The 57671-nt window shown below is 73.7% G+C and carries 46 protein-coding genes and 1 pseudogene (2 of these 47 cut by a window edge); 17 read left to right on the top strand and 30 right to left on the bottom strand.

Annotated features, from left to right (window positions below; translation table 11 throughout):
• A protein-coding gene (gene purU / locus ACFYOV_RS20520; protein WP_389089531.1) for a formyltetrahydrofolate deformylase crosses the window boundary here: on the bottom strand, positions 1-174 show its 5' end (the start). Its footprint begins 708 nt before the window's first position; only the first 174 of its 882 coding nucleotides appear in the window; its start codon is at positions 172-174; its stop codon lies beyond the left edge, outside the window.
• Positions 175-221: 47 nt separating this feature from the next.
• Positions 222-668 carry a hypothetical protein gene (locus ACFYOV_RS20515; protein ID WP_389089529.1) on the bottom strand — a complete coding sequence of 149 codons (447 nt, stop codon included), beginning with the start codon at positions 666-668 and terminating at the stop codon, positions 222-224.
• Positions 669-840: 172 nt separating this feature from the next.
• On the opposite strand from ACFYOV_RS20515, the gene ACFYOV_RS20510 reads away from it, so the two are divergent.
• The gene (locus ACFYOV_RS20510) at positions 841-2154 is read left to right on the top strand and encodes an ABC transporter substrate-binding protein (RefSeq protein WP_389089528.1); all 1314 of its coding nucleotides are present in this window, start codon (positions 841-843) and stop codon (positions 2152-2154) included.
• 78 nt (positions 2155-2232) lie between these two features.
• On the opposite strand, the gene ACFYOV_RS20505 is transcribed toward ACFYOV_RS20510, so the two are convergent.
• Positions 2233-3999, bottom strand: coding sequence for a hypothetical protein (locus ACFYOV_RS20505; RefSeq protein WP_389089526.1), 1767 nt, complete (start codon positions 3997-3999; stop codon positions 2233-2235).
• A 199-nt stretch (positions 4000-4198) separates the two neighbouring features.
• Complete coding sequence (locus tag ACFYOV_RS20500; RefSeq protein ID WP_389089524.1) at positions 4199-5584, bottom strand: transcriptional regulator; 1386 nt, start codon at positions 5582-5584, stop codon at positions 4199-4201.
• Positions 5585-5954: 370 nt separating this feature from the next.
• Between ACFYOV_RS20500 and ACFYOV_RS20495 the strand changes: the two genes are divergently transcribed.
• The 3 genes from ACFYOV_RS20495 (at position 5955) to ACFYOV_RS20485 (ending at position 9101) form a co-directional block, all read left to right on the top strand.
• Positions 5955-6608, top strand: coding sequence for a bifunctional DNA primase/polymerase (locus tag ACFYOV_RS20495; protein WP_389089523.1), 654 nt, complete (start codon positions 5955-5957; stop codon positions 6606-6608).
• Between the two features lie 112 nt (positions 6609-6720).
• Positions 6721-7512, top strand: coding sequence for an ABC transporter ATP-binding protein (locus ACFYOV_RS20490; RefSeq protein WP_389089522.1), 792 nt, complete (start codon positions 6721-6723; stop codon positions 7510-7512).
• Positions 7509-9101: a transporter gene (locus tag ACFYOV_RS20485; RefSeq protein ID WP_389089520.1), complete on the top strand. Its 1593-nt coding sequence runs from the start codon at positions 7509-7511 to the stop codon at positions 9099-9101. The genes ACFYOV_RS20490 and ACFYOV_RS20485 overlap by 4 nt, the downstream gene beginning before the upstream one ends.
• 429 nt (positions 9102-9530) lie before the next feature.
• On the opposite strand, the gene ACFYOV_RS20480 is transcribed toward ACFYOV_RS20485, so the two are convergent.
• Together ACFYOV_RS20480 and ACFYOV_RS20475 are read right to left on the bottom strand one after the other, a co-directional pair.
• A complete protein-coding gene (locus tag ACFYOV_RS20480) occupies positions 9531-10418 on the bottom strand; it encodes an alpha/beta fold hydrolase (protein ID WP_389089518.1) in 888 nt (295 codons plus the stop codon).
• A gap of 609 nt (positions 10419-11027) precedes the next feature.
• Complete coding sequence (locus tag ACFYOV_RS20475; protein ID WP_389089517.1) at positions 11028-11720, bottom strand: metal-dependent transcriptional regulator; 693 nt, start codon at positions 11718-11720, stop codon at positions 11028-11030.
• A gap of 281 nt (positions 11721-12001) precedes the next feature.
• Here ACFYOV_RS20475 and ACFYOV_RS20470 point away from each other — a divergent pair, with 281 nt between their 5' ends.
• Positions 12002-12757 carry an SIS domain-containing protein gene (locus ACFYOV_RS20470; RefSeq protein WP_389089515.1) on the top strand — a complete coding sequence of 252 codons (756 nt, stop codon included), beginning with the start codon at positions 12002-12004 and terminating at the stop codon, positions 12755-12757.
• A 71-nt stretch (positions 12758-12828) separates the two neighbouring features.
• Here the strand turns inward: ACFYOV_RS20470 and ACFYOV_RS20465 are convergent, their stop codons facing one another.
• On the bottom strand, positions 12829-14235 hold the full coding sequence (locus tag ACFYOV_RS20465) for a PAS domain-containing protein (protein WP_389089514.1): 1407 nt from the start codon (positions 14233-14235) through the stop codon (positions 12829-12831).
• Between the two features lie 498 nt (positions 14236-14733).
• A complete protein-coding gene (locus ACFYOV_RS20460; RefSeq protein ID WP_389089512.1) occupies positions 14734-15834 on the bottom strand; it encodes a citrate synthase 2 in 1101 nt (366 codons plus the stop codon).
• Between the two features lie 273 nt (positions 15835-16107).
• Between ACFYOV_RS20460 and pdxH the strand changes: the two genes are divergently transcribed.
• A complete protein-coding gene (gene pdxH / locus ACFYOV_RS20455; protein ID WP_389089511.1) occupies positions 16108-16794 on the top strand; it encodes a pyridoxamine 5'-phosphate oxidase in 687 nt (228 codons plus the stop codon).
• Positions 16795-16812: 18 nt separating this feature from the next.
• On the opposite strand, the gene ACFYOV_RS20450 is transcribed toward pdxH, so the two are convergent.
• The 10 genes from ACFYOV_RS20450 to ACFYOV_RS20405 all read right to left on the bottom strand — a co-directional run bounded on the left by ACFYOV_RS20450 (position 16813) and on the right by ACFYOV_RS20405 (position 28528).
• The gene (locus ACFYOV_RS20450) at positions 16813-17370 is read right to left on the bottom strand and encodes a hypothetical protein (protein WP_389089510.1); all 558 of its coding nucleotides are present in this window, start codon (positions 17368-17370) and stop codon (positions 16813-16815) included.
• A gap of 1 nt (position 17371) precedes the next feature.
• Entirely contained in the window at positions 17372-17986 is a 615-nt protein-coding gene (locus ACFYOV_RS20445; protein ID WP_389089508.1) for a TetR/AcrR family transcriptional regulator, read from the bottom strand.
• Positions 17974-18708, bottom strand: coding sequence for an enoyl-CoA hydratase family protein (locus ACFYOV_RS20440; RefSeq protein WP_389089506.1), 735 nt, complete (start codon positions 18706-18708; stop codon positions 17974-17976). Before ACFYOV_RS20440 ends, ACFYOV_RS20445 begins: the two co-directional genes overlap by 13 nt.
• Positions 18705-20282, bottom strand: a complete 1578-nt coding sequence (locus ACFYOV_RS20435; RefSeq protein ID WP_389089504.1) for a 4-coumarate--CoA ligase family protein — start codon at positions 20280-20282, stop codon at positions 18705-18707. The genes ACFYOV_RS20440 and ACFYOV_RS20435 overlap by 4 nt, the downstream gene beginning before the upstream one ends.
• A gap of 37 nt (positions 20283-20319) precedes the next feature.
• A complete protein-coding gene (locus ACFYOV_RS20430) occupies positions 20320-21459 on the bottom strand; it encodes an acyl-CoA dehydrogenase family protein (RefSeq protein WP_389089503.1) in 1140 nt (379 codons plus the stop codon).
• Positions 21460-21512: 53 nt separating this feature from the next.
• Entirely contained in the window at positions 21513-23360 is a 1848-nt protein-coding gene (locus ACFYOV_RS20425; RefSeq protein ID WP_389089501.1) for an acetyl/propionyl/methylcrotonyl-CoA carboxylase subunit alpha, read from the bottom strand.
• A gap of 5 nt (positions 23361-23365) precedes the next feature.
• Positions 23366-24964: an acyl-CoA carboxylase subunit beta gene (locus ACFYOV_RS20420; RefSeq protein ID WP_389089500.1), complete on the bottom strand. Its 1599-nt coding sequence runs from the start codon at positions 24962-24964 to the stop codon at positions 23366-23368.
• Entirely contained in the window at positions 24961-26649 is a 1689-nt protein-coding gene (locus ACFYOV_RS20415) for an acyclic terpene utilization AtuA family protein (protein WP_389089498.1), read from the bottom strand. The genes ACFYOV_RS20420 and ACFYOV_RS20415 overlap by 4 nt, the downstream gene beginning before the upstream one ends.
• On the bottom strand, positions 26646-27440 hold the full coding sequence (locus tag ACFYOV_RS20410) for a TIGR03084 family metal-binding protein (RefSeq protein WP_389089496.1): 795 nt from the start codon (positions 27438-27440) through the stop codon (positions 26646-26648). The genes ACFYOV_RS20415 and ACFYOV_RS20410 overlap by 4 nt, the downstream gene beginning before the upstream one ends.
• A 92-nt stretch (positions 27441-27532) precedes the next feature.
• Positions 27533-28528 (bottom strand): DMT family transporter, encoded by a 996-nt coding sequence (locus ACFYOV_RS20405; RefSeq protein WP_389089495.1) that lies wholly within the window; start codon positions 28526-28528, stop codon positions 27533-27535.
• A gap of 360 nt (positions 28529-28888) precedes the next feature.
• On the opposite strand from ACFYOV_RS20405, the gene ACFYOV_RS20400 reads away from it, so the two are divergent.
• The gene (locus tag ACFYOV_RS20400) at positions 28889-30436 is read left to right on the top strand and encodes a von Willebrand factor type A domain-containing protein (protein ID WP_389089494.1); all 1548 of its coding nucleotides are present in this window, start codon (positions 28889-28891) and stop codon (positions 30434-30436) included.
• Between the two features lie 145 nt (positions 30437-30581).
• On the opposite strand, the gene ACFYOV_RS20395 is transcribed toward ACFYOV_RS20400, so the two are convergent.
• Positions 30582-33578, bottom strand: coding sequence for an FAD-binding and (Fe-S)-binding domain-containing protein (locus ACFYOV_RS20395; RefSeq protein WP_389089492.1), 2997 nt, complete (start codon positions 33576-33578; stop codon positions 30582-30584).
• Between the two features lie 542 nt (positions 33579-34120).
• Here ACFYOV_RS20395 and ACFYOV_RS20390 point away from each other — a divergent pair.
• From ACFYOV_RS20390 to ACFYOV_RS20380, 3 genes and pseudogenes are all read left to right on the top strand, one after another.
• A pseudogene (locus ACFYOV_RS20390) lies at positions 34121-34438 on the top strand (cytochrome P450); the annotation flags it as partial.
• Between the two features lie 246 nt (positions 34439-34684).
• The gene (gene serC, locus ACFYOV_RS20385; protein ID WP_389089491.1) at positions 34685-35803 is read left to right on the top strand and encodes a phosphoserine transaminase; all 1119 of its coding nucleotides are present in this window, start codon (positions 34685-34687) and stop codon (positions 35801-35803) included.
• 269 nt (positions 35804-36072) lie between these two features.
• Entirely contained in the window at positions 36073-36744 is a 672-nt protein-coding gene (locus tag ACFYOV_RS20380; protein WP_389089489.1) for a hypothetical protein, read from the top strand.
• A 170-nt stretch (positions 36745-36914) separates the two neighbouring features.
• On the opposite strand, the gene ACFYOV_RS20375 is transcribed toward ACFYOV_RS20380, so the two are convergent.
• Both ACFYOV_RS20375 and ACFYOV_RS20370 read right to left on the bottom strand, forming a co-directional pair.
• Positions 36915-37730, bottom strand: coding sequence for an ABC transporter permease (locus ACFYOV_RS20375; protein WP_389089487.1), 816 nt, complete (start codon positions 37728-37730; stop codon positions 36915-36917).
• Positions 37727-38695, bottom strand: coding sequence for an ATP-binding cassette domain-containing protein (locus ACFYOV_RS20370; RefSeq protein ID WP_389089486.1), 969 nt, complete (start codon positions 38693-38695; stop codon positions 37727-37729). The genes ACFYOV_RS20375 and ACFYOV_RS20370 overlap by 4 nt, the downstream gene beginning before the upstream one ends.
• A gap of 102 nt (positions 38696-38797) precedes the next feature.
• Here ACFYOV_RS20370 and ACFYOV_RS20365 point away from each other — a divergent pair, with 102 nt between their 5' ends.
• Positions 38798-39574: a TetR/AcrR family transcriptional regulator gene (locus tag ACFYOV_RS20365; RefSeq protein WP_389089484.1), complete on the top strand. Its 777-nt coding sequence runs from the start codon at positions 38798-38800 to the stop codon at positions 39572-39574.
• 249 nt (positions 39575-39823) lie between these two features.
• On the opposite strand, the gene ACFYOV_RS20360 is transcribed toward ACFYOV_RS20365, so the two are convergent.
• On the bottom strand, positions 39824-40798 hold the full coding sequence (locus tag ACFYOV_RS20360) for a WD40 repeat domain-containing protein (RefSeq protein ID WP_389089483.1): 975 nt from the start codon (positions 40796-40798) through the stop codon (positions 39824-39826).
• Between the two features lie 133 nt (positions 40799-40931).
• On the opposite strand from ACFYOV_RS20360, the gene ACFYOV_RS20355 reads away from it, so the two are divergent.
• Positions 40932-41606 carry a GDSL-type esterase/lipase family protein gene (locus ACFYOV_RS20355; RefSeq protein WP_389089481.1) on the top strand — a complete coding sequence of 225 codons (675 nt, stop codon included), beginning with the start codon at positions 40932-40934 and terminating at the stop codon, positions 41604-41606.
• 79 nt (positions 41607-41685) lie between these two features.
• A complete protein-coding gene (locus ACFYOV_RS20350) occupies positions 41686-42678 on the top strand; it encodes an aldo/keto reductase (RefSeq protein WP_389089480.1) in 993 nt (330 codons plus the stop codon).
• A gap of 130 nt (positions 42679-42808) precedes the next feature.
• Here the strand turns inward: ACFYOV_RS20350 and thpR are convergent, their stop codons facing one another.
• The gene (thpR, locus tag ACFYOV_RS20345; protein ID WP_389089478.1) at positions 42809-43381 is read right to left on the bottom strand and encodes an RNA 2',3'-cyclic phosphodiesterase; all 573 of its coding nucleotides are present in this window, start codon (positions 43379-43381) and stop codon (positions 42809-42811) included.
• 94 nt (positions 43382-43475) lie between these two features.
• Between thpR and ACFYOV_RS20340 the strand changes: the two genes are divergently transcribed.
• Positions 43476-44063, top strand: coding sequence for a Uma2 family endonuclease (locus ACFYOV_RS20340; RefSeq protein WP_389089477.1), 588 nt, complete (start codon positions 43476-43478; stop codon positions 44061-44063).
• Positions 44064-44080: 17 nt separating this feature from the next.
• On the opposite strand, the gene ACFYOV_RS20335 is transcribed toward ACFYOV_RS20340, so the two are convergent.
• Together ACFYOV_RS20335 and ACFYOV_RS20330 are read right to left on the bottom strand one after the other, a co-directional pair.
• Positions 44081-45448, bottom strand: a complete 1368-nt coding sequence (locus tag ACFYOV_RS20335) for an MFS transporter (RefSeq protein WP_389089476.1) — start codon at positions 45446-45448, stop codon at positions 44081-44083.
• A 29-nt stretch (positions 45449-45477) separates the two neighbouring features.
• On the bottom strand, positions 45478-45915 hold the full coding sequence (locus tag ACFYOV_RS20330; RefSeq protein WP_389089474.1) for a MarR family winged helix-turn-helix transcriptional regulator: 438 nt from the start codon (positions 45913-45915) through the stop codon (positions 45478-45480).
• 158 nt (positions 45916-46073) lie between these two features.
• On the opposite strand from ACFYOV_RS20330, the gene ACFYOV_RS20325 reads away from it, so the two are divergent.
• Complete coding sequence (locus ACFYOV_RS20325; RefSeq protein WP_389089473.1) at positions 46074-46256, top strand: ribbon-helix-helix protein, CopG family; 183 nt, start codon at positions 46074-46076, stop codon at positions 46254-46256.
• A 22-nt stretch (positions 46257-46278) separates the two neighbouring features.
• Here ACFYOV_RS20325 and ACFYOV_RS20320 read toward each other — a convergent pair whose 3' ends face one another.
• The gene (locus tag ACFYOV_RS20320) at positions 46279-47730 is read right to left on the bottom strand and encodes an NCS2 family permease (RefSeq protein WP_389089471.1); all 1452 of its coding nucleotides are present in this window, start codon (positions 47728-47730) and stop codon (positions 46279-46281) included.
• 190 nt (positions 47731-47920) lie between these two features.
• On the opposite strand from ACFYOV_RS20320, the gene ACFYOV_RS20315 reads away from it, so the two are divergent.
• Positions 47921-48253 carry a DUF2530 domain-containing protein gene (locus tag ACFYOV_RS20315; protein WP_389089469.1) on the top strand — a complete coding sequence of 111 codons (333 nt, stop codon included), beginning with the start codon at positions 47921-47923 and terminating at the stop codon, positions 48251-48253.
• A 147-nt stretch (positions 48254-48400) separates the two neighbouring features.
• Complete coding sequence (locus tag ACFYOV_RS20310) at positions 48401-50800, top strand: HAD-IC family P-type ATPase (protein ID WP_389089468.1); 2400 nt, start codon at positions 48401-48403, stop codon at positions 50798-50800.
• A 12-nt stretch (positions 50801-50812) separates the two neighbouring features.
• Here ACFYOV_RS20310 and ACFYOV_RS20305 read toward each other — a convergent pair whose 3' ends face one another.
• The 4 genes from ACFYOV_RS20305 to ACFYOV_RS20290 form a co-directional block, all read right to left on the bottom strand.
• Positions 50813-51676, bottom strand: a complete 864-nt coding sequence (locus ACFYOV_RS20305) for a DUF5707 domain-containing protein (RefSeq protein ID WP_389089467.1) — start codon at positions 51674-51676, stop codon at positions 50813-50815.
• Between the two features lie 170 nt (positions 51677-51846).
• Complete coding sequence (locus ACFYOV_RS20300) at positions 51847-54978, bottom strand: sacsin N-terminal ATP-binding-like domain-containing protein (RefSeq protein ID WP_389089465.1); 3132 nt, start codon at positions 54976-54978, stop codon at positions 51847-51849.
• Between the two features lie 412 nt (positions 54979-55390).
• The gene (locus ACFYOV_RS20295; RefSeq protein WP_389089663.1) at positions 55391-57535 is read right to left on the bottom strand and encodes a bifunctional serine/threonine-protein kinase/ABC transporter substrate-binding protein; all 2145 of its coding nucleotides are present in this window, start codon (positions 57533-57535) and stop codon (positions 55391-55393) included.
• 5 nt (positions 57536-57540) lie between these two features.
• Positions 57541-57671 carry the 3' portion of a hypothetical protein gene (locus tag ACFYOV_RS20290; protein ID WP_389089464.1) on the bottom strand. Its footprint extends 715 nt past the window's final position, so 131 of the gene's 846 nt are visible here — the last part of the coding sequence; its start codon lies off the right edge, out of view; the stop codon is at positions 57541-57543.

Here is a 57671-nt window from a genome sequence, read left to right as displayed (position 1 = left end):
CATGAAGAACAGCCCGGTGTCGTGGTCGCCGAACTGCTGGCTGTCCTCGATGTTGCAGCCAGTCATGAACAGGTAGCTCGACACGGCGTGCACGATGCCCTGCTTGTCGGGGCAGGACAGGGTCAGGACGTACTGGTCGGCCGGGGCCGCTGCTCGGGTGGGCTGCTCGCTCATGCACAAAAGGGTCCCACACGCGCCAGGGCCCCCGGGCGGCCGTTCCGTCACGCGGACCGGGTGAGGATCCGCAGCACCTCGAGGGTGCGCGGCGGGGCGTCCGGGTCCTCGCCGTCGCTCACCGCCATCCGCACGTGCGCGTCCCGCGCGGCCCGTACCGCCTCGGGCCATCCCTGGTGCTCGAGGTAGGCCGTGACCAGCGCGTCGGGGCCGACCTGGTGCATGATCCGCAGCACGCGCAGCACCGCGGTGTCGACGAGCGCCGCCTCCTGCGAGTCCCGGAAGATCGTGCCGACGTACTTCTCCGCGGACCAGTTGTCCAGCCAGGTGTCCTCTACCAGCCGGTAGACCGCGTCGGTCACGTCGCCGTAGCCGTCCACCCCGGCCAGCCAGACCTCCCGCTGGAACACGGGGTCGGAGAGCATGTGCAGCGCGGAGCGCACATTGCTGCGCCAGCGCCACCACGGCATGTCGTTGAGTGGCATGCCGCCCATGGTGGAGGAGCGACGGCCGCGACGGGAAGAGTTCTCCGAACCTTGCACGGTCGTCGATCGTACGTTTCCTCCCGGCGTGACTCCCACCGGACCCCGCAATTCACCTCCAGGTCACCGGCCGTTGACCAACGGTCACTCCAGGGTTGGCCGTGTGGGGGAATCGTGCGTGTCCATGACCGGCAGGCGACGCATCCGCAGCACTTTCCTCCTCCGCCTCCTCACCCGGCCCGGCCGAGTCGGGACCCTGACCACGGGCACGCTGGTGGCGTGCGTGACGCTCACCGCCGGCTGCGGGGTCGTCCCCGGTGCCACGGGGGGCTCCGGGGACGACGGCCCGATCATCGTCATGACGTGGGCACCGGAGAACACCGACACCACCAACAAACCCGGCATGCCCGCGTTCGCCCGAGCCTACGCCCGGTGGGTCAACGAGCGCGGCGGCATCAACGGCCGCGAACTCGAGATCCTCACCTGCAACGACCAGAACGACACCGTGGCCGCCGCACGCTGCGCCCGGCGCGCGGTCAAGGAGAAGGCTGTCGCGGTCGTCGGCTCCTACAGCGAGTTCGCCGACTCCTTCCTGCCCACCCTGGAGGGCGCCGGCATCCCGTACATCGGCGGCTACGGCATCACCGACGACGAGTTCACCAGCCCCCTGTCCTACCCCGTCAACGGCGGCCAGCCGGCCCTGCTGGCCGGCCTCGGCCGCACCCTCGCCGGCACCTGCGGGCCGGTCACCCTGATCCGGCCGGACACCATCGCGGGCGACCAGCTGCCCCGGCTGCTCGACTCGGGCCTGGAGGCCGGCGGTCACCCGGCGGCCGGGGACCAGCGGGCCGCGGAGAACGCCACCGAGTACGACGGCCAGTCCCAGCGGGCCCTCGGGCAGGCCACCGGGGACCCGGACCGGCGCGGCTGTGTGGTGCCCGCGCTCGGGGACCGCACCGGCACCTTCATGGACTCCTTCCGGCGGATCCGCGAGGACTTCCCGCAGGTGCGCACCGCCACCGTGCTCGGCAGCGTCGACCAGACCACGATCGACGCGTCCGGCGGGGCGTCGGGGCCCTACGAGGGGTCGTACGTCACCGGCTGGTACCCGGCGGCGTCCGACCCGCGCTGGGCCCCGATGAAGAAGGTGATCAAGGAGCAGGCGTTCGGCGACAACCGGATCGACGCCGCGGACGCCGGGGTGCAGACCACCTGGATCGCCTACACGGTGTTCCGGCAGGTCGTGGAGTCGCTCGGCGACGGCGAGGTGAGCGCCGACACCGTGACGCGGGCCCTGGACGGCGGGCTGAAGGTGAGCACGGGCGGGCTCACCCCCGAGCTGGAGTGGAAGTTCCAGGACGAGCTGGCCGCGGTCGGCTATCCGCGGCTGGTCAACGCGAACGTGACCCTCCAGGTGGTCAGGGACGGGCAGCTGGTGGCGGCCGGCAAGGGCTTCACGGACGTGACGCGGACGCTGCACGAGGCGGACCTCTCCTGACCGCGCGCGGCACGTGGCGCGGCGGGGGCGGACCCCCGGGCCCGCCCCCCGTGCGTCGCGCGGCCGTCGGCCGCGCGGTCAGAGCTGGGTCGGCCGACGCTCGGTCAGGCCGTACTCCCTCGCGATGGCGTTCCACAGCGGGGCGGCCTTGGCCTTCTCGGTGGTCGCCGTGCCGCTGGCCCGGTTGCCGGCCTGGGTCTCCCCGGTGCTGCGGGCCTGGCCCTTCTTGCAGCTCTTCTGCCCGGCCACCTGGTCGGCCCAGGCGGCGTAGTGGTTGTCGGCCGACGCCGATGCCCGCCACGCCTTGGTGAGCGCGGTGGTCAGGGCCGCGTTGTCGGGCAGCTTGTCCACGGAGAGGCCGGAAAGGTCGGTGACCAGCTGGGTGCGCTGACGGGCCGCGTCGCGCAGGTCCTTGGCGGCCTGGGTCAGGTTCCGGCAGGCCTTCACGTCGGCGACCGCGTTGATCACGGCGGTGCGGCTGTCGCCGCTGTCCGCCAGCAGCTTGTCCAGCTCGACGGCCTGCTGCCGGGCCGGATCGGCGGACGGCGAGGACGAGGGCTCCTGGCTCGCGGGGGCGGTGGCGGACACGGGCTGGTTGGGGCCGCCGTCGTCGTTTCCCCCGCCGCCGGCGAGCAGCGCGCCCGCCCCGATGCCGAGGACGGCGATGCCGACGCCGATCGCGGCGATGAGCGGCACCCGTGAACCGGTACGGCCGCGGCCTCCCCGGCCGCCCTCGTCCTCGCCGTACGCGGCGCGCCGGCCGCCGCCCGGCCCGGACGGGGCGTGGGCGTACGGGTCCGACGGGCGGGCGGGGTGCGCGGCATCCACGCGGGGCAGCTGCTGGGTGGCGCCGGCCGGGCCGTGGGCGCCCTCGCTGCGGAAGAGGTTGTCGAACTCGGCGGGCGGCTGCCGGTTGCCGTCACCGGACGGGGCGCCGTAGGGCGCGGGTCCGTCGGTCACCGGGGCGATGTACTGGGTGGCCTCGGCGTCCGGGCCGTGCCCGGCGGGTGGCAGCGGCCCGGCGCCGGCGCGGGGCCCGCCCCGCGCCGGGAGTCCCAGGTAGCGGGTGGTCTCGGAGTCGTGTTCGGCGGGCGCCTCCGGGGGCAGTGCTCCCGGGCCCGCCGGGGGTATGTACTGCGTCGCCCCCTCGTCCGGGGCGGCGGCCACCGGCGGCAGGTACTGCGTAGCGCCCTCGGGGCCGCCCGGGACGGGCGGGAGGTACTGGGTCGCGCCTTCGGGAGACACGGGCGGCAGCGGCGCACCGGAGGTGCCGGAGGGCGGGCCGTAGGCGCCGCCCGCGGCGGGCGCACCGTACGCGGCACCGCCCTGTCGGGGCGGCAGTCCGCCGCCCGGCCCCTGCTGCCCGTGGCCGGGCACCCCGTGGGAGCCGGCGGCGCCCCGCGGGGCGGACGGGGCCGCTCCGTGGGCGCCGGGCTGCGGCAGGGATGCCGAAGCACCGCCGTCCCGGCCGTGGGCGGCGGCGCCGGTGCGCGACGAGGGCGGCGCGCCCTCGGGCGGCAGCGGGCCCGGGCCCGCCTGGCCGGCGCCGGGCGCGTGCCGGGCACCCCAGGGAGCGGGGTTCTGGGCGCCCCACTGCCCGGCGGGCGGGGACTGCCAGTCCTGGGCGGGTGCCGGGGGCGGCGACTGCTGCGGACCGTGGCTCCACTGCCCGTCCGGGGTCGGGGCGCCGGGCGGTGCGGAGCCGGGCGTGCGGTCGGCCCGCGGGCCGGCGCCGGGGCCGCCCGTCACGCCGGGCAGCACGGGCTCGCCGCCGTCGGAGGGCAGCACGATGCCTTCGCGCGCGGGGGGCGCCGAGGGCTCCTCGCCCTGTCCACTCTGCGTCACCGGGACTCCTACCGATGGGGGACCTTGGGAAGTGTCGGCTCACGCTACCGGGTCCCCGGAGCCCGGTGCCACGCAGCACGGGGCCCGCCGCCGTGCCCTGTGAGCGCGGCAACACCACCGGGGGCGGAACGCCGTTCAGCTCACCTCCTCCGCGCCGCTCCGGCGTTCCCCCGCGTTCACCTCCCGGCGCCCCCCGCGTTCACGCCGCCACCTGCAGGCCCGTCCGCGCCCCGAACTCCCGCACCACCGGCTCCTCCCGGTACGGCTCGAGCCGCTGCTGGAGGTCCTCCAGGTACTCGGCGCCCCGGTGGGACCTGAGCCCCTCCAGCAGTTCCACGGCCTTCGTGCCGGTGGTGCAGGCCTGTTCGATCTCCCGTTGCTGCACCTGGGCGGTGGCCAGCAGCACGTAGCCGATCGCCCGCCGCCGCGCCCGCGACTCCGGATGCCCGGCCAGGGCCTCCCGCGCGCACCGCGCGGCCGCCTCGGCCTGTCCCAGGTCACGGTGGCAGTGCGCCAACTCGTCGGCGAGATAGGCCTCGTCGAAGTGCGCGATCCACGCCGGGTCGTCCCCGGAGGCGGAGTCGGCCGCTTCCATGGCGCTCACCGCCCGGCCGGCCGCCGTCTGCGCGGCGCGTGCGTCGCCCATCAGCGCGTGCCCGCGCGCCTCGGCCGCGTGGAACATGGCCTCCGCTCGGGGGCTCACGCGCCCCCGCGCGCCCTCCTGCGCCGCACGCGCCAACTGTGCGATCTCGCGCGGGTTCCCGAGCTGCGCGGCCAGGTGGCTCATGGAGGCGGCGAGCACGTACCCGCCGTAACCACGGTCCCCGGCCGCCTGGGCCAGGCGCAGGGCCTGGATGTAGTAGCGCTGGGCCAGACCCGGCTGCCCGGTGTCGACGGCCATGTACCCGGCGAGTTCGGTCAGCCGCGCCACCGCGGCGAACAGGTCGCGTCCCACGGCCTCCCGGTACGACCCCGCCAGCAGCCCCGATACCACGCTGTTGAGGTAGTGCACGACGACCGGGCGCACGTGTCCGCTGCCGTACTGGTGGTCCAGGTCCACCAGCGCCTGGGTCATGTCCCGTACGGCCCCGACGTCGGACTGGCCCACGCGAGGCCCCGCCGAGCGCGCCACCTGGGCGTCCGGGGAGGAGATCAGCCAGTCACGGCTGGGCTCCACCAGCGCGGACGAGGCGACGGAGGAACCGGACAGGAAGTCCCGCCGCCCCACGTCGCTGCGCCACAGCTCACACACCTGCTCGATGGCCCCCAGCACGGTCGGCGAGAACTGGAGACCGACGCCGGACGCGAGGTTCTTGCCGTTGGCCATCCCGATCTCGTCGATCGTGACCGTACGGCCCAGTTTGCGTCCCAGCGCCTCCGCGATGATCGCCGGTGCCCGGCCCCGCGGCTGTTGTCCGCGCAACCAGCGCGCCACCGACGTCTTGTCGTACCTCAGGTCCAGGCCGTGCTCGGCGCCGCACATGTTGACCCTGCGGGCCAGACCGGCGTTGGAGCAGCCGGCTTCCTGGATGAGCGCCTGCAGCCGTTCGTTCGGCTGCCGCGCGACGAGAGGCCTTGCGGCCATTGGCGTACCCCCTGCTGTCTCGGCGGCTCGCCCCCGGGGTGCTGACGCATCCCTTCGGCTCGCACGCCGTGCGGCTGCGGTGCCTGCCCACGCACCGAGTTGACGTGTCCTCCTCGGCCGGCCCCTCGCGTCCCGGCGAAGGGATCGGCCGTGAAGATCAATGCCCCGCCTAGATGCCGACAATGCGAGGCATGTGAGGATTGCCGGTTACCGGCCGTCGCCGGTCCCCCTCGTGGCTACCCAGCCGTCGACTCCGATCCTCCCGCGCGCCCCCGCACATGCACCCATGCGCCCCGGCCACGGGACCGGTGCTCCTCCCCCGCGCATGGCCTGGGCGTAACTCCTCGTGACGGCCGTAGTTGTGTTCATCGTGGAAGAGACGATCCAGGGCATCGACGTCGTACAGATCCCGGAGCAGCGCGGGCCGTCGCTGCTGGACACCGCGGTCCGCTATGTGGAGGAGCGCCACTGGGAGGTGTTCCCGGGGACCTGGCTGGAGGCCGTGGAGGGGGTGCAGCGCTGCTCGTGCGGGGACGCCGCGTGCCCCGCCCCCGGCGCACACCCGGCCGGCCCGGACTGGCCGGCCCGGGCGACGGGCAGCGCGACCGTCGCCCGCCGCCTGTGGCAGACGCGGCCGGCGGCGTCGGTCCTGCTGCCCACCGGCCGTACCTTCGACGCCGTCTCGGTGCCGGAGACGGCCGGGTTCCTCGCCCTGGCCCGGATGGAGCGGATGGGGATGACCCTCGGGCCGGTGACGCTGACGCCGGACCGCCGCACGGAGTTCTTCGTGCTGCCCGGCGCCGCGGCGAAGGTGCCGGACCTGGTGCGCGCTCTGGGCTGGTCGCCGTCCTCGCTGGACCTGACGGTGCTGGGCGAGGGCGCGTACGTGGCCGCGCCTCCGACGCGGTTCGGGTCGCGCGGGGCCGTGCAGTGGGCCTGCCGGCCGACGCGGGCGAATCGGTGGCTGCCGGATGTGGAGGAGGTGGTGTCGCCGTTGGCGTACGCGTGCGGGCGGGACCGGTAGGGGTCGCTCCGGCGTCGCGCAGGCCGGCGGTCCGGTGGCTGCGGGTGTCGTGTGGTTGACCGCGCGGTGCCCCGCGCTCCTTTGAGGCACGCCTTTCCCCCGTAGGGTTCACGTGACGGAGGGAGACGTCGTGGATGCAGCAGCCGTGCGCGTGCGAGGGCTCTGGAAGCGGTTCGGGCAGCAGGTCGCCGTGGGCGGGATCGATCTGGAGCTGCCCGCGGGCCGGTTCATCGGGCTCGTCGGGCCGAACGGGGCCGGGAAGACCACCACGTTGTCGATGGTGACCGGGCTGCTGCGGCCCGACCAGGGCACCGTCGAGGTCGTCGGGCACGACGTGTGGCGCGACCCGGTCGCGGTCAAGGCGCGGATCGGGGTGCTGCCGGAGGGGCTGCGGCTGTTCGAGCGCCTCTCGGGGCGTGAACTGCTGTCGTACACCGGGCGGTTGCGCGGACTGCCCGGCACGGAGGTGGACAAGCGCACCACCCAGCTCCTGGACGTCCTCGACCTGGCCGGCGCCCAGCACAAGCTGGTGGTCGACTACTCGACCGGGATGCGCAAGAAGATCGGGCTCGCCGCGGCCCTGTTGCACAACCCCGAAGTCCTCTTCCTGGACGAGCCGTTCGAGGGCGTCGACCCGGTCTCCGCGCAGACCATCCGCGGTGTTCTGGAGCGGTACACCGCCTCCGGCGCCACGGTCGTGTTCTCCTCCCACGTCATGGAGCTGGTCGAGTCGCTGTGCGACTGGGTCGCGGTGATGGCCGCCGGCCGGATCCGCGCCCACGGCCCGCTCGCCGAGGTGCGCGGGGACGCGCCCTCCCTCCAGCGGGCGTTCCTGGAACTCGTCGGCGCGAGCGGCCGCGACGCGGGTTCCGACCTGGACTGGCTGGGCGGCGGGGCCCGGTGAGCGCACCGGCCGTCACCGCCGTCCTCGTCCGGCTGAAGCTGTCCCTGCTGAGGAACGGGCTGCGGCAGTCCGGCGGGCGCAGGGCCGCCTACATCGCCTCGGCGGTCGTCGCGCTGCTGTTCGCCGCGCTCCAGCTGATCGGCCTGATCGCACTGCGCGGCTTCGGGCACGTCGAGTCACTGGTGGTGCTGCTGGTCGCGGTGCTGGGGCTGGGCTGGGCGGTGATGCCGCTGTTCTTCCCCAGCGGAGACGAGACCCTGGACCCGACCCGGCTGGTGATGCTGCCGCTGCGGCCCCGCCCCCTGGTGCGGGCCCTGCTCACGGTCTCCCTGGTGGGCATCGGGCCGCTGTTCACGCTGTGCCTGCTCGCCGGTTCCGTGATCGCCGTGGCGCACGGCGGTGCCGCCTTCACGGTGGGCGTGCTCGCGGTGCCGCTGGCGCTGCTGGTGTGCGTGGCGCTGGCCCGCGCGGTCGCCGCGGCCAACGTACGGCTGCTGACCAGCCGCAGGGGCCGGGACCTCGCGGTGCTCAGCGGGCTGGTGATCGCGGTCGGCGCGCAGCTGGTCAACTTCGGTGCGCAGCGCCTCGGTTCGTCTGGTCTGGCGCAGCTCGACCCGGCGGCGGACGTCCTGCGGTGGATCCCGCCGGCGTCCGCGATCGGCGCGGTCCACTCGGTGGGCCAGGGCGCGTACGGTACCGGTGCCGCGCAACTGGTCCTGAGCGCGGCGGCGCTCGCGGGGCTGCTGGCCGCGTGGTCCCGGTCCCTCACCCGGCTGATGACCTCGCCCGACGGGTCCACGCTGCCGTCCGGCGGGGAGGCCGTGCGCGACCGCTCCTCCAGCGGGCTCGCCCGGCTGCTGCCCGCGGGCCGCACCGGCACGGTCGTGGAGCGCAGTCTGCGCTACGTGTGGCGGGACCCCAAGACCAAGGCGGCGTGGGTGACGTCGCTGGCGATCGGGCTGATCGTGCCGGTGTTCAACGCCTGGCAGGGCACCGGATCGGTCTACTTCGCCTGTTTCGCCGCCGGGATGCTCGGCATCCAGATGTACAACCAGTTCGGCCAGGACACGTCCGCGTTCTGGATGGTGGCCATGACGATCTCGTCCCCCCGGGACGCCTACGTCGAACTGCGGGCCCGCGCGCTGGCCCTGCTGCTGATCACCCTGCCGTACGCCACGCTGGTCACGGTCCTGACGACCGCGATGCTGGGCGACTGGCCGCGGCTGCCGGAGGCGCTGGGCCTGTCCCTCGCCCTGCTCGGCGCGATGCTCGCGACCGGTGCCTGGACCTCGGCGCGCTTTCCCTACTCCATCCCGCAGGAGGGCTACAAGAACGTCGCCCCGGGGCAGACCGGGCTCGCCTGGATCTCCATCTTCGGCGGCATGATCGCGGCGGCCGTGCTGTGCGCGCCGGTCATCGCGCTCGCGATATGGCTGAACGTGCGCGCGGGCGGGGACGCGTGGACCTGGCTGCTGCTGCCCCTGGGCACGCTGTACGGGGCGGCCCTGACCCTGCTGGGCCTGCGCCTGGCCGCCCCCCAGACGGCCCGCCGGCTGCCGGAGATCCTCACGGCGGTCAGCAAGGGGTGAGCCGGGCCCCCGGCGGCGGGGGACGTGCGCGGGCGGCCCAGGCGCGAGGCGGACGCGGGCGGCCCGGACGGGCGCGGAGGCGGGCGGCCCCAAATGGGCGCGGAGGCTGCGCGGGACAGCCCGGCACAGGCACGGCAGCCGGGGACGGGCAGCCGCGCCAGGCACACACGACCCGGCACAGGCACGGACGACCCGGGACGAGGCCGACTACCGGAGACGGACGGCCCGGCACAGGCGCGGAGGCGGACGCGGACGGCCCCAAATGGGCGCGGAGGCTGCGCGAACGGCCTGGCACAGGCGTGGAGGGGAAGGCGGACAGCCCGGGACAGGCACGGCAGCCGGGCACGGGGCAGCCGGGGGCCACGGGGCGGGGGCCGGGCCGTGCGGCTCCCAGGGACGAGCGGGAAGCGCGGGCGTCTCCCGGGCGGGTCAGGGTTCGCGCAGGGTGTCCAGGAACGGTTCGATCGCCGACCGCCAGCCCTCCGGCTGGTCGTAGTGGACCAGGTGACCGGCGTCGGCGACCTCCGCGTACTGACCGCGGGGCAGCACGCGGACCATCTCCTGGGCCTCGGCCCGACCCAGCTCGCCGTCCAGTCCCCGGACCACCAGCGCGGGGCAGCGCACCTGGGCCAGCTCCTCCCAGTGCGCGTCGTACACCCAGGTCTCCCGGGAGCGCAGCATCTGCTCCGGGTCGAAGACCGGACGCCAGCCGTCCGGCGCCTCGGTCATCACCTCCGCGTAGAACTCGCCCCGGGCCGGATTCGGCCGTTCCACCCACGGATCGTCCTCGCCGAACCACTTTCGGACGTCGGCGAGCGTGGCGAAGGGCACCGGCCAGGCCTTGAACCACTCCGCCCACTCGCGCTGCGAGGCCGCGCCGAGCGCGGAGGCCCGCATGTCGCAGATGATCACGCCGCGCACCAGGTCGGGGCGCTTGGCGGCAAGCTGCCAGGCGGTCAGCGCACCCATGGCGTGGCCGACGAGGACGGCGGGACCGAACCCGAGCTGTTCGAGCGCGGCCTCGGCGTCGTCGACGTAGGCGTCCCGGGTGAAGGACGCGTGCGGGGGCTTCTCGCTGCGGCCGTGGCCCCGTTGGTCGAGGGCGACGGCCCGGTACCGCGCGGAGAGCCAGCGGGCGGTGGAGGCCCAGTGCGAGGCACGGCCCATCAGTCCGTGCAGTAACAGCACCCCGGGGGCGCCCCGGGCCGCACCGGACTCCCGCGCAGCGTCCTCGGTCCCGGGCTTGGGCGGGTCGCCGAACTCCCAGGCCGCGAGACGTACGCCGTCCGCCCCGGTCACGTCGATGCGTCGCGCCATGGTCCTGGCACCCCCAAGCTCCGCTGTCTGCCGTGCTTGCCTTGCCTGCTGCTGCCGCTGTCGTCGGTGCTGCCACCGCTGCGCGCCCACCGGCGCGTGCGGGCCGTGCGGGTGTCGCGTACATCCTTGTAGCGCGTGTTCCGCTTGGCGCATCACCCCGGGAAGACTATCGAATGCGTATTCGAAAACGCCGTCTCGGCCGACAACACCCCTCGTTCGAGTGACCCCCCTCAAGGATTGATCGTCGTCGCCGAGGGGAGATCTTCAGCGGGAGGCGGACCGCTCGGGGAAACCGGTCCGAGGGGAATGACCCTGAGAGCTCGGGGCTCCGGGTCAGCACAGGGGAGGACAGGCCCCGGCGCCACGTGGCGCCGGGGCCCTTCACGTGGTCACGGCACATCGTCCCGCCCCTCCCCGGCCGGGCGACATCGCTGTCCGGTGCCGGCCAAGAGCTCCTCAGGTCATATGCCTCACGCGACAGCCTCGCACGTGATTCCGGGCGGGCGCTGCGATTCGCCGCACTGGATCTTGGAATCGACGGGATCGCGCCGGTGTGGCAACAAACCGGCGTGCTGGGGCACCTGACGGACCGTCGGCGGGTGGCCGGGATCAGGGCTTGGCGACGAACACGTGGGAGGCGACGTCCGCCTCCAGCTCGGCCGCCTCGCCGCCGCTGCCCACCAGCACACCGCCCGCCGACTCGGTCACGCTGACCACCGAGCCGGGCTGCACGCCCGCCCGGCGCAGCGTGTACATCAGCTGCGCGTCCGTCTGGATCGGCTCGCCGATCCGGCGCACGACGACCGTCTTGCCCTCGATCCCGGGGTCGAGATCGGCCAGCGACACCATGCCCTCGTCCAGGAACGGGTCGGCACCGTCCTTCTCCCCCAGCTCCTCCAGGCCCGGGATCGGGTTGCCGTACGGCGACTCGGTCGGGTGCCGCAGCAGCTCCAGCACACGGCGCTCGACGGCCTCGCTCATCACGTGCTCCCAGCGGCAGGCCTCGGCGTGCACCTGCTCCCACTCCAGGCCGATCACGTCGACCAGCAGGCACTCGGCGAGGCGGTGCTTGCGCATGACGCGGGTGGCCAGCCGACGGCCCTCGTCGGTCAGCTCCAGGTGCCGGTCGCTGGCGACGGACACCAGGCCGTCGCGCTCCATCCGTGCCACCGTCTGGCTGACCGTCGGCCCGCTCTGGTCGAGCCGCTCGGCGATCCGGGCACGCATGGGGACCACACCTTCCTCCTCCAGCTCGAGGATGGTGCGGAGATACATCTCCGTGGTGTCGATCAGTCCGGACATACGTGCCCCTCGATTAGCTCTGCGATTAGCTGTGCCGGAGGCTGGACGGCTCACCGGCGCGTGCGCTGGCCCAGACCTCAATTCTGACGCATGCGGCCGACAACCGTGCCGCACCGTGGGAACGCGGGGTTCCGGCCCGGCGGCGCGGGGCCCCGCACGACCTCGGCCCCCTCTCTCCGCCTCCGCCCCGCCCTACGGCGGGAGGGGTCGGCCGTATTGACACGGCACTGGTCCAGACCGCACGGTGATCCGCGACACAGCCACCCCGGAAGGGAACCCGCATGAGCGACCGCACGCCGGCCGGCCAGTTCCTCGACGCCGCGATCGACCTGTTGCAGCGGGTCCGCGACGAGGAGGCCGGCGCCATCGCGGCCGCGGGCACGCTGCTCGCCGACACGGTGGCGGACGGCGGCCGGCTGTTCGCCTTCGGCGCCGGGCACTCCTCGCTGGCCGCACAGGACCTCGTCTACCGCGCGGGCGGCCTGGCCCTGATGAACCTGCTCACCGTCCCGGGCGCCGTGGGCGTCGACGTCACGCCGGCCACGCTGGGCTCGGCCCTGGAGCGTGTCGACGGGCTCGCGACCGCCGTGCTCGACGCGTCCCCGCTGCGCGCGGGAGACGCGCTGGTGATCGTCTCCCTGTCCGGGCGCAACGCGCTGCCCGTGGAGATGGCCATACACGCCCGCTCCCTCGGCGCGCGGGTGATCGGCGTGACCTCGGTGGCGTACGCGACGCGGACGACGTCCCGGCACTCCTCGGGGACGTTCCTCAAGGACCACTGCGACGTCGTCCTCGACTCCCGGATCGCGGTCGGCGACGCGGAACTCACCCTGGACGACGTCCCGGCGCCCTTCGCCCCGGCCTCCACGGTCGTCACGACCGCCCTCCTCCAGGCCGTCATGGCCACCACGGCCGCCACCCTCGCCGACCGGGGCATCGAACCGCCGCTCCTGCGCTCCGGCAACGTCGACGGCGGCCACGATTGGAACGCCCGCGTCTTCGAGCAGTACCGGGACCGCATCTTCTACCTTCACTGAGCCGCCGCCCGGGGCACGAGCGGGCCGCACGCGCCCGGCCCGGAGCGCGAGGGGCACGGGGCGGCCGGGCGTCAGTCCCCACCGTCGCCCGTCAGAGCGGCCAGGTCCAGGGAGGTGGCGATGCGCACGGCCACGTCCTCCGCGTACATCGTGTCGGTGCGTTCGAAGGCGTTGCGGGCGGCGGTGCGCAGGAACGTGACGACGCCCAGGGTGCGGCCGCGGCTGCGCAGCACCGTGCACAGGGCGTGGACCGCGTCCGAGGGCCACTGGCGGGCCTCGGCCCAGGCGCGGGCCTCTCGCGGGGACAGCTTGCCCGCCCCGGCGCGGACCGAGCCGGCCCGGGTCACGCACTGGAGCGCCGGGTGGCCCTCCTCGTACCGCACCGGCAGTCCCGCCCGGCCGGCGAGCCGGCTGGGGCCGGGCGCGCCGGACGGGGTCGCGGCGATCCGGACCAGGCGCAGCGCCTCGGACCCGCCGGCCGTGTCGGTCGGCGCGCCGCCGGTCAGCCGGTCGATCAGCGCGTGGTCGGCGAATCCGGCGAGCGCGAAGTCCAGGTGGATCGTGACCGCCTCCGCCGGGTCCTCGCACTCCGCCGCGGCCCGCGCCGCGCGGTGCAGCTGCTGCGCGCGGAACCTCAGCAGCGACGCCTCCTGCTCGCCCTGCCGCGCCTCCGTCACGTCCTGGAACAGCCAGCCCACGCCGAGCGGAACCGGCTCCTCCGCGAGCGGCGACGCCAGCCGGACGAACCCGCTCCGCCAGCACCTGCGGCGCTCGCCCTCCGGTGTCCGTACGCTCACCCAGATCTCCGCGGGCGCCGGCGGCGCGCCCTCGGCCAGCACGTGCGCCAGCGCGCTCTCCAGCTCCTCGACGCCCTGGGCCAGCAGTTCGCCGAGCGGCCGGCCCAGCACCGTCGTGCGCCCGGTGCCCAGCGCCCGCGCGGCGTGCGCGTTCACCACCGCGGGCCGCAGGTCGGCGTCCACGAGGACGACACCCCAGCTCGCGTCCTCCAGCAGCGCCTCGCTGAGCGCGATCGACCGCTCCAGGTCGATCTGCGCGTGCACCTCGCTGAAGGCGCAGTACACGCCCGCCGGCCTGCCGTCCGGGCCGCGCACCGCGGCGGACTGCGTCCGCACCAGCACCCGGCCGCCGTCCTTGGTCAGCAGCGCGAACTCGTGCACCTGCCGGCCCGGCGCGTCCATGGCGGACATCAGCCGCGCCTCGACCTCCTCGGCGTCCGCGCTGCGCACCGCCCACCCGGCGAACCCCTGCCGCCCCACCGCCTCGGCGGCGGACCAGCCGAGGATGCGCTCGGCCTCGCGGTTCCAGTGGGTCACCACCCCGTCCGCGTCGAAGGCGCACAGGGCGGCGTCCATGCCGTCCAACAACGCGGCGAGCAGGTCGGACCCGTCCGAGCTCTCCCGCCCGGGCTCGTCCGGCCCCAGCTCGTCGGTGATCCCACTACGCCGGGAAGCACTCACCTGGACCCCCTGCAGGCTGCGTCCGCACGTACGGCACGCCGGTTCGCTCACTCGCCATCATTCAACTTGAACGTGACCCAGCGCACACCGGGTTCCCACAAGATTGCAGTAATCGTTGTACTGCGACGATTCCCCGTCAGCGGCTCCGTGAACTCCCTCCGGACGCCGCCGCCCGCCGGTTTTCCCGAAAAAGCGGTTGATCCCGCGCCGGGCGGTTCCTAGGGTTCCTGGTACACGAGAAGGGAGGTGGTTCGGCAGATGTGTGAATACCGGACGCGTGAGGTGGCTGCGGGCTAGCGGCCCGTCACCACATTCCGTGCGGTGCCGGACCAGCGCGTGAGACGAGCGCGCAGCCGGCCCAATCCCAGCAGTCACCCGACCCGCGAGTCGCCGGTACGTCCGGCCGGCCCCTCCACTGGAGGACCAGACTCGCGGGTCGTCTGCGTTACGGGACTCGAGGAGCCACTGTGTGTCCCCGTGACGCGGTGACTCCCGGAATCACTGGGCGATGTCCTCGTAGCCCTCGATCGCGCGCGGGTCGCGGCTGCCCGGGCCGATGTAGCGGGCGGAGGGGCGGACCAGGCGCCCGGTGCGCTTCTGCTCCAGGATGTGGGCCGACCAGCCGGCCGTGCGGGCGCAGGTGAACATCGACGTGAACATGTGCGCCGGGACCTCGGCGAAGTCCAGCACGATGGCGGCCCAGAACTCCACGTTGGTGGCCAGCACCCGGTCGGGGCGGCGGGCGTGCAGCTCGGCCAGGGCGGCCTTCTCCAGCGCCTCGGCGACCTCGAAACGCGGGGCGCCCAGTTCACGCGCGGTACGGCGCAGCACGCGGGCGCGGGGGTCCTCCGCGCGGTAGACGCGGTGCCCGAAGCCCATGAGGCGCTCGCCCTTGTCGAGGGTCCGCTTGACGTACGCCTCGGCGTCCCCGGTGCGCTCGATCTCCTCGATCATGTGCAGCACGCGCGAGGGGGCGCCGCCGTGCAGCGGGCCCGACATGGCGCCGACGGCACCCGAGAGCGCCGCAGCCACGTCCGCGCCGGTCGAGGCGATCACCCGCGCGGTGAAGGTGGAGGCGTTCATGCCGTGCTCGGCGGCCGACGTCCAGTACGCGTCGACGGCCGCGACGTGCTTGGGGTCGGGCTCGCCCCGCCAGCGGATCATGAACCGCTCGACCACGGACTGCGCCTTGTCGATCTCCCGCTGCGGCACCATGGGCAGGCCCTGGCCGCGCGCGGACTGGGCGACGTAGGACAGGGCCATGACGGCGGCCCGGGCGAGGTCGTCGCGGGCCTCTTCGGCATCGATGTCGAGGAGCGGTTTCAGTCCCCACACGGGGGCCAGCATGGCGAGCGCCGACTGCACGTCGACGCGGATGTCGCCGGAGTGCACGGGGATCGGGAAGGGCTCGGCGGGCGGCAGGCCGGGGTTGAAGGCGCCGTCGACGAGCAGTCCCCAGACGTTGCCGAAGGAGACGTGTCCGACCAGATCCTCGATGTCGACGCCCCGGTAGCGGAGAGCGCCGCCCTCCTTGTCCGGTTCGGCGATCTCCGTCTCGAACGCGACGACTCCTTCGAGCCCGGGTACGAAGTCGGACATCAGGCGGCTCCTCGTGATGTGGGTGACAGATGGTGTTGTGGGGTGGACGACCATGTGTCAGTCAGTCGGCGGAAGCAGACGCACGTCCGGTGGATCCGCGGTCGTCGGTGAGGACTCGCGGTCCGGGACGTCACCCCTGTGATGCCCGGCTGGCGGCCACCCAACCGGATCAGCACCAGCACGATATCCCCGAGTGCCAGAGTTGGGGAGAGTTCGCGGCACTCAGTGCCACTCAGTGACGAAGGCCACCGTGCCGGTCACCCCGGTCCGCCCATGCGGCAGGATGACGGCGTGACCGACCGAGACGCCGCCCCCTTCGATCTCGCCTCGATGCGCAAGCAGTACCGGACCGAGGGGCTCTCCGAGACCGACCTGGCCCCCACCCCCGTCGAGCAGTTCGCGGCATGGTTCCGGCAGGCCGCGACGGAGGGCGGGCTGTTCGAGCCGAACGCCATGATCGTCTCCACGGCGGACGCGGCGGGCCGGCCCAGCTCCCGGACGGTGCTGCTGAAGCACTTCGACGAGCAGGGGTTCGTCTTCTACACCAACTACGACTCCCGCAAGGCGCGCGAGCTGGACGAGAACCCCCACGCCTCGCTGCTGTTCCCCTGGCATCCGATGGCCCGGCAGGTCATCGTCATCGGCCCCGCCCGGCGCACCGGCCGCGACGAGACGGCCGCCTACTTCCGCACCCGGCCGCACGGCTCCCAGCTGGGCGCCTGGGCCAGCGGCCAGTCCTCAGTGATCGCCGGCCGCGCGGAGCTGGACGCCGTGTACGCGGAGCTGGCGGCCCGGTACCCGGAGGGCGAGCAGGTGCCGGTGCCGCCGCACTGGGGCGGTTTCCGGGTGGTCCCGCGCGAGGTGGAATTCTGGCAGGGCCGGGAGAACCGGCTGCACGACCGGCTGCGGTACGTCGCCGAGGCGGACGGGAGCTGGCGGGTGGAGCGGCTCGGCCCCTGAGCGCGCTCCCCGGACGCCTCAGATCTTTCCCCAGAGGTACACGGTGCGGTGGCCGTCGAGCAGCCCGGTCAGCCGGGCGCGGAAGGCGCCGGTGAGCTCGGGCCAGTTCCAGAACTCGAAGCCCGGGCAGCCGAAGGCGAGCGGGGCCTCGTCCCAGGTCCAGTCCGGGAGGGCGACGGCGGCCGCGCAGGCGGGGCAGTCGACGGCTGCGGCGCCGGTGTCGGACCACTTCCGCATGGCGGTGCCGACGCGCTGCCAGGCCGCGTCCCCCAGCGGGGTGGACGCCGCGCAGCGCGGGCACACGGCCGCGCCGGGCAGGTCCGCGCCGCTGGTGAAGCCGGTGCGGCGGGTGTGCACGGCGAGTCCGTCCGAGGGCTCGACGTCCCAGTCGTCGCTCACCGCGCGCTCCCAGTGCGGGCCCGGCGGATGCCCCGGGGGCCCGCCGGGGACGCATCTCGTGCGTTCGGCGAGGACGACGCCCTCCGCCACGAGCCCTTCCACCACCCGCTGGGCGAGCCGGCCGGCGTCCGCCTCGTCCGCGTCGAGGTCGACGATCACCTGGAACCGGTCGCCCATGTCAGTCCAGAACCCCGTCCAGCAGCGCCGCCCACTGCGCCACCACCCGCTCCCGGCGGGCCGTGTCGTCGGTGAGGAGGTTGGCCAGGCCGAGGCCGCGGGCCATGTCGAGCAGGCCCTGGACGGTCTCGCGGACGCCGGGACGGGTCTCGTCCGCGCCGAGCAGGTCCACGGCGATGCGGTGGGTCTCGCGGCCGACCCGGGACTCCAGCTCCGTGACCCGCGGGCGCAGCTGCTCCTCGTTGGAGGCGGCGACCCACAGGTGCAGGGCGGACCGGAAGAGCGGACCGGTGTACAGGTCGACGAGGGCGGAGACCACCGCGCGGCGGTCGGCTGCGGCCGCGCCCTCGGGGAAGAGTGCGCGCAGGGCGGTGGAGCGTTCCTCGGCGACGTACTCGACGGCGGCGGTGAAGAGGTCCTCGCGGGTCGGGAAGTGGTGCTGGGCCGCGCCTCTGGAGACACCGGCGCGCTCGGCGACGACGGAGACCGTGGAGCCCGCCCAGCCGCGCTCGGCGAGGCAGGCCACGGCGGCCTCCAGGAGCCGCTGCCGGGTCACCCGGCTGCGGTCCTGCTTGGGGACTCGTTCCGCACGGTCGGCCGTGCTCACACCACCCATTCCGGATCCCGTCGCTCGAGGAAGGCCGTCATGCCCTCGCGCGCGTGCGCGGAGGCGAACAGCCGGGCCGAGAGCGCGGTCAGGCCGGCCGCGTCCCGGTCGAAGGTCTCCAGCACCCTAGCCGTGAGCAGCCGCTTCGTCTCGGCCAGGGCCTCGGGGCAGGCCCGGCGCAGGCCGTCCAGAACGGGTGCGAGGACCTCGTCGACGTCGTCGCCGCACGCGGTGACGAGGCCGATGCGGGTGGCCTCGGCGGCATCGAGGCGCTCACCGGTGAGGTAGTAGCGGGCGAGCGCCCGCGGGTCGGTGCGCGGCAGCAGAGGCAGGGAGATGACGGCCGGCGCGACACCGATGCGGACCTCGGTGAAGGCGAAGGTGGCCGCGTGCGAGGCGGCGGCGACGTCGCAGGCGGCCAGCAGGCCGAGGCCGCCCGCGCGGACGTGCCCGGTGACCCGTGCGACGACCGGTTTCGGCAGTTCGACGATCCGCCGCAGCAGCCCGACCAGGGCGTCCGGGGCGGGCGGGTCGCGCAGGTCGGCGCCGGCGCTGAAGGTGGTGCCGGTGTGGGTGAGGACCACCGCGCGGACCCCGGTGTCCTCTCCCGCGCCGGCGAGCGCGGCCGTCAGCTCCCCGACCAGGGCGGCGGACAGGGCGTTGCGGCGCTGCGGGGCGTCGAGGACGAGGGTCTCGACGCCCCGCTCCCGCGTGATGTGGACCAGGGTCACGAGGGCTCCTTGTGCGCCCTGAGCTCGCGGCGAAGGATCTTTCCGGAGGCGGCGCGCGGGACGCCGTCGATGAAGGTGACGCGACGGACCCGCTTGTAGGGGGCGACGCGTTCGGCGACGTACATCATGACCTCGCCCTCGGTCAGCGTCGGTGCGGACGGCCGGCGGACGACGTGGGCGTGCGGGATCTCGTTGCCGTCGTCGTCGAGGGCGCCGACGACGGCCGCGTCGGCGATGCCGGGGTGGGTGAGCAGCAGCGCCTCGAGCTCGGCGGGGGCGACCTGGAAGCCCTTGTACTTGATGAGTTCCTTGACCCGGTCGACGACGAACAGCCAGTTGTCCTCGTCGACGTGGCCGACGTCGCCGGTGTGCAGCCAGCCGTCCTCGTCGATCATCGCGGCGGTGGCGTCGGGGCGGCCGAGGTAGCCCTTCATCACCTGGGGGCCGCGGATCAGGATCTCGCCGGACTCGCCGGGGCCGAGGTCCCGGGACGGGTCGTCGAGGGAGACGATGCGCATCTCGGTGCCGGCGATCAGCCTGCCGACCGTGCCGGGGGGCGCCTCCCGCATGGCGTCCAGGGGGACGACGTGGGTGCCGGGCGACAGCTCCGTCATGCCGTACGCCTGCCCGACGGGCGGCAGGCCGAGCCGCTGCGCGCAGGCGACGGCGAGCGCGGCGTCCAGCGGGGCGGCGGCGCTGACGACGTACTTCAGCGAGCTCAGGTCGTACCGGTCCACCAACGGGTGCTTGGCGAGGGCCAGGACGATCGGCGGGGCCACGTACAGGGCCGTGATGCGGTGGTTCTGGACGGCGGCGAGAAACGTCTCCAGGTCGAAGCGCGGCAGGACGACCACGGTGGCTCCCTGGCGCAGGGGGGCGTTCATCAGCGCCGTCAGACCGTAGATGTGGAAGAACGGGAGCACCGCCAGGACGCGGTCGCCGGGCGCCGCCGTGATCGCCGGCTCGAGCTGGGCGAGGTTGGTGGCGATCTGGCGGTGGGTGAGCATGACGCCCTTGGGGACGCCGGTGGTGCCCGAGGAGTACGGCAGGGCGGCGACGTCCTCGGCCGGGTCGATCGCGACCCGGGGCTCGGGGGCCGTGCAGCCCAGCATGTCGATCAGTGAGCGGTGGCCGGGCGCGCCGTCGCAGACGAAGACCTCCTCCACGCCGCCCGCGAGTTCGGCGGCCCTGCGCGCGGTGTCCAGCAGCGGGGAGACGGTGACGATCCAGCGGGCCCCGGAGTCCCGCAGCTGCTTGCCGAACTCCTCGGCGGTGGCGAGCGGATGGACGGTGGTCACGGCGGCGCCCGCGCGGGTGGCCGCGTAGAAGGCGGTCGGGAACGCGATGGTGTTGGGGCTGTGCAGGGCGAGGACGTCCCCCTTGCGCACCCCGGCCTCGGCGAGGCCGGCGGCGACCCGGCGGTGGAAGCGGTCCAGTTGCTCGTAGGTGAGGGTGGTGCCGTCGGTGCCGTCGACGAGGGCGGGGGTGTTCCCGAACCCGGCGGCCCGTGCGAGCACCGCGTCGTGGATGGGGAGGTCGACGGGCGGAACGTCTGCGTACGCGCTGCGGAACATGGTTCCTCCTCCCGCGCCGAAACGCTGTCGGCGGGCGTCAGTACGACTTGGGCAGGCCCAGGGTCTGGTGGGAGACGTAGTTGAGAATCATCTCCCGGCTCACCGGCGCGATACGGGACACGCGCGCGGCGGTGATCAGCGAGGCGAGGCCGAACTCGCGCGTGAGGCCGTTCCCACCGAGCGTGTGCACGGCCTGGTCGACGGCCCGCACGCACGCCTCCGCGGCCGCGTACTTGGCCATGTTGGCGGCCTCGCCCGCGCCCATGTCGTCCCCGGCGTCGTAGAGGCGGGCCGCCTTCTGCATCATCAGGCGGGCCAGTTCCAGCTGGATGTGCGCCTCGGCCAGGGGGTGGGCGATGGCCTGGTGCGCGCCGATGGGGGCGTTCCACACGGTGCGCTCGCGCGCGTACGCGACGGCTTTGGACAGGGCGTGGCGGCCCATGCCGATGGCGAAGGCGGCGGTCATGATGCGCTCGGGGTTGAGGCCGGCGAACAGCTGGAGCAGACCCGCGTCCTCGTCGCCGACGAGCGCGTCGGCGGGCAGCCGCACGTCGTCGAGGGTCAGCTCGAACTGCTTCTCGGCGGCGCTCAGTTCCATGTCGATCTTCCGGCGCCCGAATCCGGGGGTGTCGCGGGGGACGATGAACAGGCAGGGCTTGAGGCGCCCGGTGCGGGCGTCCTCGGTGCGGCCGACGATGAGGGTGGCGTCGGCGATGTCGACCCCCGAGACGAACACCTTGCGGCCGGTGAGGAGCCAGTCGGTGCCGTCCCTGCGGGCGGTGGTGGTGATGCGGTGGGAGTTGGAGCCGGCGTCGGGCTCGGTGATGCCGAAGGCCATCAGACGGCTGCCGTCGGCCAGGGCGGGCAGCCACTCCCGTTTCTGGGCCGCGGTGCCGAAGCGGGAGATGACGGTTCCGCAGATCGCCGGGGAGACGATCATCATCAGCAGGGGGTTGCCGGCGGCGCCCATCTCCTCCAGGACGAGGGACAGCTCGGTGATGCCTCCGCCGCCACCCCCGTATGCCTCCGGCAGGTTGACGCCGATGTAGCCGAGCTTCGCGGCCTCCTGCCAGAACGGCCGGGGGTCCGTGCCGGGGGTGCGGGGGTGGTGGGTGGCGAACGTGGCGACCGCTTGGCGGAGAGCCTGGTGTTCTTGGGATTCGTCGGGGCTGGTCACTCGATCCTCCGGGGTACGGGTGGTCGGTGGTTTCTCGCGGTTCCCCGCGCCCTTCAGGGGGCGTGGGAATCCACGACGGCGAGGAGGGTGCCGGGCTCCACCTGCTGTCCGGGGCTCGCATGCAGGGCGCTCAGCGTTCCGGTGGCCGGGGCGGTGATCCGGTGCTGCATCTTCATCGCCTCCAACCACAGCAGGGGCTGCCCGGCCCGGACGGCGGCTCCCTCCGTCAGGCCCTCGGCGATGCGGACGACCGTGCCGGGCATGGGGGCCAGGAGGGAGCCGGGGGCGTGCTGGGCGGCGGCGTCGGGGAAGCGCGGCAGGGCGGTGAGGGCGGTGGTGTTCACGTACACCCGGTCGCCGTAGCGGGCGACCTCGAAGCGGCGGCGCACGCCGTCCGTCTCCAGGACGACGAGACGCGCGTCGGTGTGCACCACCTGCACCCCGTCCGCCGCGAAGCCCTCCCGGGTGTGGCGGTAGCGCACCTCGTGCTCCTCCCCCGCCATCAGGTACCGCTTGACCTGCGGCTGTGCGGGCAGGTTGCGCCAGCCGCCGAAGCGGGAGCGGCCGTGCGCGTCGGCGAGGGCGGCGGCGAGCGGGGCGTACGGGTCCGGGGCGGCCTCGGTGAGCCCGGCCAGGTGACGGTCGTAGAAGCCGGTGTCCATGCGGCCTGCCGTGAACTCCTCGTGGCGCAGGGAGCGCACGAGGAGGTCCCGGTTGGTGACGGGGCCGTGGACGACCGACCGTTCCAGGGCGGCGGCCAGCCTGCGGATCGCCTCCGCTCGGGTGGGCGCGTGGGCGACGAGCTTGGCGAGCAGGGGGTCGTAGTGCACGCCGATGTCGTCGCCGTCGGTGTAGCCGGTGTCCAGGCGCACCGCGTCGGGCACGGCGAGGCGGTGCAGGCGGCCGGTCTGCGGGGCCCAGTCGTGGGCGGGGTCCTCGGCGTACAGGCGGGCCTCGATCGCGTGGCCACGCGCGCGTGGCGGTTCGCCGGCGAGGGCGTCCCCCTCGGCGACCCGGATCTGCCCGGCGACGAGGTCGACGCCGAACACGGCCTCGGTGACGGGGTGTTCCACCTGCAGGCGGGTGTTCATCTCCAGGAAGTGCGCGCGGTCGCCGGCGACGAGGAACTCGACGGTTCCGGCGCCGACGTAGGCGACGGCACGGGCGGCGCGCACGGCGAGGGCGTGCAGTTCGCCGGTGAGGCGTGGGGACAGGCCGGGCGCGGGGGCCTCCTCGATCACCTTCTGGTGGCGGCGCTGGAGGGAGCAGTCGCGGGTGCCCAGCACCCACACCGTGCCGTGGGTGTCGGCGAGGACCTGCACCTCGACGTGGCGTCCGCCCTCGACGTACCGCTCGACGAACACCTCGCCGTCGCCGAAGGCGTGCGCGGCCTCCGCGCGGGCGGCGGCCCGTTCGGCGTCCAGGTCGGCGAGGCGCCGCACGACGCGCATGCCGCGCCCGCCGCCCCCCGCGGCGGCCTTGATCAGCACCGGCAGGTCGGCCTCGGTGACCTCCCGCAGGGGCTCGATGCCCATCAGCTCCTTGGCGCGCGTCTTGGACGCCATGGCCTCGATCGCCGCCGGGGGCGGCCCGATCCACACCAGGCCCGCGTCCTGCACGGCACGCGCGAAGCGGGCGTTCTCGGAGAGGAAGCCGTAGCCGGGGTGCACGGCGTCCGCACCGGCCGCCAGCGCCGCCTTCACGATCAGGTCGCCGCGCAGGTACGTGTCGGCTGGCGCCACCCCCGGCAGCCGTACCGCGGCGTCCGCCACGCGCACGTGGAGGGCGTTTGCGTCGGCGTCGGAGTGCACCGCGACCGTCCGGATGCCCAGCTCGCGGCAGGTGCGGACGATGCGGCAGGCGATCTCGCCCCGGTTCGCGACAAGAACGGAAGTAATCATGGGCCTCACATCCGGAAGACGCCGAAGCCACCGCGGGCACCCCGGTAGGGCGCCGTGTGGATGGCCGACAGGCACAGGCCGAGGACGGTGCGGGTGTCGCGCGGGTCGATGACGCCGTCGTCGTAGAGCCGCCCGGACAGGAACGCGGGCAGCGACTCGGACTCGATCTGCTGCTCGACCATGGCGCGCAGCGCCGCGTCGGCGTCGTCGTCGTAGGGCTGTCCCTTGGCGGCGGCCGACTGCCGGGCGACGATCGACAGGACGCCGGCGAGCTGCTGCGGGCCCATCACGGCGGACTTGGCGCTCGGCCAGGCGAACAGGAACCGCGGGTCGTAGGCCCGCCCGCACATGCCGTAGTGCCCCGCGCCGTAGGAGGCGCCCATGAGGACCGACAGGTGGGGCACCGTCGAATTGCTCACCGCGTTGATCATCATCGCGCCGTGCTTGATGATGCCGCCCTGCTCGTACTCCTTGCCGACCATGTAGCCGGTGGTGTTGTGCAGGAAGAGCAGAGGGATGTCGCGCTGGTTGGCGAGCTGGATGAACTGGGCCGCCTTCTGCGACTCCTCGCTGAACAGCACGCCCCGGGCGTTGGCGAGGATGCCGACCGGGTAGCCGTGCAGCGTGGCCCACCCGGTGGTCAGGCTGGTCCCGTACAGGGGCTTGAACTCGTCGAAGTCGGAGGCGTCGACGATTCGCGCGATCACCTCGCGCGGGTCGAAGGGGACCTTCAGGTCACCGGGGACGACGCCGAGCAGTTCGTCCTCGTCGTGCTCGGGGGGCGCGGCCGGTCCCGGGTCCGGGTACGCCTTGCGGTGGTTGAGGCGGGCGACGACCCGCCGGGCCTGGCGCAGCGCGTCCGGTTCGTCGACGGCGAAGTGGTCGGCGAGGCCGGACACGCGCGCGTGCATCTCGGCGCCGCCCAGGGACTCGTCGTCGCTCTCCTCGCCGGTGGCCATCTTCACCAGCGGCGGGCCGCCCAGGAACACCTTGGCCCGTTCCTTGACCATGATCGCGTGGTCGGACATGCCGGGGACGTACGCGCCACCGGCCGTGGAGTTGCCGAAGACGACGGCGACGGTCGGGATGCCGGCCGCCGACAGCCGCGTCAGGTCGCGGAAGACGGCGCCGCCCGGGATGAAGATCTCCTTCTGGGAGGGCAGGTCGGCGCCGCCGGACTCCACCAGGCTGATCACGGGCAGCCGGTTGGCGAGCGCGATGTCGTGGGCGCGCAGGGCCTTCCTCAGGCTCCACGGGTTGCTGGCGCCGCCGCGCACGGTGGGGTCGTTGGCGGTGATCAGGCACTCCACGCCCTCGACCACGCCGATGCCGGTGACCAGGGACGCGCCGACGGTGTAGTCGCTGCCCCAGGCGGCGAGCGGGGACAGCTCCAGGAAGGGCGTGTCGGGGTCGAGGAGGAGCTCGACGCGTTCGCGCACGAGCAGCTTGCCGCGCCTGCGGTGCCGCTCGACGTACTTCTCGCCGCCGCCCGCGAGGGCCTTGGCGTGCTCGGCGTCGAGGGCGGCGAGCCGGGCGAGCATAACCTCGCGGTTGGCCCGGTACTCGGGGCCGGCGGTGTCGAGGGCGGAGTCGAGGACCGTCACAGCAGGACCTCCGGGATGTCCAGGTGGCGGGAGCGCAGCCATTCGCCGAGCGCCTTGGCCTGCGGATCGAAGCGGTGCTGGGCGGCGACGCCCTCGCCGAGGATGCCCTCGACGACGAAGTTCAGGGCGCGCAGGTGGGGCAGGACGTGCCGGGTGACGGGCAGGGTGGCGGCCTCGGGGACGAGTGCCCGGAACCGCTCGACGGTCAGCTCGTGCGCGAGCCACCGCCAGGCGTCGTCGTCGCGCACCCACACACCGACGTTGGCGTTCCCGCCCTTGTCGCCGCTGCGGGCGCCGGCGAGGAGGCCGAGGGGGGCGCGGCGGGTGGGCCCGGCGGGCAGGGGCTGCGGCAGCTCCGGTTCCGGTACGTCGGCGAGTGCGGCGGTGTCGCGGGGCGGGGCCACGGGGATGCGGCGTCCGTCGTGGAGGACGGCCACATGGTCGACGGCGCCATGGGGGACGTACACATCCTGGAAGACCCCATAGGGGGAGCCCTTTCCGGGTGGCGCGAGCACATGGAAGCCGGGGTAGCCGGCCAGCGCCAGCTCGATCGCCGCGCCGCTGAACGAACGGCCGACCTTCTCCTGGTCGGGGTCCCGCACGACCAGCCGCAGCAGGGCGCTGGCCGTCTCCTGGGTGGCGGCGTCGGGCCGGTCGGTGCGGGCGAGGTCCCAGCGCACCTCGGCGGGCGGCTTCCCGGCGAGGGCGTCGGTCATCTGCTCGCGGACGAGCGCCGCCTTGGCCTCGATCTCGAGTCCGGTGAGTACGAAGACGACCTCGTTGCGGAAGCCGCCGAGGCGGTTGAGGCCGACCTTGAGCGTGGGCGGCGGCGCCTCTCCCTCGACGCCCTCGATCCGCACCCGGTCGGGCCCGTCCCGGCGCACCCGTACGGTGTCCAGCCGCGCGGTGACGTCGGGGCCCGCGTACCGGGCGCCGCCGGTCTCGTAGAGCAGCTGGGCGGTGACCGTGCCGACGTCGACGAAGCCGCCGGTGCCGGGGTGCTTGGTGACGACGCTGCTGCCGTCGGCGTGGATCTCGGCCAGCGGGAAGCCGGGCCGCAGGACGTCTCGGGGGCGCTCGGCAAAGAAGGCGTAGTTGCCACCGGTGGCCTGCGCCCCGCACTCCAGCACGTGTCCGGCGACCACGGCCCCCGCGAGCCGGTCGTGGTCCGTCGGCGCCCAGCCGAAGTGGGCGGCGGCGGGCCCGGTGACCAGGGCGGCGTCGGTCACCCGCCCGGTGACCACGACGTCGGCGCCCTCGCGCAGACAGGCGGCGATGCCGAAGCCGCCGAGGTAGGCGTGGGCGGCGAGGCTGCCGGGGTGGGCGGCGGTGAGGTCGTCGCCCTCGACATGGGCGACGCGCACATCGATGCCGAGCCGGCCGGCGAGGTTCCGTACGGCGTCGGCGAGACCGGCCGGGTTGAGCCCGCCGGCGTTGGTCACGATCCTCACCCCGCGCTCGTGGGCGATGCCGAGGCAGTCCTCGAGTTGGCGCAGGAAGGTGCGGGCGTAGCCGGCGGCGGGGTCCTTCAGCCGGTCCCGGGCGAGGATGAGCATGGTCAGCTCGGCGAGGTAGTCGCCGGTGAGGACGTCGAGCTCACCGCCGGTGAGCATCTCGCGCAGGGCGTCGAAGCGGTCGCCGTAGAAGCCGGACGCGTTGCCGATGCGCAGGGGCGCCGCCGTCACCGGGCGTCCCCCCGGGGCGGGCGTCCGCCGCCGGACGGACCGGCGAACGCCTGGGCGATGTCGAGCCAGCGGTCGGCGTCGGGGCCGACGGCGGCCAGGGCGAGGTCGGCGCGGTGGGCGCGCTGGGTGACCAGCAGGCAGAAGTCGAGCGCCGGGCCGGTGACGCGCTGGGCGGCGTCCTCGGGACCGTAGGTCCACGGGCTGCCGTCGGGTGCCGTCAGCTCGACGCGGAAGGGATCGGCGGGTGGGGTGAGGCCGTGCACCCCGAAGGCGAAGTCCCGCGTCCGCACCCCGAGCCGGGCCACATGCCGCAGCCGTTCGGTGGGTGGGCGCGTCACACCGATCGCCTCGGCGACATCGAGGCCGTGGGCCCAGGTCTCCATGAGGCGGGCCGTCGCCATGGAGGCGGCCGACATGGGCGGCCCGTACCAGGGGAAGCGGGCCCCGGGTGGCGCGGCCCGCAGTGCCGCTTCGAGCGCGGCCCGGCCCTCGCGCCAGCGGGCGAGCAGTTCGGCCGGGGGCAGCCGGGCGCCCTCCTCCGCCCCCTCGTCCACGAACGAGTGCGGAGCGGCGAGGGCCTCCTCGACCAGCTTCCGGAACCCGTCCGCGTCCGTGACGGCGGTCAGCGCCGAGCGGTCGGTCCAGGCGAGGTGCGCGATCTGGTGGGCGACGGTCCAGCCCGGCGCGGGTGTCCGCACCGCCCACTGTTCCTCGCTCGACCCGGCCACGATCCGGTCGAGTTCGTCGCTCTCCGCACACAGGTCATCGATCACGGGCGTCGGGTCGGCCATGGGGGGAGCATGGCACCGGGACCTAAAACAATCAAGCATGCTTGCATGAATGTCCCGCGGCGGCCGGACCTGCGGCCGGACGCCGGCGCCGGTCAGGAAAGGGACCCCGGCCCCCGGGACCCCGCCCCCTTGGTCCGCCCACGCCGCGTGAACCGCTTCCGCCCCGCCTGGGTCCGCACCGCCCCCATGCTCGCCGCGACGACCAGGGCGACGGCGGCGGACTCGGCCGGGGTGAGGGCCTGGTCGAGGACGAGGAAGCCGGCCGTCGCGGCGAGGGCCGGTTCCAGGCTCATCAGGACGGCGAACGTGGAGGCGGGCAGGCGGCGCAGGGCGAGGAGTTCCAGGGTGTAGGGCAGGACGGAGGACAGCAGGGCGACGGCCGCACCCAGGGCGAGGGTGGTGGGCTCGAGGAGCTTCGTGCCCGACTCGACGACGCCGAGCGGCAGGAACAGCACCGCGGCCACTGCCATCGCGAGGGCCAGCCCGTCGGCCTGGGGGAAGCGTCGCCCCGTACGGGCACTGAAGACGATATATGCGGCCCACATGGCGCCGGCCCCCAGGGCGAACAGGACACCCAGGGGGTCGAGTCCCCTGAAGCCTCCGCCGCCGAGCAGGAAGACACCGGCGAGGGCGAGGGCCGCCCAGAGGAGGTTGACCGCGCGCCGGGAGGCCAGGACGGAGAGGGCGAGCGGGCCCAGGACCTCCAGGGTGACCGCGGGGCCGAGCGGGATACGGGCGACCGACTGGTAGAAGAGGCCGTTCATCGCCGCCATGGCGACACCGAAGACGATCACCGTGCCCCAGTCGGTGCGGGAGTGCCCGCGCAGCCGGGGGCGGCACAGCACCATCAGCACGACCGCCGCCACCAGCAGGCGCAGCGTCACCACTCCGAGCGCACCGGCCCGCGGCATCAGGGTCACGGCGAGGGCCCCGCCGAACTGCACGGAGATCCCGCCGGCCAGGACCAGCCCGACCGGCCCCAGCGAGCCCCGCCCGCGCGGGGCGCCCTCCGGAGCGGACGCGGGACCCCGGCCGCCCGACGCGGGGACGGCCGAGGTGGACGGGTCGGCGGCGCTGGGCGTGGTCACGAGACCTTCCAAGGACTGGTCGGAAGCGGGCGGAAACCTTCACCATTGTGCATCCAAATGCACCTACCAGTCCATAGTATTGGACCAGTCAGTAGCGTGGAGCGCTCATGTACCTGACGTACGCCTTCGACGATCCGTCCCCCGGCCCGCCCGGGTCAAGCCCGTCCGCGATACGGACCGAAACGCCCGCGACCGGTGGGTCCGGTGGTGCCGCACGTCGGCGGAAGGTCACCCACCGGTCTCGGCGGCCCCCGGCCGTTCCCGCTTCGCAACCCACCCGTAACGCTTGGTGACGCACGTTCCGGGCCGCCCCCGCGTCACAGTCGCATGACGGGTCAACGGACCGAGGGGGCAAGGACGATGAAGCGGCACGGGGCACGACGGCTGAGCGGCGCACTGCTCGCCTTCACAGCGGTGAGCGGGTTACTGCTCACCGGATGCAGCGGGGACGGCAGCGGCGCCAAGGCGGCGACGGACAGCGGGTACGGCCACGACCGCCGGGGCGACGGCTCGGCCGCGCTCCCCGCACCCGACGGTCCCCGGGGGACGGACGAACGGCGCGAGGGCGAGCAGGAGTCCCGCGACGTCGCGCCGGACCACGTGTCCACGTTCGCCCTCGACGTCGACACCGCCTCCTACGGCTACGCCCGCCGCACCCTGGCGGAGGGCCGCCTGCCCGACCCGTCGACGGTGCGGCCCGAGGAGTTCGTCAACAGCTTCCGCCAGGACTACGAGCGGCCCCACGGCGACGGGTTCACGGTCACCGTCGACGGCGCCCGCACCCGGCAGGAGGACTGGTCGCTGGTGCGCGTCGGCCTCGCCACCCGTGCCGCCGAGCCGAGCGGTGAGCGCCCGCCGGCGGCCCTCACCTTCGTCATCGACATCTCCGGCTCCATGGCCGAGCCGGGCCGTCTGGACCTCGCCCAGGAGTCGCTCGGCGTGATGACCGACCGGCTGCGCGACGACGACTCCGTGGCCGTCGTCACCTTCAGCGACGAGGCCGAGACCGTTCTGCCGATGACCCGTCTCGGCGGCAACCGCGGCAGGATCCGGGACGCCGTCGACCGCCTGGAGCCGACCTACTCCACCGACCTCGGCGCGGGCGTCGAGGCGGGGTACGAGACCGCCGTCGAGGGCCTGCGCGAGGGCGCCACCAACCGGGTGGTACTGGTCTCCGATGCGCTCGCCAACACGGGCGAGACCGACGCCGACGCGATCCTCGAGCGCATCGCGCGGTCCCGTCGCGAGCACGGCATCACCCTCTTCGGCGTCGGCGTCGGCAGCGACTACGGCGACGCCCTGATGGAACGCCTCGCCGACCGGGGCGACGGCCACACGGTGTACGTGTCGGACGCGGAGGAGGCCCGCGAGGTCTTCTGCGAACAGCTGCCGCGCAACATCGGGCTGACGGCCCGGGACGCCAAGGCCCAGGTCGCCTTCGACGCGGAGACGGTCGCCGAGTTCCGGCTCGTCGGCTACGACAACCGCCGGGTCGCCGACGAGGACTTCCGCGACGACCGCGTCGACGGCGGCGAGGTCGGCCCCGGCCACACCGTCACCGCCCTGTACGCCGTGCGCACCCGGCCCGGCGCCGAGGGCCACCTCGCCACGGCGACCGTCCGCTGGCTCGACCCCGACAGTCGTGCCCCGCACGAGGAGACCGGCGACCTGGAGACCGACGCCCTCGAGGACTCCGTCTGGCGCGCCGACCCCGGCCTGGCGGTCACCGCGACCGCCGCCTACTTCGCCGACGCCCTGCGCACCTCCGACGACCGGTACGGCACCCTCCCCGGCGCCCCCGGTCTCGGCGAACTCGGTGAGCGGGCAGAGGTCTTGGCGGACCGCACGGAGGACAGGGCCGTCCGCGATCTGACCGAGGCCATCCGCACGGCCGACCGCTTGTACTGAGTCCCGGCCGACCGCCCGGGACGGATGCACCGGCCGACCGCCCGGGAAGGATGCGCCGGCCGACCGCCCGGACCGAGGCACCGGCCCGCCGGCGGCCCACCGGGCGCCCCGACCCCCCGCCTTGGCGGCGTCGGCGGCGCCCCGGTCACTCGCCCCCCGGCTCCTCCCCCGGACCCCCCGGGCTCTCCCCCGGCCCTTGCCCCGGCCCTTCCGCCAACCCCTCCGCCAGCACCTCCGCCAGATGCCGCCCCCGCACCCCCGCCAGCTGCTCCAGCTGTGTCCGGCAGGAGTAGCCGTCGGCGAGGACCACCGCGCCGTCGGGGGCCCGGCGGACCGCCGGGAGGAGCTGGTCCTGCGCGCAGGCCGCGGAGACCTCGTAGTGACCCCGCTCGAAGCCGAAGTTGCCCGCCAGTCCGCAGCAGCCGCCGGTCAGGTCGCCGGTGAGGCCGGCGGCGGCGCGCAGGCGGCGGTCGGGCGTGTCGCCGAGGACCGCATGCTGGTGGCAGTGCGTCTGGCCGGTGACCGGGCGGTTCAGGGACGGCGGGGCCCAGCCGGGCGCGTACTGCTCCAGGGTCTCGGCGAACGTGCGCACGCGCGCGGCCAGGCGCGCCGCGCGGGGGTCGTCGTGGAGCAGTTCCGGCAGGTCCGCCCGGAGCGCCGCCGCGCAGCTCGGTTCCAGCACCACGACCGGGGCCCCGGCGGCCAGGACCGGCTCCATCAGGTCGAGGGTGCGGCGCAGCACCGCGCGGGCCCGGTCGAGCTGGCCCGTCGAGACGTAGGTCAGGCCGCAGCAGACCCGGCCCCGGCGCGCCGTCAGCAGTCGCGCCGCCGAGCGTGAGCGCCCGTCCCCCACCGGGCGCCCGCCCGGGCGCAGGGTCGGCGGCAGGGCGACCCGCAGCCCCGCCGCCTCCAGCACCCGCACGGCGGACCGTCCCACGGAGGGCGACAGGTGCTCGGTGAAGGTGTCCGGCCACAGGACCACCAGGGGGCCCGTGCCGGACGCGGCGCCCCCGCCGCGCGCCCTCCACCAGCGGGTGAAGGGCTCCCGCGCCGGCCGTGGGATCTCCCGCTCCCGCGCGACGCCCGCCAGCCGCTTGGCCGCCCGCGCCGGCACCCCCACGGAGGCGAGACGGTCGACCGCCCCCGCCGACCTCGTCCGCGCCACCCAGGCCAGCCACACCGGCAGCCACCCCATCGCGTAGTGGGCGGCGGGGCGGCGGCGGCCGGCGTAGTGGTGGTACAGGAACTCCGCCTTGTACGTGGCCATGTCGACCCCGACCGGGCAGTCCGAGCGGCAGCCCTTGCAGGACAGGCACAGGTCCAGCGCGTCGCGCACCTCCGGCGAGCGCCAGCCGTCGGTCACCAGCTCGCCGGCCAGCATCTCGTGCAGCAGACGGGCGCGCCCGCGCGTGGAGTGCCGTTCCTCGCCCGTCACCCGGAACGACGGGCACATCACCGCCGGGCCGGGCACGGTCGCCGTGCGGCACTTGGCGACGCCCACGCAGCGGCGCACCGCCGCCGTGAAGTCACCGCCGTCGGCCGGGTAGCCGAAGGCCACGTCCACGGGCTCGCGCGGGAGGGCGGCGAAGCGGAGGTTGGCGTCCAGGGGCGCGGGGCGCACCAGCATCCCGGGGTTGAGCAGGTCGTCGGGGTCCCAGACACCCTTCACGCGCTCGAACAGGGCGACCAGCTCGTCGCCGTACATGCGCGGCAGCAGCTCGGCCCGCGCCTGCCCGTCGCCGTGCTCCCCGGACAGCGAGCCGCCGTGCGCCACGACCAGGTCGGCCAGTTCCTCGGAGAAGCGCCGGAAGCGGGCGACGCCCGGCTCGGTGAGCAGGTCGAAGTCGATGCGGACGTGGATGCAGCCGTCCCCGAAGTGCCCGTACGGCGCGCCGCGCAGCCCGTGGGCGGCCAGCAGGGCCCGGAAGTCCCGCAGGTACGCGCCGAGCCGGGCGGGCGGCACCGCGCAGTCCTCCCAGCCGGGCCACGCCTCCGTCCCGTCCGGCATGCGGGTCGCCGTGCCGCTGGCGTCCTCCCGGATCCGCCACAGGGTCCGCTGCCGGGCCGGGTCGGTGACGACCAGCGAGTCCAGGACGTCCGCCGCGCGGGTGATCGTCACGGCACGCGCGCGTGCCTCCTCCTCGGTGTCCCCGCCCGTCTCCACGAACAGCCACGCCCCGCCCGCGGGCAGCCCCGCCGCCGCCGGGACCAGGTCCGCCGCCATGCCCTCCACGGTCAGGGGCGCGTACGGCAGCAGTCCGGCCGCGGCCTCGGCCGCCCCGCCCTCGTCGGCGTACGCCAGCACCGCGAGGGCCCGCGCGCGGGGGGCCCGTACGAGCTCCACGACCGCCTCCGTGAGCACGCCGAGCGTGCCCTCCGAACCGCAGAGGGAGCGGGCCACGTCGGCGCCGTTCTCGGGCAGCAGGGCGTCCAGGGCGTATCCGGAGATGCGGCGGGGCAGCTCGGGGAAGCCGGTGCGCAGGCGGGCCAGCTCGCCGTCCACCAGGGCGCGCAGCCCGTCAGGCGCCCCCGCCCACCGCCGTCCGGGCCGCAGCCGCTCGCCCCGCGCGGTGAGCACCGACAGTTCCCGCACGCTGTCCGCGGTCGTGCCCCAGGCGACCGAGTGCGCGCCGCAGGAGTTGTTGCCGATCATGCCGCCGAGCGTGCAGCGGCCGTGCGTGGAGGGGTCCGGCCCGAAGCGCAGCCCGTGCGGGGCGGCGGCCTCCTGGAGCCGGTCGAGGACCAGGCCGGGCTGGACGACGGCCGTGCGGGTGCGCGGGTCGAGGGACAGCAGGCGGTTCATGTGCCGGGTGAAGTCGAGCACCACGCCGGTGCCGGTGGCCTGCCCGCCGATCGACGTGCCGCCGCCGCGCGGCACCACCGGGACGCCGTACGACCGGCACACCGCCAGCACCGCCGCCACGTCGTCCGCGTCCCGCGGCGCGACGACGCCGAGCGGGATCCGGCGGTAGTTGGAGGCGTCCATGGTGGTCAGCGCCCGCGCGGTGGTGCCGAAGTCCACCCGGCCGCCGACGACCCGGCGCAGGTCGTCCTCGAGCGCGGCCCGCAGCCCGTCCGGTGACCCGTCGCGCGGTCCGTCCTCGCGTCCCCGTCCCCGCAGATCCGTCATGTCCTCCGTCATGTCCTCAGGATGCCCCGGGGCGGGCTGCGCGGCCCGGCCACGCTGATCGCCAACGGCCGTGCCGGTTCACCGGACCGGCCCCGCCGCAATGTCGCGGGACGGGTCAAATACCGGAAGGAAAACGGAATCTTCGTAAGTCGATTACTAACTCCCCTATAGTGACCGCGAGTTGCGCGCTCCTGACGGCTCTCGTTCGGAAAACGACGTCCGAACGAGGCCGGACGACTCCATGGACCGACCACCCATGGACCGACCGAGGACCTGATTGATGACCTCCCCCCTGCGCCCCGGCGACCGCCCCACCCCCCGCAGCCTGCTGCCCGTCCCGTGCTCACCGCCTTCCTCTGCGCGCTCGCGGTCGTCACAGCGGTCCTGCTGGGACCGGCGTCCGCGCGCGGCGCCCTCGCGGCGGCCGGGGTGATCGCCGCGCTGCTGGTGTGCGCGGCCGTCACGGTGGCCACCCACGCCGTCCTGTCGGCGCGAGCGGCGCGCGGACGGCTGGAGGCCGTCACCCAGGACGTCGGCCGGCTGCTCCAGGAACGGTCCCGGCTGGCGGAGGAGTCGCGCCGCCAGCACGACCGGCTGACCGGCGGATCGGCCGCGACGAGCGGGCCCACGGGCCGACGGCCGGTGCCTTCGACATCTCCCGGGAGAGCGCGAACCGGCACCTCTCCTTCGGCCACGGCCCGCACGTGTGCCCCGGCGCGGCCCTGTCCCGCCTGGAGGCGGGCGTGGCCCTGCCCGCCCTGTACGCCCGCTTCCCGAAGCTGGACCTGGCGGTCCCGGCGGGCGACCTGCGCAACAAGCCGGTGGTCACCCAGAACGACCTGTACGAGCTGCCGGTACGGCCCGGCGGCTGATTCCCCCGGCGTGGGGCGGATCCCGTACCGCTCCCCCGGCGGCGGTGGGGCGGATCCCGTACCGGGAGCCGCCCCGCCCCGTCTCCCGGTCCCCCGGGCCGTCCGCCGCCCCCGGTGGCGCGGCCGTCCACCGCCCACCCGTGCCCCGGCCGACCACCGCCCCACCGGTGCCCCGGCCGTCCATCACCCGTCTCAGCCGACGGACGGCGTTTCGCCCCGGTTTCCCTCAGCCGCTAGGCTCCGGTCGTGGCTGAGATCCAGATTCCCGCTGACATCAAGCCCGCCGACGGTCGATTCGGCGCTGGCCCCTCCAAGGTGCGGACGGAAGCGCTGGACGCGCTGGCCGCGACCGGCACCTCTCTCATGGGCACCTCCCACCGCCAGGCCCCCGTCAAGAACCTGGTCGGCCAGGTCCGCGAGGGCATCCGCGAGCTGTTCCAGCTCCCCGAGGGATACGAGGTGATCCTCGGCAACGGCGGCTCCACCGCGTTCTGGGACATCGCGACCCACGGTCTGATCGAGAACAAGTCCCAGCACCTCAGCTTCGGCGAGTTCAGCTCCAAGTTCGCCAAGGCCGCCAAGCTCGCCCCGTGGCTCGCCGAGCCGACGGTCGTCTCCGCCGACCCGGGCACCCACCCGGAGGCCGAGGCGGAGGCCGGCGTGGACGTCTACGCCTTCACCCACAACGAGACCTCCACCGGTGTCGCCATGCCGCTGCGGCGCGTGGCCGGTGCCGACGAGGGTGCCCTGGTCCTGGTCGACGCCACCTCCGGTGCCGGTGGCCTCCCGGTCGACATCGCCGAGACCGACGTCTACTACTTCGCCCCGCAGAAGTCCTTCGCCTCCGACGGCGGTCTGTGGATCGGTGTGTTCTCCCCGGCCGCCATCGAGCGCGCCGAGCGGATCCACGCCTCCGGCCGGCACGTCCCGGAGTTCTTCTCGCTGCCGACGGCGATCGACAACTCCCGCAAGAACCAGACGTACAACACCCCGGCCCTCGCCACGCTGTTCCTGTTGAACCAGCAGCTGGAGTGGATCAACGGCCAGGGTGGTCTGGACTGGTCGGTCCGCCGCACGGCGCAGTCGGCGCGCACGCTGTACGGCTGGGCGGAGGACGTGAAGTTCGCGAACCCGTTCGTGGCCGACCCCGCCAAGCGCTCGCAGGTCATCGGCACCATCGACTTCACGGACGAGGTCGACGCCGCCGCCGTCGCCAAGGTGCTGCGCGCCAACGGCATCGTCGACACCGAGCCGTACCGCAAGCTGGGCCGCAACCAGCTGCGCGTCGCGATGTTCCCGGCGATCGACCCGGCGGACGTCGAGGCGCTGACGAAGTGCGTCGACTACGTGATCGAAAAGCTGTAGTCGTCCCTCGCACGACCGAAGGGCGCCCGGCGAACACCGGGCGCCCTTCCTGTTGTTCGCTGTGGAGCGAGCGCAGTGGCAACGGCAAATCCGCGCGGCAATAAGGTGGTTGCACATCGACGGCACGGGAAACGGGGGCGATGAAGGTGACGCAGGCAGGTACGAGACGTCCGAGCACGGTTCCGCCCCGCCTGACCCCCGCACCTTTCGTCCGCCCGGTCCCCCGAGCGAGCCGCGGTGTTCTGTGGTGGCTGAGCTGGCTCGTGCCGGTGATCGCCGCACACCGGTTGTGCACGCCGACCCGCGAGGACCGGATCGTGGACCCCCTGGTGGAGCGGGTCCGCTGGTGGCGTACCGCGCTGGGCCTCACCCTCACTGTCGCAGCGTGGCTCGCCCTGGGACTGGTGCCCCTGCGGGAGCTGCCCGGGCAGTTCTGGCAGGGCTTCGCCTACGGCCTGGGGGCCGTTCAGCTGATCGTTCTCGCGGCATGGTTTGTGATCGCGATGGCTCCCCCGGGCCGCAGGTGGGCCGCGGCCCTCCGGTGGCGCGCTCCGCTCCTCGCCTTCGTCCTCACGTTCGTCGCGTTCGGGGTCTTCCTGCAGACCACGGTCCGCGACTGGCCACCGGACTCGCCCGGTTCGGCCGTGCTCGGCGTGTGGCTCGGCCTCTTCGGCGGGTACGGAGGCCTGCTGCTCATCCTCCACGGAGGGCGTACGGCCGACGTCAACGACGGCCTGCCGACCGTCCTCTCCGTCGTCGCCGTCATCACGTTCTCCCTGCCGTCGCTCGGCGACCCCATGTACGACAAGGTCCCCATGCCGGTGCGCCTGTTGGTGGGCCTGACCGGCCCGCTGACGGTGATGGTCCTGGCCAGGTGGGAGTTGCGACGCCTGCACACGCTGCACGGCGTACGCCTGTCCGACACGTGGCACCGAGTCTGAGCGTCGTACCGGCGCCGGCAGTCGTCGCTGGTCCGGCGTCGGTCCGGACCCGTGCCGGGCGCACCGGCCACACCCTGACGAAGCCCGCCCGCCGACCGCGGTGCCCCGGTGGGTGAAGGGGCGGGCGGTCCACACCACCGGTCACCGACCGCCCCCTTCAATGCAGGGGTTCACCGGCTCAGCTTCCGGAACCTCCGTACGGCCAGCGGCAGGAAGACCAGCGTCAGCACCGCCGGCCACACGCCCGCCATCACCAGCGCGTGCTGCTCCACCCACGAGTCGCCGACCGGTGTGCCGAACAGCTCCCGGGTCGCCACCGCCGTGGAGGAGACCGGGTTCCAGGCCGCCACCCAGCCCAGCCAGTCGGGCATGAGCTGGGGCGCGACGAAGATGCTGGAGATCATCGTCAGCGGGAAGGCGACGGCGAACAGCCCGCCCGCCGCCTCCGGGTTGGGCACGAGCAGGCCGAGCCACACGCCGATCCAGATCAGCGCGAACCGCAGCCACAGCAGCAGCCCGAACGCCGCCAGGGCGCCCCAGCCGCCGTCCGGCCGCCAGCCCATGGCCAGCGCTGTCAGCATGATGATGGCCAACTCCGCGCAGGCTACGACCAGATCGGTCACGCCCCGTCCGGCCACCACCGCCGAGGAGGCCATCGGCATGGAGCGGAACCGGTCGATGACGCCCTTGGTCGAGTCGTGGACGACGACCGTGGCGGTGTTCATGAACCCGAACGCCATCGTCATCACGAACATCCCCGGCATCAGGAAGTCCTTGTAGTCCCCGCCGCCGGGCACCTTCATGGCGCTGCCGAAGACATAGCCGTACAGCAGCACCGACAGGATCGGGAAGCCCAGTTGCCAGGCGATGTTCACCGGCTGGCGCTGATAGTGGGTCAGCCCGCGCCGGACGACGTTCCAGCAGTCGGCGAGCACCCAGTACGCGCGGCCGTGCTCGGCCGGTCCGGTCGGGTCCACGGCGCTCATGCGGCGGCCTCCTTCTCCGTCACGTCCGTGCGGTGTCCGGTCAGGCTCAGGAACACGTCGTCCAGGCTGGGCCTGCGCAGCCCGATGTCCTCCACCCGCACGCCCTCGTCCTGGAGGGTGCGGGCCACCTCGGTGAGCGCGGCCACCCGGTCGGCCACCGGGGCGTGCACCCGCAACTCGTTCTCCTCCGTCTCGGGTTCGCCGTCCGCGACCCCCGCGACCACCTTGACCGCCCGCGCCAGGTCGGCCCGTTCGGCGAGGACGACCTCGACGCGGTCGCCGCCGACCAGGCCCTTGAGCCCGTCCGGGGTGTCGTCGGCGATGGCCCGCCCCTGGTCGATGACCGTGATCCGGGAGGCCAGCCGGTCGGCCTCCTCGAGGTACTGCGTGGTCAGCAGCACGGTGGTGCCGTCCGCCACCAGCGCCCGTACGGCCTCCCACACCTCGCCCCGACTGCGGGGATCGAGGCCCGTGGTCGGCTCGTCCAGGAAGAGGACGGCCGGCGCGAGGATCATCGAGGCGGCGAGATCCAGACGCCGCCGCATGCCGCCGCTGTACTCGCCGACACCCTTGTCGGCGGCGCCGGTCAGGTCGAACCGCTCCAGCAGCTCGGTGGCCCGCGCCCGGGCCCGCCTGCCTCCCAGGTGGAACAGCCGCCCGAACATCTCCAGGTTCTGCCGCCCGGTGAGCACCTCGTCCACGGCCGCGTACTGCCCCGTGAGCCCGATCCGGGCCCGCACCTCGCGCGGCTGCCGGGCGACGTCGAGACCGGCGACCGTGGCCCGGCCCCCGTCCAGCCGGACGAGCGTGGACAGGATGCGCACGGCGGTGGTCTTGCCGGCGCCGTTCGGCCCGAGCAGGCCGTGCACGGTGCCCTCACGCACGGCGAGATCGAAGCAGGCGAGGGCGCGTTTGTCCCCGTAGCGCTTCTCGAGGGCCTCGGCCCGTACCGCGTAACCGTCCATGGATTCCTCCGTTTGCCGTAACTGAGTACACCGTACCCGAATGCGAGTACGGCGTACTCGGTTGTGCTCCGGCGGACGCCCACGGGCCCGTAAGCTGAGCCCATGACGAGCGGCACGAGCAGCACGAGCAGCACGGGCGGCGGCGACATCACGCGCACGCTCGAACTGCTGTGGAACACCGGCCCGCGCCCCAGCCGGGGCCCCCGGCCAGGACTCACGCTGGACCGGATCGTGGACGCTGCCGTCCGGGTGGCGGACACGGAGGGGATCGAGGCGGTCTCCATGCGACGAATGGCCGCCGAGCTCGGCACCGGCGCGATGTCGCTGTACCGCTACGTCCCCGGGAAGGCCGAGCTGCTCGACCTCATGCTGGACCGGGTGCAGGCGGAGACGCCGGACCTCGCACGGGCGGAGCGCGGCGGTGAGGGCTGGCGGGCGGCGGTCGAGGCACTGGCCCGGGGGTATCTCGCCCACTTCCGGCGTCACCCCTGGCTGCTGCGGGTCAACCAGGCCCGCACCGTCCTCGGCCCCAGCTCCCTGCGTTCGCTGGAAGCGGCGCTGGTACCGCTCCGGCGCATGGGGCTCAGCGATCCCGAGCTGATCTCGGTGATCCTCGCGGTGCAGAGCTTCACCGGGGGGATCGCCCGGATGGAACTCGACGCCGACGAGGCCGCCAAGGAGACCGGCCTGAGCAACGAGGAGTTCTGGGGCACACAGCAGCCCTACCTCGAGCGGGCCATGACGAGCGGCGAGTACCCGACGCTCGCCACCCTGTCCGAGGACACCTTCGCCGAGAACTTCGACCACTTCGACTTCGGCCTCCAACGCCTCCTGGACGGCCTGGAGGTCCTGGTGGCGCGGCGCGGCGGCACGGGGTGAACGCGAGCGCCGCGGGCGGCCGGACCCTGCGCGGGCAGCCGGCAAGCACCCCCGGCGACGCGTGCCGGGCACGCGGGTGCCCGGGCCGGGACGGGCCCGGCGCGCGGCCAGCGGGAGGCCGCCCCACCACCTGGGGCCAGGGGCGCGGACACCCGGACCGGTCAGCCCCAACGACGCGGGTCAGGCGCGCGCATCCCGCACGACCCGCTCCCCGCAACCCGGGCCGAGGACACCGGGCACCCCGGCCGGTCAGCCCCGGCGGCGCAGCCGGCGCAGGCCGAGCAGGGCCACGCAGACGGCCGCGGCGACGAGGGCGCCGACCTTCACGCTCCCCCCTACACCGTCACCGGCACCGCCCCCGTCCCTCCGCGCCCCGCCGCCCGGTGACGACGGGTCCGCTCCGGTGCCGCCGGGCGCCTCCCGGGACTCGACGGGGCTCTCCGCCCCCTCGCTGCCGTACAGGATCCGCGAGCCGTCGGCGGAGTAGCTCACGGACTCGCCCTGCCCCTGCAACGGCACGCCGAGCCGCTGCTTGTCCCGCAGCCTGCCGCCGTTCCAGTCGTAGTGGATGCCGCCGAAGTAGCCGCGCACGGCGAGCCGCCGGCCGTCCGGGGAGAGCGCGGCGTCGGTGGCCCACAGCTCGACCGGAGCGACCGGCCGGAAGACGTTGCTGCCGGAGGCGGACAACCGGGCGGGCCCCTCGTACAGGTGCCCGCCGTCCTCCTGCTTGTCGACGATGTAGACGCGCCCGGTCCTCGGATGCACGACGAGGGACTCGGCGTCGCGCGGCCCGTCCGAGTACTTCACCACGTACTGCGTGGCCCGCACGGTCCGGTCCCCCAGCTCCTTCGGCTCGGGCAGTTCGTAGACCCACACGTACGGCCAGCTGCCCCCGAGGTTGTCACCGATGTCCCCGACGAAGATCCGGTTGCCCGGCCCGATGGAGATCGCCTCGACGTCCCTGGGCGTGCCGACGCCGGTGAGGGTGAGGCGGGCGACCGTCTCGCCGCTCCGGCCGTCGACCGCGTAGAGGTGGGGGCCGTCGTCGCTGTCGTTGTGCGTCCAGTAGACGCCGGGGTGCAGACGGGACGCGGCCAGGCCGCTGGACTCCGTGATGCGGGGGTCCTTGATCGTGAACCCGTCGTCTCCGTCGGCGGCCGAGGCGGGCACGGCGAGCCCGCCCGTGAGGACGGCGGCGGCGAGGAGGGCGAGCGGTCGGCGCATGCCCCAAGCCTGCCATCCCGCACGGCCGTTCAGGACAGCCGCTCAGGAGGCCGTGCGCGACGGACGGGAGATCACCCGGCCGCGTGGCAGGTCTCACACCCCGCGCACCTCGATGATCCACGATGATGAGCGGATGCTCAGGTTCATGCCCGTCGGTGACTCCATGACGATCGGAAGCGCGGGCGAACACACCTGGCGCTACCGGCTGTGGCAGCACCTGTGCGGCACGTACGGGGGTCCGTTCACCCTCGTCGGCCCGCGCGAGACGCTCTACGACAAGAGCGCCGAAGCCCCCACCTCCCACGCCTACGCCGACCCCGACTTCCCGCGCGCCCACCTCGCCGGCTGGGGCGAGGGCTGGCACCACATGGTCCCGCTGATCGGCGAGGCGGTGCGCACCTGCCGGGCGGACGTGCTGCTGGTCTCCCTGGGCCTGATCGACCTCGGCTTCTACACCAACGCGGACCAGACGGCGCAGAACGTACGGCGCTTCGCCGCGGAGGCGAGGGCGGCCCGCCGGGGCGTACGGATGGTGATCATGCCCGTGATCCCCAACATCCGGGCCGAGCAGGAGGAGGACTTCGCCGCGCAGGTCACCCGCTTCAACGACCTGCTGGCCAAAACGGTCGTGGACCTCGACGAACCGTCCTCCCCCCTGCTGCTTGCCACCCCCTCCCCCTCGTACGACATCCACACGGACACCTACGACGGCACACACCCGAACGCGAGCGGCGAGCACAAGATCGCGGCGGCCTTCGCCGAGGCGATGCGGCGGCACTGGGGCCTGGGCGGCGAGTACGAGGCCTGAGCGATCCGCGCCGCGCCCGCCTCCCCTTGGCCGAAAGGCCCTTGCCTGGAGTCCACTCCAGGTCGTTGAGTGGGGAACCATGAAGTACACGCAGCTCGGACGCACGGGACTCAAGGTCAGCCGCCTCGTCCTCGGGACGATGAACTTCGGTCCGCAGACCGACGAGGCCGACAGTCACGCCATCATGGACGCGGCGCTGGACGCCGGCATCAACTTCTTCGACACGGCGAACGTGTACGGCTGGGGCGAGAACAAGGGCCGTACCGAGAGCATCATCGGCAACTGGTTCGCCAAGGGCGAGGGGCGGCGCGACAAGGTCGTGCTCGCGACCAAGGTGTACGGGAACATGGGCGCCGACGGCGAGGCCTGGCCCAACGACGACAAGCTGTCGGCCCTGAACATCCGGCGGGCCGTCGACGCCTCGCTCAAGCGGCTCCAGACCGACTACATCGACCTGTACCAGTTCCACCACATCGACCGGAACACACCGTTCGAGGAGATCTGGCAGGCGATCGACGTCCTGGTCCAGCAGGGCAAGATCCTCTACGTCGGCTCCTCCAACTTCCCCGGCTACAAGATCGCCCAGGCCAACGAGATCGCCGCCCGGCGTGGCGGCACCATCGGGCTGGTCAGCGAGCAGTGCCTGTACAACCTGGCCGAGCGCCGCGCGGAGATGGAGGTCGTCCCGGCCGCGCAGGACTACGGCCTCGGTGTCATCCCCTGGTCGCCGCTGCACGGCGGTCTGCTCGGCGGGGTGATCCGGAAGCAGGCCGAGGGCGGTCGCCGGGCCTCCGGGCGGGCCGCCGACGCCCTCGCCGATCCCACCGCTCGCGCGCAGATCCAGGCGTACGAGGACCTGCTCGACAAGCACGGCATCGAGCCCGGTGAGGCGGCTCTGGCCTGGCTGCTGACCCGGCCCGGGGTGACCGGCCCGATCGTCGGCCCGCGCACCGCCGGGCAGCTCGCGTCGGCGCTGCGGGCGGTCGAGCTGGAGCTGAGCGAGGAGCTGCTGGCCTCGCTCGACGAGATCTTCCCGGGACCGGGGCCGTCCCCGGAGGCCTTCGCCTGGTAGCCGACGGGCGCGGTGGTGCGGGCGGCGGCGCTACTTTCCGAGCGCGGCCGCCAGCACCACCACCACGAACATCAGCACGAGCGCACCGGCCATGATCCGGTTCCGGGTCTTCGGGTCCACGCCGTCGAGCCTAACCGGCCGCCCCGAGCGGCCGGCGCGCGACCGCCTCGTAGCGCGGCTGCTCGCCGGGTACACCCGACGTGGGCAGATGGCTGCGGACCAGCGCCAGCTCTGCCACGGTCCAGATGGGGCTGCGGAAGTCGTGCAGGGCCTCGACAAAGGGCCGTGGGTCGATGGCGTCCCGGCTGCGGGCCACGGTGAGATGCGCCTTGTAGCGCCGGTGCTCCCCCATCGGCACGCCCGCCTTGCGCGCCGCCGCCTCGGACCGGTCGGCCAGCAGGCGCAGGGCCTGCAGATCCCCGTCGGCCCCGGTCCACAGCGCCCTGCCGTGGCCGAACTGGCCGCCGCCGCGCAGCGCCAGTGGGAAGGGATCGGTCCGGGTGGCTGCCCGCTCGAGGCGAGCGGTCAGGTCGGGCACGAGTGCGTCGTCCACCTCCCCGTAGAAGGCCAGGGTGAAGTGCCACCCGGCCCGCTCGGTCCAGCGCAGCGCGTCTGCGCCGGGGAGCTTCTTCAGCCGGGCCACCTCGGCGGCGAGTTCGCGGGTGACGTCCTCGGGGGGCAGTACGGCGGCGAACAATCTCATGGGGCCAGTCTGCCGGGTGTCACCTTGTCACCGTGCGTATCGTTGTACTGCGCGGCTGCACGCATCGAGCGGGTGGCCGGGGAGGAGCGCCACGATGACCGTCCTTGATGACAGGATCGAGATGGCCGAGAGCGGCGACGAACTCACACTCGACATGATGTTCGAGTGGCTGGAGAAGATGCCCGTCCCCGAGGGGTACAAGACCGAGATCGTCGGGGGGAACATCTTCATGGCTCCGCAGCGAGACACCCACTGGGAGATCATTCTCGACATCGTCGAGCAACTGCGCACCAGGTACCCGCGCAGGCGCATCAAGTCGGACGTCCGCATCGACTACCCGGGGTACCTCAACGGCTTCGCCTCCGATGTGACCCTGGTGGCCGAGGGTGCCACCAGGAACGACAAGGGACTGTGGCGCTGTGAGGACGTCGAGTTCGTCGCCGAGGTGATCTCCGGGAGGACCGCCGGCAACGACTACGGCCCCAAGAAGGACGCCTACGCCGCCGTCGGCGTGCCGGTGTACCTGATCGTCGACCCGTACACCGGCGAGTGGCATCTGCACACGCTGCCGCAGGACGGGAAGTACCACGGCAACATCAGCTTCGACTTCGGCGTCGACGTCGACCTGACCGGCACACTCGTCGGTCTCGTCCTCAGGACCGACGACTTCCCCCACGACTGACCGCCACCCGCTCAGCGTCACGCCGCCCGGGCCGGCGCCGTTTCCCGCTCCTCCCTCGGCACGAACCGCACCTGCGGGTGCCCGCGGCGCCAGCCCACCGACAGGCGCAGGCCGCCGGCCCTGGCCAGGATCAGGCCGATCACCGCTGCCGCGGCCATGGCGACCGCGCCGCCCGCCGCGAGGCCGATCCGGGCGCCGTAGGTGTCGGTGACCCAGCCGACGACGGGCGCGCCGACCGGGGAGCCGCCGAGGAAGACCATCATGTAGAAGGCCATCACACGGCCCCGGACCGCCGGGTCCGTGGACATCTGGATGCTGGAGTTCGTGGTGACGTTGACCGTCATCGCGAACAGGCCGATCGGGATCATCAGCAGCGCGAACATCCACAGCGCGGGAGACACCGCGGCCAGGATCTCCACCGCGCCGAAGGCCAGCGCCGCCAGGATCAGCAGCCGCAGGCGGGCCGTGCCGCGCCGGGCGGCGAGCAGGGCGCCGGCCACGGAGCCGACCGCCATCAGCGTGTTGAACATGCTGTAGACGCCCGCGTCTCCGTCGAAGACGTCGTCGGCGAAGGCCGAGAGGTAGACGGGGAAGTTGAAGGCGAAGGTGCCGACGAAGCCGACCAGCACGATCGGCCAGATCAACTCGGGGCGCCTCGCGACGTAGCGCAGGCCCTCCCGCAGTTGTCCCTTGCCTCGCGGGGCGCGGTCGACGGCGTGGAGTTCGCGGGCGCGCATCATCAGCAGGCCGGTGAGCGGGGCCACGAAGGACAGGCCGTTGAGCAGGAACGCCCAGCCCGTGCCCACGCCGGTGATCAGCAGGCCCGCGACGGCGGGGCCGACCAGGCGGGCGGACTGGAAGTTCGCCGAGTTCAGGCTGACCGCGTTCTGCAGCTGGCCCGGGCCGACGAGTTCGGAGACGAAGGACTGGCGGGCCGGGTTGTCGACGACGGTCGCGAGGCCGACGGCGAAGGCGGCGACGTAGACGTGCCACACGTCGACCAGGCCGGTCAGGGTGAGCACGGCGAGCGCGATCGCCGTGAGCGCCATGGCGGACTGGGTGACGAGCAGCGCGGGGCGCTTGGGCAGGCGGTCGACGAGGACGCCGCCGTAGAGGCCGAACAACAGCATGGGCAGGAACTGGAGGGCCGTGGTGATGCCGACGGCGGCCGAGGAGCCGGTGAGGCCGAGGACCAGCCAGTCCTGGGCGATGCGCTGCATCCAGGTGCCGATGTTGGAGACGACCTGGCCGATGAAGAACAGGCGGTAGTTCCTGATCCTCAGCGAGGAGAACATCGTGGACTTACGGGTGCGGGGAGTGGGGGCGGTCAAGGGGTCGTCGGTGTGCGGTGCGGGGGCGGAAGCTGCTCCGGGTCCCGTACTCAAAGGGTCGCCTCCTTGTCACTGCTGCCTGTCTACAGGTGTGCGAGCTTCTCCAGCACGGGGGCGGCGGCGCGAAGTTTCGCCCACTCGTCCTCGTCGAGCCCCTCGACGAGGGACGCCAGGAACGCGTTGCGCCGGCGGCGGCTCTCCTCGAGCATCACCTCGGCCTGCTCGGTCTGGGTCACCACCTTCTGGCGCCGGTCGTCGGGATGGGGCTCCAGCCGGACCAGGCCCTTGGCCTCCAGCAGGGCCACGATGCGGGTCATCGAGGGCGGCTGGACGTGTTCCTTGCGGGCGAGCTCGCCCGGGGTGGCCCGCCCGCAGCGGGCCAGGGTGCCGAGCACCGACATCTCGGTGGGGCTGAGCGACTCGTCGACGCGCTGGTGCTTGAGCCGACGGGACAGCCGCATCACGGCGGATCGAAGGGCGTTCACGGCGGCAGCGTCGTCGCCATGGCTGAGGTCCGGCATGTTCTTTAGCGTAACTCATTACTCTCGCTAAAGACCAATCGGGTCGTGCGTTCGCCCTACGATCCTGCCCCGCCCCGGCACCACCGGATCACTCCTTCGAGTGATCTACGAGCGGAACCCGACCCATCGGGCCGAAGTGTGCGGCAAGGCTCGGATCCATGGGGACCGACGTGCTCAGCCTGCGCATCGATCACGAACTGCTCGAACGGCTCCGGCAGCACGCCGCCAGAAGCGGCACGAGCGTCCAGGACTATGTCGTCCGGACGCTCATGCGCGATGACTTCGACCAGCGGTTCCGGACCGCCGTCGAGGAGACGGAGAAGTTCTACGGGGTCACCTGACCGGTCGGCCCCGCGCGGCCGGTCAGGTCAGTCCCAGCGCCGGCATCAGGTAGTAGAAGGCGAACACCGCCGACACCACGTACATCGCCACCGGGACCTCCCGGCCCCGCCCGGCCGCCAGGCGCAGCACCACGAAGGTGATGAAGCCCATGCCGATGCCGTTGGTGATCGAGTAGGTGAACGGCATCATCACCATGGTCACGAACGCCGGGACGGCGATCGTGTGGTCCGCCCAGTCGATCTCCTTGACCGAACCGGCCAGGATCAGGAAGCCGACCGCGAGCAGCGCGGGCGTGGCAGCCTGGGACGGCACCATGGTGGCGATCGGCGTGAGGAACAGCGCCCCGGCGAACAGCGCGCCGGTGACCACGTTCGCGAGACCGGTCCGCGCGCCCTCGCCGACACCGGCCGTGGACTCCACGAAGCAGGTGGTGGCCGAGGAGGAGGTGGCACCACCGGCGGCGACCGCGACACCGTCGACGAACAGGACCTTGTTGATGCCGGGCATCTGACCCTGGGCGTCGGTCAGCTTCGCCTCGTCGGAGACGCCCATGATCGTGCCCATGGCGTCGAAGAAGCAGGACAGCAGCACGGTGAAGACGAACAGGACGCCGGTGAGCAGGCCCACCTTCTCGAAGCCGCCCAACAGACTGACCTCGCCGACCAGGCCGAAGTCGGGCGTGGCGAGCGGGTTGCCCGGCCACGTGGGCGTGGTCAGGCCCCAGGAGGGGATGTCCGCCACGGCGTTGACGATCATCGCGAAGACCGTCATCACGACGATGGAGACGAGGATCGCCCCGGGCACCCGGCGCACGATCAGCGCCAGCGTGAGCAGCGAGCCGAGGACGAAGACGAGCACCGGCCAGCCCGTGAGGTGGCCGTCGCCGCCGAGCTGGAGCGGGACGGTGGTGTGCGCGGCGTCCGGGATGCGGGAGACGAAACCGGAGTCCACCAGACCGATCAGCATGATGAACAGGCCGATGCCGATGGCGATGGCCTTGCGCAGGCCGTGGGGGACGGCGTTCATCACGCGCTCGCGCAGTCCGGTGGCGACCAGCAGCATGACGACGAAGCCGGCCAGCACCACCATGCCCATGGCGTCCGGCCAGGACATGCGCGGGGCGAGCTGGAGCGCGACGACCGAGTTCACGCCCAGGCCGGCGGCCAGCGCGATCGGGACGTTGCCGATGACGCCCATGAGGAGGGTGGTGAACGCCGCCGACAGGGCGGTCGCGGTGACCAGCTGGCCGTTGTCCAGCTGGTGGCCGTACATGTCCTTCGCGCTGCCCAGGATGATCGGGTTCAGCACGATGATGTAGGCCATCGCGAAGAAGGTGGCGAAACCGCCACGGATCTCACGGGGTACGGAGCTGCCGCGCTCGGAGATCCGGAAGAAGCGGTCGAGGGCGCCGGACGCGGCGCCGGACCCCGGCTCATCGGGGGTGGGGGCCTTGGCGGGGGCCGACGTGGACATGCGGGACCTCATCACCGCCGGACTTCCCCCAAGCCCTTTGGTCTTTCCTACGAGCAGAAGTGATCAGAGACAAACGGATTCAGTATGAACATACATCTCCGCGAACGCCCATCTCCGCGCGTAGACCCCGCCGTCCCGGTCCGGCCGACGCGGTCCCGGCTCCGTCGGACGTGCCTCGTAAGCTGTGCCCATGGCCGGTCTTTTTTCGGGATCCCCGAGGCACGAGGCGCCGGAGCCCCTGGAGGGTCCCGTGGTCGCCACCGTCGTCGGCGGCACCGTCCTCTGGTTCGTCCTCTTCCTCGTCCAGCTGCCCTTCTACGGCTGGTACGAGGAGCACGGGCACACCTGGTGGCTGTGGACCTGTCTGGCCGGGGGCGGGCTCGGGTTCATCGGCATCTGGTACGTCCGCAGGCGCGACGCGGCGATCAAGCGGGCCCGGGCCGCCGAGGCGCGGCAGCCGGCCGACGGCACGCCCCCCGCGCGGCCCGCCGACGGCACCACCCCCACGCAGTCCGCCGACTGACCACACCCGACCGACCACCCCACCGACCGCCCACCCCGACACCGCCCCGGCACCCTCGTACGACCACCGCACCACGCCGTCCTCCCCAGGTCGGATCTTCCGCGGACGGGTGGGTACGGCCCCGGGACCGCACGTACCGTCGATTGCATGACGCATCTCGACGCGGACGCCCAGGCCGGTGTCGCACCGCCCGTCGCGATCACCTCCCCGGTGACCGGCCTGACCTCCGCCGAGGTGGCGGAACGGGTGGCGCGTGGGCAGGTCAACGACGTGCCGGTGCGCAGCAGCCGGTCCCTGACGGAGATCGTCCGCGCGAACGTCCTCACCCGCTTCAACGCAATCATCGGCGTGCTGTGGCTGATCATGCTGGTCGTCGCGCCGATCCAGGACAGCCTGTTCGGCTTCGTGATCCTCGCCAACACCGGCATCGGCATCGTCCAGGAGTGGCGGGCGAAGAAGACCCTGGACTCGCTCGCCCTGATCGGCGAGGTGCGGCCCACGGTGCGCCGGGACGGGGTGGCCACCGAGGTCGGCACCGCCGAGATCGTGCTCGACGACCTGATCGAGATCGGGCCGGGCGACAAGGTCGTCGTCGACGGCGTCTGCGGCGAGGCGGACGGGCTGGAGATCGACGAGTCCCTGCTCACCGGTGAGGCCGACCCCGTGGTCAAACGGCCCGGGGACCAGGTGATGTCGGGCAGTTTCGTGGTCGCCGGCGGCGGCGCCTTCCAGGCGACCAGGGTCGGGCGCGAGGCGTACGCGGCCCAGCTCGCCGAGGAGGCGTCGCGGTTCACCCTGGTCCACTCCGAGCTGCGCTCCGGGATCTCCACGATCCTCAAGTACGTGACGTGGATGATGGTCCCGACCGCGATCGGTCTGATCATCAGCCAGCTCGTGGTGAAGGACAACGAGCTGAAGGACTCCGTCGCCCGCACGGTCGGCGGGATCGTGCCGATGGTCCCCGAGGGGCTGGTGCTGCTCACCTCGGTCGCCTTCGCCATCGGCGTGATCCGGCTGGGCCGCAAGCAGTGCCTGGTGCAGGAGCTGCCCGCCATCGAGGGCCTGGCCCGCGTCGACACGGTCTGTCTCGACAAGACCGGCACACTCACCGAGGGTGGCATGGACGTCACCGGGCTGCGGATGCTCGACGGCGCCGACGAGGGCTACGTGCGCAGGGTGCTGGGCGCGCTCGGCGCCGCGGACCCGCGGCCGAACGCCTCGCTCGAGGCGATCATCGACGCCTATCCGGACGCCGAGGGCTGGCGCCTCACCGACACCCTGCCCTTCTCCTCCGCCCGCAAGTACAGCGGCGCCACCTTCGACGAGGGCGACGGGCGGAGCGTCACCTGGCTGCTGGGGGCGCCCGACGTGCTCCTGGAGGACGACGACCCGGCGCTGGCCGACACCGGGCGGCTGAACGAGCAGGGCCTGCGCGTGCTGCTGCTGGCCCGCGCCCGGCAGGACGTGGACGTGGACGACCCCGAGGCCGCGAAGGGAGTCTCGCCGGCCGCGCTGGTGGTGCTGGAGCAGCGGCTGCGCCCGGACGCGGCCGACACCCTGCGCTACTTCGCCGAGCAGGACGTCCGCGCCAAGGTGATCTCCGGGGACAACGCGGTGTCGGTGGGCGCGGTCGCGGCCAAGCTCGGCCTGGAGGGGAGGACCGTGGACGCGCGGCGCCTGCCCGCCGAGCGGGACGGAATGGCCCGGGCACTGGACGAGGGCACGGTGTTCGGGCGGGTCACCCCGCAGCAGAAACGGAACATGGTGGGCGCGCTCCAGTCGCACGGGCACACGGTCGCGATGACCGGTGACGGCGTGAACGACGTCCTGGCCCTGAAGGACGCCGACATCGGGGTGGCGATGGGCTCCGGGTCGGAGGCCACCCGGGCGGTCGCGCAGATCGTGCTGCTGAACAACAGCTTCGCCACGCTGCCGTCGGTGGTCGCCGAGGGGCGGCGCGTCATCGGCAACATCACCCGGGTCGCGACGCTGTTCCTGGTGAAGACGGTGTACTCGGTGCTGCTGGCGGTGCTGGTGGTGTGCTGGCAGGTGGAGTACCCGTTCCTGCCGCGCCACCTGACCCTGCTGTCCACGCTGACCATCGGCGTCCCGGCGTTCTTCCTGGCCCTCGCCCCGAACAAGGAGCGGGCCAGGCCCCACTTCGTGCGGCGGGTCATGCGGTACGCGATCCCGGGCGGGGCGCTGGCCGCGGTGGCGACGTTCGTGACGTACCTGATCGCCCGGCGGCACTACACCGGTGAGGGCGCGCTGGACGCGGAGACGAGCGCGGCGACGCTGACGCTGTTCCTTATCTCGATGTGGGTGCTGGCGATCATCGCCCGCCCCTACACCTGGTGGCGCGTGGCGCTGGTGGCGGCGATGGGCGCGGCCTTCCTGCTGGTCCTGGTGGTGCCGTGGCTGCAGGAGTTCTTCGCGCTGAAACTGGTCGGCGTGACGATGCCGTGGACGGCGGTCGGCGTGGCCGTGGTGGCGGCGGCCACCCTGGAGTTCCTGTGGACGTGGGTGGACCGCCGCTTTCCCGCGTAGCAGACCCGGGGACTACTGCACGTCGACGTAGTCGGCCGTGGCGTTGACGGCCGGGGTGGTCGTGGTGCCGGCGAACGAGTAGCGGTAGTACCCGTCGGCGGAGGCGGTCGTCGTGGTCTTGAGGTAACCCGTCGAGTCGCTCTTGATCGTCTTCAGGGTGGTGTAGGTGGTGCTGCCCGCCTTGCGGTACTGGAGCTTCACGTACTGGTTGGTGTAACCGGCGTACTGGAAGGTCTCCCAGTTGGCCCGCGTGAGCTTGCCGGTGACCGTGATGGTCCTGCCCTTGAGCACGGGCTCGGGCGAGGCGTTGACGGTGAGCTTGGAGTAGCGCTGCACCTTGTGGGTGGTGTGGTAGTCGTTCCAGTAGACGCTGGCGTCGCGCGCCAGTACGCCGGTGCTCACGTGCCAGGTGCCGGCGAGGGCGTTCTTGTACAGGTCGGTGCCCGGCTCGGCCGTGATGGTGAGCTTGCAGGTGGACGTGGTGGCGCTGGCGGCCGTGCAGGTCGCGGCGTCCTCGTTCGGGACCAGCGCGCCGTCGATGTCGGTGTCGATGTTGGTGCCGTGCCACAGCACGACGAAGGCGTCCTCGATGCCCGCGGCGTGGCTCGCGGTGACGGACACCGTGAAGGTCTTGGCGTACGTGGTGCCGACGGCGACGGCCTTGCCGGAGTTGATCGTCACCTTGGACACGACGGGCGCGGCCTGGGCGGCGGCCGTGCTGAAGGCGGTCTTCGACCCGGAGACGCCGAAGCGCTCGGCGGCGCTCGGCACCTGCGGGTCGGCGTCGCCCGGCGTACCCGCCTGCGCGGCCGGGACGACGAGGGCGGAGAGGGCCAGGGCGCCGGTGACGGCGGCCACGGTGGCTCGAATGCGCATGCGTTCCCCAAGTGGAGAAAGGGGCCCCGGCATCTGGTCGTTTCCTACGGCTCGTCGTCGGCACGGGGCCCGAGTGATCGTGGAGTCTGTTGACTCGCAGGATCAGATCCACCACCCGGGCACATGGTTGTACGGGAAGTGGCGGAAAAGTGTCCTGGGGGTCCCGGTGGTCAGTCGAACCACCGGTCCCGGGCCAGCTCCTCCGTCCGGGACGGGTCCTCCAGCAGCGCGGCGACCTCGAAGCGGCGCGGCCACTGGCCGGCCGCCCAGGCGAGTCCGGCGGCCACGCCCTCCAGGGTCGCGGCGTGCAGGACGCCGTCGTCGGTCAGCCGCCAGTCGATCTCCACGCCGTCCACGACGAGTTCCTCGTGCTCCACGTACGTGCGCGGCGTGCGCGGGCCGAGCAGCACCCGCACCGGCTCCGGTACGTCGTGCTCCGTGCCCTCGGAGTCCACCTCGCCGGTGACGGACTCGCTCAGCCGCCGCACCTGGAACAGCTCCGCCAGTTCGGCGGCCCGGGACGGGCGGACGGGGAGCAGCGGGACTCCCCGGGTGAAGGGCAGCAGATCGGGCGAGTCGACCACGACCGCCTCGGACGCGTCCACGACCTCCACCCGGCCGTCGACCACCGCGCGCAGCTCCTCCGGCAGGGTCACCTGCTCGGGGTCCAGCTCGGCCAGCGCCCCGTACAGGGCGTGCAGCTGTGCGGCGGTGACCTCGCGGTCCGGGTCGGCGAGCCGGTCCAGGAGCTCGGCCGCGCCGCCGGGTTCGCCGAGCAGGGCGGCGACCGACGTCCGTACGCCCAGTGCCCGCAGCACCTGCTCGTCGTCGAAGCCGGTGGCGTCGGCCTCCTCGTACAGGCCGCGCAGCAACGGGTCGCCGCCGGCCGCGCGCAGGCCGGCCGGGCGGCGGCCGTCGAGCACCGGGTGACCGCGCAGCCACCAGGCGGTGTAGGGGCGTACGACCTCGTGGGTGCCGTCCGGGAGCAGAACGCGCACGGGCTGGACGAGGGCGTCCCGCAACGGGGGCCGCGACAGCAGGGCGAGGGCCTCGGGCCAGTGGTCGTCGTCCACCAGGTCCAGGTCCCGCACGGCGACGATCTCGGTGGCGACCGGCGGCACGGGGCTGTCGGGGAAGCGGTCGAGGACGTCCTCGCTCCACACGTCCACGGCGTCCAGCAGGCCCACGTCGTCCGGTTCGGCGAAATCGCTCTCCCGGGGCTCGAGTTCGTCCGGGTCGAGGACCACGTCGGTGGCGCGGACCAGGGCGAAGGTCACCAGCACCCCGCAGGCGGCCAGCGGCTGTTCACCCCAGCGTTCGGCCAGTTCGGCGTCCACGGCGGCGAGTTCGCCCTCCCGCATGACCCGGGCGAAGGGCCCGCCGGGGAAGACCAGCTCGCAGGCGGGGGCGAGTTCGCCGTCCTCGTCCGGCAGGGCGAGGGCGCCGAGCCAGGGCTCGTCGCCGGGTTCGAGTCCGGCGTCGCGCACCAGGCCGAGTACGGTGTCGGCGAGCTCCTCGGCATCGGGGGCGTCCTCCTCCCAGTTCAGGGCGCCCTCGTCGTCGAGGGAGGCGGCGACCGCGGCCCGCACCTGCGGGGTGGTGAGCACCGCGCGCGGGGTGGCGGGGAGGGCGCCGAGCTTCTCCAGCAGCGGGTGGGCGGCGTCCGGGTGGGCGACCTTGAGCCCGAGCCGGGCCAGCACCTCCGGGTCGATCCGGGTGGCGTCCGTGCCGGGCAGCAGCACCTGCCGGGGTCCGATGGTGGTCCTGCCGTCAGCGAGCGGCACCGGCAGCCCGGAGAGCCGGTCGGGGTCGACCCCCGCGAGGCTCTCGTACAGCCGGTGCCACCACTCGGGCGCCTTCTCCAGCCCGGCGAGCCGGTCGACCGCGTCGGTCAGCGGGACCCGGGCGACGCCCAGGGTGCGCAGTTCCACGCGCCGTTCCAGCCCGGCGGGCAGCAGGGTCGGCAGCACCTCGGCGAGCACCCGTACGGTGTCGGCGCCGGCGCCCTCGACGACCTCGGCGTCCCGGGGCCGCAGGGACTCCGGCAGGTCGGCGTCGTCGTCGTGGCCGCGCGGTGCGGCGGCGGGCGGCAGGAAGGCGGTGCGCGGCAGCCGCTCCACGATCGCCTGGCGCAGCGCCCCGTCCAGTTCCCCCTTGCCGAGCGGGCCCGGCACGAGGTCGATGATCCCGGCGGTCACCGGGCGCCAGTCGGCGAGGAGCTCGGCGTAGGCGTCGGCGGCGCGCTGCACGAGGAAGTCGGTGAGCGGGCCCGGTGCGGCGTGCCGGCGGGTGGAGTCCAGCGGGAGCGAGGCGATGAGCAGGGCCGGGACGCCGAGCGGCTCGTCGCTGGGGGTGGGCGCGTGCACGACGGGGCTGGTGCGGGGCCGGACCGGGGTGCCGTCGGCGTCGACGGGGACGGCCCAGGTGACGGACCAGTGGGGGCGCAGCCGCTCCTCCACGGGCCGGTCGGCGAGGAGGTCGGGGGTGAGTGGTCCGTGGGCCGTGGCGGTGCGCCAGTGCGTGACGCCGTTGCCGGAGTCGTCGACGACGGTGAAGGGGCCGTCGGTGCCCCGGGTGAGCGTGCGCGGAGCCTCGCCGTTGATCTCCACGACGACCTCGGTGAGGCCGGGCAGGGCGAGCAGCAGGGCGTCGTCAACGGCGTGCAGCAGCCGCTCGGCGAGGTCGGCGGCGGCCGCGTCGCGCAGCGGCAGGATCACGGCCGTGTCGTACGGGGCGGGCGCGGTGCCCTCGGCGGGGAACGGCAGGCGCAGCAGCGGTACGTGGCCGTCGCGGCGGCGGATCTCGTCGCCGAGGCCGGGGCTGTGCCGGGCGGTGTCGCCCGCCAGGTCCCGGGCCTCGGGCAGGGACCAGCGCACGCCGCCGTGCCGGCCGACGACGGCGGGCTCGTCGGTGACGGCCAGGACCGCCGCGAAGCCGACGCCGAAGCGGCCCACGGCCCGGTCGGGGGCGTCCCGCTTGGCGGAGGCGCGCAGCGTGGACAGCGACTCGACGCCGGCCGCGTCCAGCGGGGCGCCGGTGTTGGCGGCGACGAGGACGCCCTCGCGCAGGGTGAGCCGCAGCCGGCCCGGGACTCCGGCGCGGGCGGCGGCGTCGGCGGCGTTCTGGGCGAGTTCGACGACGAGCCGGTCCCGGTAGCCGCCGAGGACGAGGTCCTCCTCGGCGTTGGCGTCCTCACGGAACCGCGCGGGGCTGGTGGCCCAGGCGTCCAGGACGCCACGCCGCAGACGGGCCGTACCGAACGGGTCGGCACCCTCGGCGGCCGGCCGCACGAACTTGCTCACGTTGACTCCCTCATCGGCCCTGATCGGCGTGTGCCCGAAGGTACCGCCCCTCCGGCCGCGAGCGCGCATCGCTCGGGAGCGACGCCTCCCCGGCCGGCAAGGGCCCCGTCCCGGTGGCCCGTCCCGGCTCCCCGCCCGTGACCGGTTCCGGTGCCGCCGTCCGGCACCCCACCGGACCGGGTCCCGGTACGGACGTCGAGCACCCTGCCGGACCGGCTCCGGGTACGGCCCCGTCCGGCACCCGGGCGGCCGGGCGACGAGACCCCGTGCCGCGTCCCGTGTACCCGGCCCGCGGTGCGCCTCTCCCCGTCCCCGTCACCGGTCCCGGTCCCGGCCCGGGGTCCGAAGGCCGCCCGGGGCCCTCCGCCCGCGGCCGCGCGGGGTGCCGCGGCCGGGGCACCCGTTCGGGGGGTCACACCTTGCGGTGGTCGCTGCCGAGGAAGCGGAAGCGCCCGCCGGTCACGCGGTAGAAGAACGCGCCCGCGCCGACGTACCCGCCGTTCTCCGGTTCGAACGCGTAGGTCTTGGAGACCCCTTCGTACGTCGTCCTGCGCAGCGCGGGCAGCAGATCGTGCCGGGTCGGCCGGGGCCGGTCCAGCTTCCGCGCGCAGGCAGCGACCAGCCGTACCACGTCGTACGCCTCGGCGGCGAAGGAGGGCGGATCGGCCCGGTGGCGGGCGCGGAAGGCCCGGGTGAAAGCGCGTGCCGCCGGCGCGGCGAGCGGGTCGGTCGCCGTGGACACCACGAGCCAGCCGTCGGCGGACGCGCCGGCCCTGTCCGGGAAGTCGGGGTCGTGGGCCGCCTGGCTGGCGATGCGGGGCCCGCGGTAGCCGGTCCCGGCGAGGGCGCGGGCGAAACGGGCGATGCCATCGGCCCCGCCGCCGTAGACCACCGCGCCGGGGGACTTGGCGACCATGGCCCGGACCCGGGCGTCGGTGTCCCGGGCGTCCGCGGGAACCGTCTCCGGCAGCACCCTGCGTCCGCCCGTGCCCCGCAGCCCTTCGGCGAACAGCCGGGTCACCTGCCGTCCGTACTCGCTCTCGTCGTCGACGACGGCGATGTCGTCGAGGTCGTGCAGCCCGAGGTACTGCGCGGCCGGGTACAGGTGCAGGGCGTTGCTGGGCCGCGCGGTCAGCAGGATCCGGTTCAGGTGGCGGATGTCGCCGTCGAGCACGCCGACGAGGGTGAGTCCGGCCCCGTCGTAGGTGTCGAGCGTGGCGCCGACCGCGTCCGCGCCGGTCGCGCCGATCACAGCGGCGATCCGCCCGTCCGCCGCGAGGCGGCGTGCGGCCGACTCGGCGCCCGACACGTCGCCCCGGTCGTCGGCGGTGGTCAGGGCGAGGGTGAACGGGTTGTCCTCGTCGGCGTTGTGCTCGGCAACGGCCAGGCGGGCTCCTTGCTCGGCGGCCTTCCCGTGTCGGCGTGCGGGGCCGGTCAGGTCGGCCTGGAGCGCGAGGTGCAGCACCGGCCTCGACGTGTCGCGCCGACCGGTCCCGCCGTCGCCGTCGCCGTCGCGGCCGAGCAGCCACGCCGTCGACCCCGCGACGGCGAGCCCGGCGGCTCCGGAGGCGAGGTAGGTGAGCATCCGCCGCCTGCCCGGCGGCCGGGCACCCCCCGCGGTGTCCGGGGCGTCGGACGGCGCGGTGGGCGCCGTGGCGTCGAGCTGCGTCGCCTCGATCTCCGGCAGGGCCAGCATCCGGGCGGAGCGTTCGGCGATGAGGTGGGTGACGGAGGTGGGCAGCCAGGTCTGTCCGGCGTCGTCCTCAGCACAGGCGGCCCGCAGTTCCGCGGCGGTGGGCCGCTCGCCCGGCTCCTTGGCCAGGCACGCCTCGACGACCGGCCGCAGCCCGGCCGGTACGCCGTCGAGCTGCGGCGGGTCGTACACGGTCCTGAACAGCAGGGCCTCCACGGGGCCGCCGCCGAAGGGCCGGACACCGCTCGCCGCGTGGGCGAGGACGCAGCCGAGCGAGAAGATGTCGCTCGGCGGTCCGACGGGGCGGCCCTGGGCCTGCTCCGGGGAGAGGAAGCCGGGGGATCCGACCACCGCGTCCGTGGCCGTGAGCACGGTGTCGTCCAGGGCACGGGCGATGCCGAAGTCGATGAGGCGCGGGCCGTCCACGGCGAGCAGGACGTTGCCGGGTTTGACGTCCCGGTGCACCATGCCCGCGGCGTGGACCGCCTCCAGCGCCTCGGCGAGCATCCCGCCGAGCGCCCGCACGCTGCGCGCCGGCAGCGGGCCGGTCGCCGCCACCGCGTCGGCCAGCGACGGCCCCGGCACGAACGCGGTGGCGAGCCACGGCGCGGCGGCCTCGGTGTCCGCGTCGACGACCGGGACGGCGTACCGGGTGCGCACCCGGCGGGCGATGGCGACCTCGCGCCGGAACCGGGTGCGGAACGCGGCGTCGTCCGCGTACTCGGCCCGGATCAGCTTGACCGCGACGAGCGTGCCGCCCGCCGACCGGCCGAGCAGGACGACGCCCATCCCGCCGACGCCGAGCCGGCCCAGGACGCGGTACCCGGCGATGCGTGCCGGGTCCTGGGGCCCGAGGGGCTGCAGGTCGGTCACTTCAGTTCCAGCTCCACCCGGTACAGCAGCTTCGCCCCGGCCTCCGCGGCGAGCCGCACCAGGTCCGTGACGGTGTGGCCCTTGGCGCCCTTCACCGAGACGGCCGTCGTGACGGGCCCGATGCGGG

Source organism: Streptomyces sp. NPDC005931 (assembly GCF_042871235.1).
GTDB lineage: Bacteria > Actinomycetota > Actinomycetes > Streptomycetales > Streptomycetaceae > Streptomyces.
The sequence above is the reverse complement of the archived record's forward strand: the minus strand, read 5'-3'. Positions and strand labels throughout refer to the sequence as shown.

Bases quoted from the DNA above. Each gene is read 5' to 3' on its own strand.
- ACFYOV_RS20515 (WP_389089529.1), bottom strand. From the start codon at position 668: ATGGGCGGCATGCCACTCAACGACATGCCGTGGTGGCGCTGGCGCAGC.
- ACFYOV_RS20510 (WP_389089528.1), top strand. From the start codon at position 841: ATGACCGGCAGGCGACGCATCCGCAGCACTTTCCTCCTCCGCCTCCTC.
- ACFYOV_RS20500 (WP_389089524.1), bottom strand. From the start codon at position 5,584: ATGGCCGCAAGGCCTCTCGTCGCGCGGCAGCCGAACGAACGGCTGCAG.
- ACFYOV_RS20480 (WP_389089518.1), bottom strand. From the start codon at position 10,418: ATGGCGCGACGCATCGACGTGACCGGGGCGGACGGCGTACGTCTCGCG.
- ACFYOV_RS20475 (WP_389089517.1), bottom strand. From the start codon at position 11,720: ATGTCCGGACTGATCGACACCACGGAGATGTATCTCCGCACCATCCTC.
- ACFYOV_RS20470 (WP_389089515.1), top strand. From the start codon at position 12,002: ATGAGCGACCGCACGCCGGCCGGCCAGTTCCTCGACGCCGCGATCGAC.
- ACFYOV_RS20460 (WP_389089512.1), bottom strand. From the start codon at position 15,834: ATGTCCGACTTCGTACCCGGGCTCGAAGGAGTCGTCGCGTTCGAGACG.
- pdxH (WP_389089511.1), top strand. From the start codon at position 16,108: ATGCGGCAGGATGACGGCGTGACCGACCGAGACGCCGCCCCCTTCGAT.
- ACFYOV_RS20450 (WP_389089510.1), bottom strand. From the start codon at position 17,370: ATGGGCGACCGGTTCCAGGTGATCGTCGACCTCGACGCGGACGAGGCG.
- ACFYOV_RS20445 (WP_389089508.1), bottom strand. From the start codon at position 17,986: ATGGGTGGTGTGAGCACGGCCGACCGTGCGGAACGAGTCCCCAAGCAG.
- ACFYOV_RS20435 (WP_389089504.1), bottom strand. From the start codon at position 20,282: ATGTTCCGCAGCGCGTACGCAGACGTTCCGCCCGTCGACCTCCCCATC.
- ACFYOV_RS20425 (WP_389089501.1), bottom strand. From the start codon at position 23,360: ATGATTACTTCCGTTCTTGTCGCGAACCGGGGCGAGATCGCCTGCCGC.
- ACFYOV_RS20410 (WP_389089496.1), bottom strand. From the start codon at position 27,440: ATGGCCGACCCGACGCCCGTGATCGATGACCTGTGTGCGGAGAGCGAC.
- ACFYOV_RS20400 (WP_389089494.1), top strand. From the start codon at position 28,889: ATGAAGCGGCACGGGGCACGACGGCTGAGCGGCGCACTGCTCGCCTTC.
- ACFYOV_RS20395 (WP_389089492.1), bottom strand. From the start codon at position 33,578: ATGACGGAGGACATGACGGATCTGCGGGGACGGGGACGCGAGGACGGA.
- ACFYOV_RS20375 (WP_389089487.1), bottom strand. From the start codon at position 37,730: ATGAGCGCCGTGGACCCGACCGGACCGGCCGAGCACGGCCGCGCGTAC.
- ACFYOV_RS20370 (WP_389089486.1), bottom strand. From the start codon at position 38,695: ATGGACGGTTACGCGGTACGGGCCGAGGCCCTCGAGAAGCGCTACGGG.
- ACFYOV_RS20365 (WP_389089484.1), top strand. From the start codon at position 38,798: ATGACGAGCGGCACGAGCAGCACGAGCAGCACGGGCGGCGGCGACATC.
- ACFYOV_RS20360 (WP_389089483.1), bottom strand. From the start codon at position 40,798: ATGCGCCGACCGCTCGCCCTCCTCGCCGCCGCCGTCCTCACGGGCGGG.
- ACFYOV_RS20355 (WP_389089481.1), top strand. From the start codon at position 40,932: ATGCTCAGGTTCATGCCCGTCGGTGACTCCATGACGATCGGAAGCGCG.
- ACFYOV_RS20350 (WP_389089480.1), top strand. From the start codon at position 41,686: ATGAAGTACACGCAGCTCGGACGCACGGGACTCAAGGTCAGCCGCCTC.
- thpR (WP_389089478.1), bottom strand. From the start codon at position 43,381: ATGAGATTGTTCGCCGCCGTACTGCCCCCCGAGGACGTCACCCGCGAA.
- ACFYOV_RS20340 (WP_389089477.1), top strand. From the start codon at position 43,476: ATGACCGTCCTTGATGACAGGATCGAGATGGCCGAGAGCGGCGACGAA.
- ACFYOV_RS20330 (WP_389089474.1), bottom strand. From the start codon at position 45,915: ATGCCGGACCTCAGCCATGGCGACGACGCTGCCGCCGTGAACGCCCTT.
- ACFYOV_RS20325 (WP_389089473.1), top strand. From the start codon at position 46,074: ATGGGGACCGACGTGCTCAGCCTGCGCATCGATCACGAACTGCTCGAA.
- ACFYOV_RS20320 (WP_389089471.1), bottom strand. From the start codon at position 47,730: ATGTCCACGTCGGCCCCCGCCAAGGCCCCCACCCCCGATGAGCCGGGG.
- ACFYOV_RS20315 (WP_389089469.1), top strand. From the start codon at position 47,921: ATGGCCGGTCTTTTTTCGGGATCCCCGAGGCACGAGGCGCCGGAGCCC.
- ACFYOV_RS20310 (WP_389089468.1), top strand. From the start codon at position 48,401: ATGACGCATCTCGACGCGGACGCCCAGGCCGGTGTCGCACCGCCCGTC.
- ACFYOV_RS20305 (WP_389089467.1), bottom strand. From the start codon at position 51,676: ATGCGCATTCGAGCCACCGTGGCCGCCGTCACCGGCGCCCTGGCCCTC.